Annotated in this window: 51 protein-coding genes (1 of these 51 running past the window's edge); 23 read left to right on the plus strand and 28 right to left on the minus strand. The window is 55.3% G+C overall.

Annotated features, from left to right (window positions below; genetic code table 11):
- Window positions 1-170: 170 nt before the first annotated feature.
- Complete coding sequence (locus AAER43_RS03775) at window positions 171-791, plus strand: response regulator transcription factor (protein WP_023339020.1); 621 nt, start codon at window positions 171-173, stop codon at window positions 789-791.
- 66 nt (window positions 792-857) lie between these two features.
- On the opposite strand, the gene speD is transcribed toward AAER43_RS03775, so the two are convergent.
- The 3 genes from speD to AAER43_RS03790 all read right to left on the minus strand — a co-directional run bounded on the left by speD (window position 858) and on the right by AAER43_RS03790 (window position 2,985).
- Window positions 858-1,652, minus strand: coding sequence for an adenosylmethionine decarboxylase (speD, locus tag AAER43_RS03780; RefSeq protein WP_014882580.1), 795 nt, complete (start codon window positions 1,650-1,652; stop codon window positions 858-860).
- Window positions 1,653-2,522: a polyamine aminopropyltransferase gene (speE, locus tag AAER43_RS03785; protein ID WP_057057760.1), complete on the minus strand. Its 870-nt coding sequence runs from the start codon at window positions 2,520-2,522 to the stop codon at window positions 1,653-1,655.
- Between the two features lie 115 nt (window positions 2,523-2,637).
- A complete protein-coding gene (locus AAER43_RS03790; RefSeq protein WP_014882582.1) occupies window positions 2,638-2,985 on the minus strand; it encodes a YacC family pilotin-like protein in 348 nt (115 codons plus the stop codon).
- A 145-nt stretch (window positions 2,986-3,130) separates the two neighbouring features.
- On the opposite strand from AAER43_RS03790, the gene cueO reads away from it, so the two are divergent.
- Window positions 3,131-4,690, plus strand: a complete 1,560-nt coding sequence (cueO, locus tag AAER43_RS03795; protein WP_050862978.1) for a multicopper oxidase CueO — start codon at window positions 3,131-3,133, stop codon at window positions 4,688-4,690.
- A 133-nt stretch (window positions 4,691-4,823) separates the two neighbouring features.
- Here cueO and AAER43_RS03800 read toward each other — a convergent pair whose 3' ends face one another.
- Window positions 4,824-7,214, minus strand: coding sequence for a glucose/quinate/shikimate family membrane-bound PQQ-dependent dehydrogenase (locus AAER43_RS03800; RefSeq protein WP_014882584.1), 2,391 nt, complete (start codon window positions 7,212-7,214; stop codon window positions 4,824-4,826).
- Window positions 7,215-7,422: 208 nt separating this feature from the next.
- On the opposite strand from AAER43_RS03800, the gene hpt reads away from it, so the two are divergent.
- Window positions 7,423-7,959, plus strand: a complete 537-nt coding sequence (gene hpt / locus AAER43_RS03805; protein ID WP_014882585.1) for a hypoxanthine phosphoribosyltransferase — start codon at window positions 7,423-7,425, stop codon at window positions 7,957-7,959.
- A gap of 129 nt (window positions 7,960-8,088) precedes the next feature.
- Here hpt and can read toward each other — a convergent pair whose 3' ends face one another.
- Window positions 8,089-8,751: a carbonate dehydratase gene (gene can, locus AAER43_RS03810; protein WP_014882586.1), complete on the minus strand. Its 663-nt coding sequence runs from the start codon at window positions 8,749-8,751 to the stop codon at window positions 8,089-8,091.
- 107 nt (window positions 8,752-8,858) lie between these two features.
- Between can and AAER43_RS03815 the strand changes: the two genes are divergently transcribed.
- The 4 genes from AAER43_RS03815 to AAER43_RS03830 all read left to right on the plus strand — a co-directional run bounded on the left by AAER43_RS03815 (window position 8,859) and on the right by AAER43_RS03830 (window position 12,408).
- The gene (locus AAER43_RS03815; RefSeq protein WP_023332105.1) at window positions 8,859-9,785 is read left to right on the plus strand and encodes an ABC transporter ATP-binding protein; all 927 of its coding nucleotides are present in this window, start codon (window positions 8,859-8,861) and stop codon (window positions 9,783-9,785) included.
- On the plus strand, window positions 9,782-10,552 hold the full coding sequence (locus AAER43_RS03820) for an ABC transporter permease (RefSeq protein WP_023332106.1): 771 nt from the start codon (window positions 9,782-9,784) through the stop codon (window positions 10,550-10,552). The genes AAER43_RS03815 and AAER43_RS03820 overlap by 4 nt, the downstream gene beginning before the upstream one ends.
- A gap of 104 nt (window positions 10,553-10,656) precedes the next feature.
- A complete protein-coding gene (locus tag AAER43_RS03825) occupies window positions 10,657-11,097 on the plus strand; it encodes a PTS sugar transporter subunit IIA (RefSeq protein WP_050862979.1) in 441 nt (146 codons plus the stop codon).
- Window positions 11,098-11,160: 63 nt separating this feature from the next.
- Complete coding sequence (locus AAER43_RS03830; protein ID WP_050862980.1) at window positions 11,161-12,408, plus strand: polysaccharide deacetylase family protein; 1,248 nt, start codon at window positions 11,161-11,163, stop codon at window positions 12,406-12,408.
- 2 nt (window positions 12,409-12,410) lie between these two features.
- Here AAER43_RS03830 and AAER43_RS03835 read toward each other — a convergent pair whose 3' ends face one another.
- The 16 genes from AAER43_RS03835 to thpR all read right to left on the minus strand — a co-directional run bounded on the left by AAER43_RS03835 (window position 12,411) and on the right by thpR (window position 26,701).
- Entirely contained in the window at window positions 12,411-13,385 is a 975-nt protein-coding gene (locus AAER43_RS03835; RefSeq protein WP_342701821.1) for a fimbrial protein, read from the minus strand.
- 133 nt (window positions 13,386-13,518) lie between these two features.
- On the minus strand, window positions 13,519-14,121 hold the full coding sequence (locus tag AAER43_RS03840) for a fimbrial-like protein (RefSeq protein WP_050861703.1): 603 nt from the start codon (window positions 14,119-14,121) through the stop codon (window positions 13,519-13,521).
- A gap of 13 nt (window positions 14,122-14,134) precedes the next feature.
- Window positions 14,135-14,698, minus strand: coding sequence for a fimbrial protein (locus AAER43_RS03845; RefSeq protein WP_014882593.1), 564 nt, complete (start codon window positions 14,696-14,698; stop codon window positions 14,135-14,137).
- Window positions 14,699-14,723: 25 nt separating this feature from the next.
- Complete coding sequence (locus tag AAER43_RS03850) at window positions 14,724-15,296, minus strand: fimbrial protein (protein WP_050861702.1); 573 nt, start codon at window positions 15,294-15,296, stop codon at window positions 14,724-14,726.
- Window positions 15,297-15,319: 23 nt separating this feature from the next.
- Window positions 15,320-17,917, minus strand: a complete 2,598-nt coding sequence (locus AAER43_RS03855; RefSeq protein ID WP_057057758.1) for an outer membrane usher protein — start codon at window positions 17,915-17,917, stop codon at window positions 15,320-15,322.
- 77 nt (window positions 17,918-17,994) lie between these two features.
- Entirely contained in the window at window positions 17,995-18,738 is a 744-nt protein-coding gene (locus tag AAER43_RS03860; protein WP_014882596.1) for a fimbrial chaperone, read from the minus strand.
- 81 nt (window positions 18,739-18,819) lie between these two features.
- Window positions 18,820-19,431, minus strand: a complete 612-nt coding sequence (locus AAER43_RS03865; protein WP_023336764.1) for a fimbrial protein — start codon at window positions 19,429-19,431, stop codon at window positions 18,820-18,822.
- Between the two features lie 333 nt (window positions 19,432-19,764).
- Window positions 19,765-20,145 (minus strand): aspartate 1-decarboxylase, encoded by a 381-nt coding sequence (gene panD / locus AAER43_RS03870; protein ID WP_014882598.1) that lies wholly within the window; start codon window positions 20,143-20,145, stop codon window positions 19,765-19,767.
- A gap of 32 nt (window positions 20,146-20,177) precedes the next feature.
- On the minus strand, window positions 20,178-21,029 hold the full coding sequence (gene panC / locus AAER43_RS03875; protein ID WP_057057757.1) for a pantoate--beta-alanine ligase: 852 nt from the start codon (window positions 21,027-21,029) through the stop codon (window positions 20,178-20,180).
- Window positions 21,030-21,040: 11 nt separating this feature from the next.
- Window positions 21,041-21,832 carry a 3-methyl-2-oxobutanoate hydroxymethyltransferase gene (gene panB, locus AAER43_RS03880; protein WP_014882600.1) on the minus strand — a complete coding sequence of 264 codons (792 nt, stop codon included), beginning with the start codon at window positions 21,830-21,832 and terminating at the stop codon, window positions 21,041-21,043.
- A 121-nt stretch (window positions 21,833-21,953) separates the two neighbouring features.
- Window positions 21,954-22,433: a 2-amino-4-hydroxy-6-hydroxymethyldihydropteridine diphosphokinase gene (gene folK, locus AAER43_RS03885; RefSeq protein WP_032637484.1), complete on the minus strand. Its 480-nt coding sequence runs from the start codon at window positions 22,431-22,433 to the stop codon at window positions 21,954-21,956.
- Window positions 22,430-23,827: a polynucleotide adenylyltransferase PcnB gene (gene pcnB, locus AAER43_RS03890; RefSeq protein ID WP_072093610.1), complete on the minus strand. Its 1,398-nt coding sequence runs from the start codon at window positions 23,825-23,827 to the stop codon at window positions 22,430-22,432. The genes folK and pcnB overlap by 4 nt, the downstream gene beginning before the upstream one ends.
- A 42-nt stretch (window positions 23,828-23,869) precedes the next feature.
- Window positions 23,870-24,760, minus strand: a complete 891-nt coding sequence (gene gluQRS, locus AAER43_RS03895) for a tRNA glutamyl-Q(34) synthetase GluQRS (RefSeq protein ID WP_050861700.1) — start codon at window positions 24,758-24,760, stop codon at window positions 23,870-23,872.
- A gap of 59 nt (window positions 24,761-24,819) precedes the next feature.
- Window positions 24,820-25,275, minus strand: coding sequence for an RNA polymerase-binding protein DksA (gene dksA, locus AAER43_RS03900; protein WP_001155232.1), 456 nt, complete (start codon window positions 25,273-25,275; stop codon window positions 24,820-24,822).
- A gap of 176 nt (window positions 25,276-25,451) precedes the next feature.
- Window positions 25,452-26,156, minus strand: a complete 705-nt coding sequence (sfsA, locus tag AAER43_RS03905) for a DNA/RNA nuclease SfsA (RefSeq protein ID WP_023332114.1) — start codon at window positions 26,154-26,156, stop codon at window positions 25,452-25,454.
- Window positions 26,156-26,701 carry an RNA 2',3'-cyclic phosphodiesterase gene (thpR, locus tag AAER43_RS03910; protein ID WP_023332115.1) on the minus strand — a complete coding sequence of 182 codons (546 nt, stop codon included), beginning with the start codon at window positions 26,699-26,701 and terminating at the stop codon, window positions 26,156-26,158. Before thpR ends, sfsA begins: the two co-directional genes overlap by 1 nt.
- Window positions 26,702-26,774: 73 nt before the next feature.
- On the opposite strand from thpR, the gene hrpB reads away from it, so the two are divergent.
- The 10 genes from hrpB (at window position 26,775) to fhuB (ending at window position 43,307) form a co-directional block, all read left to right on the plus strand.
- Window positions 26,775-29,204: an ATP-dependent helicase HrpB gene (gene hrpB / locus AAER43_RS03915; protein WP_050861699.1), complete on the plus strand. Its 2,430-nt coding sequence runs from the start codon at window positions 26,775-26,777 to the stop codon at window positions 29,202-29,204.
- Between the two features lie 216 nt (window positions 29,205-29,420).
- Window positions 29,421-31,946, plus strand: a complete 2,526-nt coding sequence (gene mrcB / locus AAER43_RS03920; RefSeq protein WP_014882607.1) for a bifunctional glycosyl transferase/transpeptidase — start codon at window positions 29,421-29,423, stop codon at window positions 31,944-31,946.
- Window positions 31,947-32,290: 344 nt separating this feature from the next.
- Complete coding sequence (locus AAER43_RS03925) at window positions 32,291-32,863, plus strand: fimbrial protein (RefSeq protein ID WP_023332117.1); 573 nt, start codon at window positions 32,291-32,293, stop codon at window positions 32,861-32,863.
- Between the two features lie 42 nt (window positions 32,864-32,905).
- Window positions 32,906-33,619, plus strand: coding sequence for a molecular chaperone (locus AAER43_RS03930; RefSeq protein ID WP_023332118.1), 714 nt, complete (start codon window positions 32,906-32,908; stop codon window positions 33,617-33,619).
- 20 nt (window positions 33,620-33,639) lie between these two features.
- Window positions 33,640-36,117 (plus strand): fimbria/pilus outer membrane usher protein, encoded by a 2,478-nt coding sequence (locus tag AAER43_RS03935; RefSeq protein WP_050861698.1) that lies wholly within the window; start codon window positions 33,640-33,642, stop codon window positions 36,115-36,117.
- A 13-nt stretch (window positions 36,118-36,130) separates the two neighbouring features.
- The gene (locus AAER43_RS03940) at window positions 36,131-37,135 is read left to right on the plus strand and encodes a fimbrial protein (RefSeq protein ID WP_050861697.1); all 1,005 of its coding nucleotides are present in this window, start codon (window positions 36,131-36,133) and stop codon (window positions 37,133-37,135) included.
- A 205-nt stretch (window positions 37,136-37,340) separates the two neighbouring features.
- Entirely contained in the window at window positions 37,341-39,590 is a 2,250-nt protein-coding gene (gene fhuA / locus AAER43_RS03945; RefSeq protein WP_045281029.1) for a ferrichrome porin FhuA, read from the plus strand.
- 50 nt (window positions 39,591-39,640) lie between these two features.
- The gene (gene fhuC / locus AAER43_RS03950; RefSeq protein WP_045134598.1) at window positions 39,641-40,438 is read left to right on the plus strand and encodes a Fe3+-hydroxamate ABC transporter ATP-binding protein FhuC; all 798 of its coding nucleotides are present in this window, start codon (window positions 39,641-39,643) and stop codon (window positions 40,436-40,438) included.
- A complete protein-coding gene (fhuD, locus tag AAER43_RS03955) occupies window positions 40,438-41,328 on the plus strand; it encodes a Fe(3+)-hydroxamate ABC transporter substrate-binding protein FhuD (protein ID WP_050861696.1) in 891 nt (296 codons plus the stop codon). Before fhuC ends, fhuD begins: the two co-directional genes overlap by 1 nt.
- Window positions 41,325-43,307, plus strand: a complete 1,983-nt coding sequence (fhuB, locus tag AAER43_RS03960) for a Fe(3+)-hydroxamate ABC transporter permease FhuB (RefSeq protein WP_050861695.1) — start codon at window positions 41,325-41,327, stop codon at window positions 43,305-43,307. The genes fhuD and fhuB overlap by 4 nt, the downstream gene beginning before the upstream one ends.
- A gap of 96 nt (window positions 43,308-43,403) precedes the next feature.
- Here the strand turns inward: fhuB and hemL are convergent, their stop codons facing one another.
- Window positions 43,404-44,684, minus strand: coding sequence for a glutamate-1-semialdehyde 2,1-aminomutase (hemL, locus tag AAER43_RS03965; protein ID WP_050861694.1), 1,281 nt, complete (start codon window positions 44,682-44,684; stop codon window positions 43,404-43,406).
- Window positions 44,685-44,861: 177 nt separating this feature from the next.
- Between hemL and clcA the strand changes: the two genes are divergently transcribed.
- Together clcA and erpA are read left to right on the plus strand one after the other, a co-directional pair.
- Entirely contained in the window at window positions 44,862-46,262 is a 1,401-nt protein-coding gene (clcA, locus tag AAER43_RS03970) for a H(+)/Cl(-) exchange transporter ClcA (protein ID WP_023332123.1), read from the plus strand.
- Between the two features lie 79 nt (window positions 46,263-46,341).
- Window positions 46,342-46,686: an iron-sulfur cluster insertion protein ErpA gene (gene erpA / locus AAER43_RS03975; protein WP_008501923.1), complete on the plus strand. Its 345-nt coding sequence runs from the start codon at window positions 46,342-46,344 to the stop codon at window positions 46,684-46,686.
- A 59-nt stretch (window positions 46,687-46,745) separates the two neighbouring features.
- Here the strand turns inward: erpA and AAER43_RS03980 are convergent, their stop codons facing one another.
- From AAER43_RS03980 to mtnN, 3 genes are read right to left on the minus strand one after another with little or no spacing between them, the layout of a single operon-like run.
- Complete coding sequence (locus AAER43_RS03980) at window positions 46,746-47,369, minus strand: TRIC cation channel family protein (protein WP_014882618.1); 624 nt, start codon at window positions 47,367-47,369, stop codon at window positions 46,746-46,748.
- A gap of 27 nt (window positions 47,370-47,396) precedes the next feature.
- A complete protein-coding gene (btuF, locus tag AAER43_RS03985; protein ID WP_023332124.1) occupies window positions 47,397-48,197 on the minus strand; it encodes a vitamin B12 ABC transporter substrate-binding protein BtuF in 801 nt (266 codons plus the stop codon).
- On the minus strand, window positions 48,190-48,888 hold the full coding sequence (gene mtnN / locus AAER43_RS03990; protein ID WP_014882620.1) for a 5'-methylthioadenosine/S-adenosylhomocysteine nucleosidase: 699 nt from the start codon (window positions 48,886-48,888) through the stop codon (window positions 48,190-48,192). The genes btuF and mtnN overlap by 8 nt, the downstream gene beginning before the upstream one ends.
- Window positions 48,889-48,970: 82 nt before the next feature.
- Between mtnN and dgt the strand changes: the two genes are divergently transcribed.
- From dgt to cdaR, 3 genes are all read left to right on the plus strand, one after another.
- A complete protein-coding gene (gene dgt, locus AAER43_RS03995; protein ID WP_050861693.1) occupies window positions 48,971-50,485 on the plus strand; it encodes a dGTPase in 1,515 nt (504 codons plus the stop codon).
- 131 nt (window positions 50,486-50,616) lie between these two features.
- Complete coding sequence (gene degP, locus AAER43_RS04000; RefSeq protein ID WP_014882622.1) at window positions 50,617-52,053, plus strand: serine endoprotease DegP; 1,437 nt, start codon at window positions 50,617-50,619, stop codon at window positions 52,051-52,053.
- 146 nt (window positions 52,054-52,199) lie between these two features.
- A complete protein-coding gene (gene cdaR, locus AAER43_RS04005) occupies window positions 52,200-53,357 on the plus strand; it encodes a DNA-binding transcriptional regulator CdaR (protein WP_014882623.1) in 1,158 nt (385 codons plus the stop codon).
- Window positions 53,358-53,449: 92 nt separating this feature from the next.
- Here cdaR and AAER43_RS04010 read toward each other — a convergent pair whose 3' ends face one another.
- The gene (locus AAER43_RS04010; protein WP_014168696.1) at window positions 53,450-53,836 is read right to left on the minus strand and encodes a DUF3461 family protein; all 387 of its coding nucleotides are present in this window, start codon (window positions 53,834-53,836) and stop codon (window positions 53,450-53,452) included.
- Between the two features lie 321 nt (window positions 53,837-54,157).
- Between AAER43_RS04010 and AAER43_RS04015 the strand changes: the two genes are divergently transcribed.
- Window positions 54,158-54,790: a DNA-binding protein gene (locus AAER43_RS04015; protein ID WP_047026696.1), complete on the plus strand. Its 633-nt coding sequence runs from the start codon at window positions 54,158-54,160 to the stop codon at window positions 54,788-54,790.
- Here AAER43_RS04015 and dapD read toward each other — a convergent pair.
- Complete coding sequence (gene dapD, locus AAER43_RS04020; RefSeq protein WP_008501915.1) at window positions 54,787-55,611, minus strand: 2,3,4,5-tetrahydropyridine-2,6-dicarboxylate N-succinyltransferase; 825 nt, start codon at window positions 55,609-55,611, stop codon at window positions 54,787-54,789. The genes AAER43_RS04015 and dapD overlap by 4 nt on opposite strands.
- 32 nt (window positions 55,612-55,643) lie before the next feature.
- Window positions 55,644-57,671 carry the 3' portion of a bifunctional uridylyltransferase/uridylyl-removing protein GlnD gene (glnD, locus tag AAER43_RS04025; RefSeq protein ID WP_050861705.1) on the minus strand. The gene runs 648 nt beyond the window's last position, so the window shows 2,028 of its 2,676 coding nt (coding positions 649-2,676); the start codon falls outside the window, past its right edge; its stop codon occupies window positions 55,644-55,646.

Below are 57,671 nucleotides of genomic sequence, written 5' to 3' on the forward strand. Positions count from 1 at the left end.
ATGGCGAAATGTGACGGGCTGTGCTTAATAAATTAAACCGGCATTACTCCTGCAATTGAAAATTTCATCTGGTGTTATTGCTTTTCATCGCACAGCAGCTCTCGCGTTGAGGTCTGTATGAGGTTTTTAAGTGCCGCTAACAAGATAACGATTATTTAAGTGGGACGACAATGAATATACTTATTTATGATGAATTGCCGCTGTTCATTCATGGCATCCGATGCCGTTGGGCTGAACTTGCGCCCGCACTACATATCACAGCAGCACATAGCGAAGATGAGGTCTGGAAAGGGTTAATAAAAAACCGGGCTGATATTATTATTCTGGATGCTGATTACGAGATTGAGAAAAAAATAGCATTATTAACGCAGTTAACATCACAGGCGGATCATGTTTTCGTGTTGATGAACTTTTCACGGCTGGATAATGTAAACCCGATTTGTTTTTTGGAGAATGGTGCCGCCGGGATTTTGACAAAGAAAATGGAGTCGGAAGAGTTATTGCAGGCGATCGAATGGGTGCGGCAAGGGAGAATATATTTACCGGATAGTTGCTTGCGTGAGCATAAATTAATACGAATGCATAATTCCCCGCCCCCTTTGCGCACACTCTCACCCCGGCAGCGCGAGATCCTGCATCTTGTTGTGCAGGGACACAGTAATAAACAAATTTGTCGTGTGCTGGGGATTGCGGAAGGAACGGTTAAGAATCATCTCCATGCCTTGTTTCGTCAACTGGGTGTCAGAAATCGTACGGAAGCGGCGATGATACTGGCACAAACGCCGGTTTAAGAAACAAACAAAATAATAAAGAAGGAAAAATCATCGCTTTTCCTTCTTTATCCGTTTGCATGCGTGTTACACGGCAGGAATATTGCGGCCGTAGTAGATTTCCCGCATCTCTTTCCAGAGCAGGTCGGTAATGGCCTTGCGCTCGTCTTCGCTCAAATCTTCTGGTCGGGTGTGGAACATGTAGTGCTTAAGGTCAAACTCCTTAAGTAACATTTTGGTATGGAAGATGTTTTCCTGGTACACGTTCACATCCATCATGTCATACAGCGACTTCATGTCGTCAGACATAAAGTTCTGGATGGAGTTGATCTCATGGTCGATGAAGTGCTTCATCCCGTTGATATCGCGGGTAAAGCCGCGCACGCGATAATCAATGGTCACGATGTCCGATTCCAGCTGGTGGATTAAATAGTTCAGCGCGTTCAGCGGGGAAATCACGCCACAGGTCGACACTTCTATGTCAGCCCGGAAAGTACACAGCCCACCTTCCGGGTGGCTCTCCGGATAGGTGTGCACGCAGATATGGCTTTTATCGAGGTGCGCGACGACCACTTCCGGCAGCGGGCCCGGATGCTCCGTTTTGTCGATAAGCTTAGGGTCGACCGGCTCTTCGCTGACCAAAATGGTCACGCTGGCACCCTGGGGTTCGTAATCCTGACGCGCGATGTTCAGGATGTTGGCGCCAATGATTGAACAGGTTTCTGTCAGGATCTCGGTCAGACGGTTGGCGTTGTAGAGTTCGTCGATATAGGCGATGTAACCATCGCGTTCTTCCGCTGTTTTGGCATAGCAGATATCGTAAATACAAAAACTCAGGCTTTTGGTCAGGTTGTTAAAGCCATGCAGTTTAAGCTTTTTCAATTAGCTCACCCCCTTAGTGGATAATGCGTCTTGCAGGTACTGCGGCAGCGCAAACGCGGCGGTATGAATTGCCGGGTTGTAGTAGCGGCATGTGAGCCCAGCCTGATGGAAGCGGGCCTGAATAAATTCAGTCGAGAGGTGGCGCAGCACGTCGTTATCCGTCGCCCAGGCAAAGGTCATGATCCCGCCGTAATAGGTAGGAATGGCCGCCTGATAGAAGCTGACGTCAGAAAAATAGGTGCTGAGCTTGCGATGGCTGTCGAGCGCTTCATCCTGCTGCAGGAAGCAGACGCCGTTTTGTGCGACAAAGATCCCGCCAGGGTTCAGGCAGCGCTTACAGCCTTCGTAGAACGAGGAGGTAAACAGCGATGCACCCGGGCCGATAGGGTCGGTGCAGTCGGAGATAATGACGTCAAAGGTCTGCGAGGTCTGGTTAACGAAGTTAACGCCGTCGTCAATCACCAGGTTAAACCGCGGATCGTCATAGCTACCGGCATTGTGGTTGGGCAGGTACTGACGGCAGAAAGAGACCACACCCGCGTCGATCTCGACCATCGTAATGGTTTCAATCGATTGATGACGGGACACTTCACGCAGCATTGCGCCGTCGCCACCGCCGATAATCAGAACGTGTTTCGCGTGCCCGTGCGCCAGCAGCGGAACGTGGGTCATCATCTCGTGATAGATAAACTCGTCACGCTCGGTCGTTTGTACTACGCCATCCAGTGCCATGACGCGGCCAAAAGCGGCATTCTCAAAGATGATGAGATCCTGGTGATCGGTTTTCTCATGATAGAGCACGTTATCAACGGCAAAATACTGACCAAACTGGTCATGCAGTGTTTCATGCCACAACGTGTGGTCGGCCATACGCGGACTCCTCCTTTGTTAACATCCGTAACACTCATAAAAAATGAGCGAAACATGATAGCTAACTATAACCATGGTTGCACGGTTATAGGGTGAACAGGGGGCGTCGGGAAGATTATTTCACGTAGGCGAGCAGGCTGAGTGAATCGCGAGCCAGCGCTTTGCATTTTTTAGCCGTGGGAATGCCAATACCGCTCAAGTCACGGTAACTGTCTTCACCGAGCGCCTTCATGTCAAAGCTGTCGTAGTTGCTGAGATCCCATTGGTTCTGCTGGGCGAAAAAGACCAGCGCACGGCGAATTTGCCCGTTGGGTAAATTCTGGTAGCCACAATCATTTTTCAGGAATACAAAAACCGCCGTCAGGTCGGCCATATCTTCCGCTTCATTTTCACTGAGCGCATAGCTGTTCGCACACATTGCCATCAGGCTACCGAACAAAATTGTCCTGAAAAACGTCTTCATTGCTTCTACCACTTCTTCACGGAAAATTAACGTTAGCATACTTGATGCCAGTGCGACGATCTTTATTATTGCCGCCCGACTTGACCTTCCGGTAAGGGGAGGGTTTATGCTCAAAAGATCGCCTGCTGGAAATAAGGAAATGAACATGCAACGTCGTGATTTTTTAAAATATTCCGTTGCGCTGGGGGCTGCCAGCGCACTACCACTCTGGAGCCGCGCCGTTTTCGCGGCTGAAAGACCTGCCTTACCCATCCCTGATTTACTGACCGCTGACGCCCGTAGCCGTATCCAGCTCGTTGTTCAGTCCGGTCAAACATCCTTTGGCGGGCACAACGCCACGACGTGGGGCTATAACGGCAATTTGCTCGGTCCGGCGCTTCAGCTACGTAAAGGGAAAGCGGTGACGGTGGATATCCACAACACGCTCGCAGAAGAGACGACGCTCCACTGGCACGGGCTGGAAGTGCCGGGTGAAGTCGACGGTGGACCACAGGGCATTATCAAGGCCGGTGGTAAACGTAGCGTGACTTTTACGCCCGAGCAGCGTGCGGCGACCTGCTGGTTCCATCCGCATCAGCATGGCAAAACCGGCCATCAGGTTGCGATGGGGTTGGCCGGGCTGGTGCTGATTGAAGACGATGAAAGCCGCCTGCTGCGTCTGCCGAAACAGTGGGGCATCGATGATGTGCCGGTGATTGTGCAGGACAAAAAATTCACCGCAGACGGGCAGATTGACTACCAGCTGGACGTCATGAGCGCGGCGGTCGGCTGGTTCGGGGATACGCTGCTGACCAACGGTGCGATTTACCCTCAGCACGCCGCGCCAAAAGGCTGGCTGCGTTTACGTCTGCTTAACGGCTGTAACGCGCGTTCCCTTAATTTTGCGACCAGTGATAAACGCCCTTTGTACGTGGTCGCCAGCGACGGGGGGCTTCTGCCCGAGCCAGTTAAAGTGGATGCGCTGCCGATGCTCATGGGGGAGCGCTTTGAGGTGCTGGTGGATATCAGCGACGGCAAGGCGTTTGACCTGGTGACCCTCCCGGTCAGCCAGATGGGGATGGCGGTTGCGCCATTTGATAAGCCGCATCCAGTGTTACGCATTCAGCCGTTACTGGTTACCGCGTCGGGCACGCTGCCGGATACGTTAACCACGCTGCCTGCACTCCCGTCGCTTGAAGGGCTCACGCAACGCAAGCTTCAGCTCTCCATGGACCCGATGCTCGACATGATGGGCATGCAGGCGCTGATGAAGAAGTATGGCAATCAGGCAATGGCGGGAATGCATCACGGTCAGATGATGGGCCATATGAATATGGACCACGGCAAAATGGGCGGCATGGATCATGGCGGCCATGGCTTTGATTTCCACAACGCCAATAAGATCAACGGTAAAGCGTTTGATATGAACACGCCGATGTTTGCCGCTACAAAAGGGCAGTTTGAGCGCTGGGTGATTTCAGGCGAAGGCGACATGATGCTGCACCCGTTCCACATCCACGGCACGCAGTTCCGCATTCTTTCTGAGAACGGCAACGCGCCGGATGCGCATCGCGCAGGCTGGAAGGACACCGTGAGAGTGGAGGGCGGCGTGAGCGAGGTGCTGGTGAAGTTTGACCACGACGCGCCGAAGGAGTTTGCCTACATGGCGCATTGCCATCTGCTGGAGCATGAAGATACGGGGATGATGCTCGGTTTTACCGTATAAAAAAAGCCGGGTGGCGGCTTCGCCTTACCCGGCCTACTTTTCGCTGGTGCGGCCTGATGCCCTCACCCTGACCCTCTCCCACGGGGAGAGGGAAAAGACACTAAAAACGGCAACTTTCGTTGCCGTTTTGCTTTTACCTTGCGTCGTCAGGCAGCGCATACGCGACGATATAGTCGCCCATCTTCGTGCCAAACGAACCGTGACCACCCGCAGAGATGACAACGTACTGCTTGCCATTCACTTCATAGGTCATCGGCGTTGCCTGTCCACCCGCAGGCAGACGGCCTTGCCACAGTTTCTCACCGTTGGTCATGTTGTACGCGCGCAGGTAGTTATCTGCGGTTGCCGCGATGAACAGCACGTTACCGGCGGTAGAGATTGGGCCACCCAGCATTGGCATACCCATATTGAACGGCACCGGAACCGGCATCGGGAACGGCATGCTGTCCTGTGGTGTACCAATACGTTTTTTCCACACAATCTGGTTGGTTTTCAGATCCAGGCCGGAGATGTAACCCCAGGCAGGCTGTTTACACGGCAGACCAAACGGTGACAGGAACGGGTTCAGGGTCACGCCATACGGTACGCCGTACTGCGGCTGGATACCGGCTTCGGTACCGCTGCCTTTTGCATCTTTCGGCTGTTCCATTGGGTTGCCCGGACCGCGTGGGATCAGGCGGGAAACGAACGGCAGCGCCATTGGGTTGGCGATAGCAACCTGACGGTTCGGGTCGACGGAAATACCGCCCCATTCGAACATCCCCAGGTTACCCGGGAAGACCAGCGTGCCCTGCTCAGAAGGTGGTGTGAAGATGCCTTCATAGCGCAGCTGATGGAACATCACGCGGCATACCAGCTGGTCAAACATGGTGGCACCCCACATGTCTGCCCCGCTCAGGTCTTTCTTCGGACGGAAGCTCAGGTCAGAGAACGGCTGCGTTTTAGAGACGTAATCGCCTTTTGCCGCGCCCTGCGGAACCGGTTTTTCCGGCGCAGGCACAACCAGCTTGCCGTTGCTGCGATCCAGCACGAAGATGTTGCCGGTTTTCGCCGGGGCGTAAATCACCGGCACGGTTTTGCCGTTAACGGTAATGTCGGCCAGCGTCGGCTGGGACGGCATATCCATATCCCACAGATCGTGGTGAACGGTCTGGTAGCTCCAGGCCAGCTTACCGGTGGTCGCGTTCAGCGCCACGATGGCGCTCGCATAGCGCTCCTGCTCCGGCGTACGATTACCGCCCCAGATATCTGGCGTGGTCACTCCCATCGGCAGGTACACCAGGTCCAGCTTCGCGTCATACGCGGCAGGCGCCCAGGAGTTTGGCGAGTTGAAGGTAAACGTGTGTTCGTCTGATGGGATCGCGTTAGGATCTTTCGCGCCCGGGTCGAAGGCCCACAGCAGTTTACCGGTATTCACGTCGAAGCCGCGGATCACGCCCGAGGTTTCACGCGTGGAGAAGTTATCCGTCACCGAACCGGCAATCACGATAGTTTTATCGGTGATGATTGGCGGAGAAGTCGGTTCATACAGACCCGGCGTGGTGTCCGGCATGTTGGTCTGCAGATTCAGGATACCTTTGTTGGCGAAGGTTTCGCACAGCTTGCCGGTTTCTGCGTTGATAGCGAACAGACGACCATCGTTGACCGGCAGCATAATGCGGCGCGGACAGTCGGCAATGACTTCCGGGCTGGCATTATCGGCACGCGCTTCATGGTAAGAGACACCGCGGCAGGTAACGTGCTGGAACGACGGGTTGGAGTTCAGCTGTGGATCGAAGTGCCATTTCTCTTTACCGGTGGCCGCGTCGAGCGCGAACAGGCGCTGGTGCGCCGTACACAGGTAGAGCATGTTGCCCACTTTAATTGGCGTCACTTCGTTGGTCAGTTCGCCCGGATCGTTTGGCATCTTCAGGTCGCCGGTGCGGAATACCCAGGCTTCCTTCAGATTTTTAACGTTGTCGGCGTTGATCTGCTTGAGTGGAGAGTAGCGTTGGCCTTCCTGGTTACGCCCGTAGGCTGGCCAGTCGCCATCCGCAACCTGAGAAATGGCCGCAGCAGGGGTGGCTTCCGTGTTCAGCGTACCGTTGATCTCCTGCGGGTCGTTAAAGCCGGCCCAGGTCAGGATACCGCCGCTGATCAGCAGCGCCACGACCAGTGCCGCAACGGCTCCGCTGGATGGCACAATCAGGCGACGCCAGACGAACGGCAGGATCAGCCAGATACCGAAGAAGACCAGGATGTCGCTGCGCGGCGTCAGTGCCCAGAAGTCGAAGCCGACTTCCCAGACGCCCCAGATCATGGTTGCGAGGAGTAAAACTGCATACAGCCACAGTGCAGATTGTTTTCTACGCCAGAGCAGGACGGTTACGCCAAGCATAACCAGGCCCGCGATTGGGTAGTACCAGGAGCCGCCGATCGCGACCAGCCAGACGCCACCGATTAACAGGTACAGGCCGCAGAAGGCGGCGAATAACGCTGTTAGTGTCACCAGTAGACGCGGCTGTTTAGAGTGTGTTTCAGCCATAGAAAGTGTACTCGTCAGTTTTTGTTAATAATTTGCTAGCAACTAATTATAGGTATTAACAAGTGTGATCGGAATCACAATATTTGCTTTTTATAACTCATACGCCAGGCTTATCCATTTGCTGATATAATGGCTGGCTTGCGTATCAATGCCTGAAGTGAGTTCATCTGCATTGAGAGATTTTCATTAAAATCATATGGTTAGTAATATGAAACATACTGTTGAAGTGATGATCCCGGAAGCCGAGATCAAAGCGCGTATCGCCGAACTGGGTCGTCAAATCACCGAACATTACAAGGACAGCGGCAGCGAAATGGTGCTGGTTGGTCTGTTGCGTGGCTCTTTCATGTTCATGGCGGACCTGTGCCGTGAAGTGCAGGTGCCTCACGAGGTCGATTTTATGACCGCCTCCAGCTACGGCAGCGGCATGTCCACAACCCGTGATGTGAAAATCCTGAAAGATCTGGATGAAGATATTCGTGGCAAAGACGTGTTGATCGTGGAGGATATTATCGACTCCGGTAACACGCTCTCTAAAGTGCGCGAGATCCTGAGCCTGCGCGAGCCGAAATCACTGGCAATTTGTACGCTGCTGGATAAACCTGACCGTCGCGAAGTGCAGGTCCCGGTAGAGTTTGTCGGTTTCTCCATTCCGGACGAATTCGTGGTGGGTTACGGCATCGACTACGCACAGCGTTATCGTCATCTGCCGTATGTGGGAAAAGTGGTATTGCTGGACGAGTAAACGAGTTGGGTGCGGCCTGATGCCCTCACCCCGGCCCTCTCCCACAGGGAGAGGGAGCAAACCCAAAAAACGGCAACCTGGTTGCCGTTTTGCTTTTACCTCGGCGCCACCCGGCTTTTTAACGTGCACTTATTTGTGGTTCACATGCTTAAGCTTGAGGTTGGCAATCCCTGAGCGGTAACGCTGTTCCAGCGTTTCGCGGTTGGTGGCGGTGACTTCCAGATTGCGCAGCAGACCATCGTGAATACCGTACGCCCAGCCGTGGATAGAGACCTTCTGCCCGCGTTTCCACGCTGACTGCATGATGGTCGAATGCCCAAGGTTATACACCTGCTCCATCACGTTGAGTTCGCACAGGGTGTCCATGCGACGCTCCTGCGGCATTTCGCCCAGCAGTGAGCTATGTTTGAACCAGATATCGCGGATGTGCAGCAGCCAGTTATCAATTAATCCCAGTTCCGGGTTTTCAACCGCCGCCTGCACGCCGCCGCAGCCGTAGTGGCCACAAATAATGATGTGCTCGACTTCCAGAACGTCAACGGCATACTGAACCACAGACAGGCAGTTGAGATCGGTGTGAATCACCAGGTTGGCGACATTACGGTGAACAAACAGTTCTCCTGGCTCAAGGCCAGTCAGACGTTCCGCCGGCACGCGGCTGTCGGAACAGCCAATCCAGAGAAAGCGCGGGTTCTGGGCTTGTGCGAGTTTTCCAAAAAATCCGGGGTCTTCCTCCACCAGCATTTTTGACCATAGTGCATTGTTGCTAATGAGTGTATCTATGTCGTTCATGGAGGTTAGCGACCTGTAACCAAGTAATTGCGTTGCGCTACTATAGGGTAACCCGACTTTTAATGAAACCACACAACGTGTGTAAGAACTGAAGGTAAGTTAAATTCATGGCAATTGCACTGGAGCTTGAGCAGCTTAAAAAAACCTATTCGGGTGGCGTTCAGGCGCTACGCGGGATAGATCTTAAAGTAGAGGCCGGGGATTTTTACGCGCTTCTGGGGCCGAATGGGGCAGGGAAATCTACCACCATCGGGATCATCAGCTCGCTGGTGAACAAAACCTCCGGCCGCGTTAGCGTGTTCGGATACGATCTGCAAAAAGATGTGGTTAACGCCAAACGCCAGCTGGGGCTGGTACCGCAGGAGTTCAACTTCAACCCGTTCGAGACGGTGCAGCAGATCGTCGTTAACCAGGCGGGTTATTACGGCGTTGAGCGCAAAGAGGCGCTGGAGCGCAGCGAAAAGTACCTGAAGCAGCTCGACCTGTGGGAAAAACGTAACGAACGTGCGCGGATGTTGTCCGGCGGGATGAAACGCCGCCTGATGATTGCCCGTGCGCTGATGCATGAGCCAAAACTGCTGATCCTCGATGAACCGACCGCGGGTGTGGATATCGAACTGCGCCGCTCGATGTGGGGCTTCCTGAAGGATCTGAACGATAAAGGCACCACCATTATTCTGACTACCCACTATCTGGAAGAGGCTGAAATGCTGTGCCGCAACATCGGCATCATTCAGCACGGCGAGCTGGTGGAAAACACTTCGATGAAAAACCTGCTTTCCAAGCTGAAATCAGAAACCTTTATCCTCGACCTGGCGGCAAAAAGCCCGCTGCCGAAGCTGGAAGGGTACCAGTATCGTCTGGTGGATACCTCGACGCTGGAAGTGGAAGTGCTGCGCGAGCAGGGGATCAACAGCGTGTTCTCTCAGCTGAGCGCGCAGGGGATTCAGGTTTTAAGTATGCGTAACAAAGCGAACCGACTGGAAGAGCTGTTTGTCTCTCTGGTGCAGGATAAACAAGGAGACAAGGCATGACGCATCTTTATTGGGTCGCGCTGAAAAGCATCTGGGCGAAAGAGATTAACCGCTTTATGCGTATCTGGGTGCAAACCCTGGTGCCACCGGTGATCACCATGACGCTCTATTTCATCATCTTCGGTAATCTGATTGGTTCCCGGATTGGTGAGATGCACGGTTTTACCTATATGCAATTTATCGTGCCGGGTCTGATCATGATGGCGGTGATCACCAACGCCTACGCGAATGTGGCGTCGTCGTTCTTTAGCGCCAAATTCCAGCGCAATATTGAAGAGCTGCTGGTGGCACCCGTGCCGACGCACGTGATTATCGCCGGGTACGTGGGCGGCGGCGTGGCGCGCGGTCTGTGCGTGGGGATCCTGGTGACGGCGATTTCGCTGTTCTTCGTCCCGTTCCAGGTCCACTCCTGGCTATTTGTCGCGCTGACGCTGCTTCTGACGGCAATCCTGTTCTCGCTGGCCGGTCTGCTGAACGCGGTATTCGCCAAAACGTTTGACGACATCAGCCTGATCCCGACCTTCGTGCTGACGCCGCTCACCTACCTCGGCGGGGTCTTCTACTCCCTGACGCTGCTGCCGCCCTTCTGGCAGGCGCTGTCGCACCTGAACCCGATCGTTTACATGATCAGCGGCTTCCGCTTTGGCTTCCTCGGTATTACCGATGTACCGCTGTTTACGACGGTGGCGGTGCTGGGGGTATTCATTGTCGCGTTCTACCTGCTGTGCTGGTATCTGATTCAGCGCGGTCGCGGTCTTCGCAGCTAACCTTTTGCCCGGCGACGTTCTGTTTGCCGGGCGCTTTCTTTGATAGTTATCACCGTAAGCTAACCTTCACTCCGCTAAACTACTTGCCTGCTAAGGAGAGAGTTATGCTGGGATGGGTTATCACCTGCCACGATGAACAGGCGCAGGAAATGCTGGACAAGCTTGAGGCCAGATTGGGTCCGCTGGTGCAATGCCGGGCGGTTAACTACTGGCGTGGGTTAAGCACCAACATGCTCAGCCGGATGATGTGCGATGCGCTGCATGAAACAGACACCGGTGATGGGGTAATTTTTCTGACGGATAAATCAGGCGCTGCACCTTATCGAGCCGCCGCGTTGCTGAGCCACAAGCACGATAATTGTGAAGTGATCACCGGTATCAGTCTGCCTTTACTCGAAGCCATGTATCCCCTTCGCGCCTCATTAAGCAGCGCGGAGTTTCGTCACGCCATTGTGGGGGAGGGCATGCCTGGGGTGAGCAGCTTGTGGCACCAGCAGCAGAAGAACCCGCCTTTCGTTCTGCTTCACGATCTGTATAAACATTAAACATTGGTATTGATGTCGCTTTTGCTACAATGGCGACTGATTTTCCGTGTCGATTTATATCCTATGTTCATGCGCGTTATCTTTATCCTTTTGCTGCTGGTGTCCGGTGGGGCGTCTGCCAGCCTGGTGAGTCAGCAAGGGCTCCCTGCTCACTATATGCAAACCACTGAGGATGCAGCCATCTGGGCCCAGGTGGGTAACGACGTGGTTAACGTGGGCAATGTGCGCGCCGGGCAGATCCTCGCGGTCTTTCCCGCCGCGGCGGATTATTATGAATTTCGCTTCGGGTTCGGCACGGGGTTTATTGATAAAGCGCACCTTGAAAACGTCCAGGGAAAGCAGCGTGTAGAGGACAGTCTGGGCGATCTGAATAAGCCGCTCAGTAACCAAAACCTCATCACCTGGAAAGATACGCCCGTCTATAACGCGCCCAGTAGCGGAAGTGCGCCCTTTGGCACCCTTAGCGCCAACCTGCGTTACCCCATTCTGAATAAGCTCAAAGACCGTCTGAATCAGACGTGGTATCAAATCCGCATTGGCAATCGCCTGGCGTGGATCAGCAGCCTGGATGCGCAGGAAGATAACGGCATCCCGGTTCTCACCTACCACCATATTCTGCGCGACGAAGAAAACACCCGTTTTCGCCATACCTCCACGACCACCAGCGTACGTGCGTTCAGCAACCAGATGACCTGGCTTCGCGATCAGGGATACGCGACGCTGACGATGTACCAGCTGGAAGGCTACGTGCGTAACAAGATGAACCTGCCCGCGAAGGCGGTGGTGATTACGTTTGACGATGGGCTGAAGTCGGTGAGCCGTTACGCTTACCCGGTTTTGAAAGAATATGGCTTCAACGCGACCGCGTTTATCATTTCGTCACGCATCAAAGGTCATCCGCAGAAGTGGGACCCAAAATCGCTGCAGTTTATGAGCGTTCAGGAAATTAAGGGCATACAGGACGTGTTCGACATTCAGTCGCATACTCACTTCCTGCATCGCGTGGATGGGTATAAACACCCGATTTTATTGAGTCGCAGCTATCACGTGATCCTGTTCGATTTTGAACGTTCCCGCCGTGCGCTGTCGCAGTTCAACCCGCGCGTGCTGTACCTTTCTTACCCGTTTGGCGGCTATGACAGTAAAGCGATCAAGGCAGCGAACGATGCCGGTTTTCATCTGGCGGTAACGACGGTGAAAGGGAAGGTCAAGCCGGGGGATAATCCGTTCTTACTGAAACGCCTCTATATCTTAAGAACGGATTCGCTGGAGACGATGTCGCGGCTGATCAGCAATCAGCCGCAGGGGTAGGATTAATTGTAGGAGATGGTGAACACGCCGGAGGCGCTAAACGCGCCGGGGGTAATCATGCTGCCATCTGCGATCAGTTGGGCCACAAAGTTTATCTGCGTCGACGTGGGGACGCCTGTTTCCGTCATGTCATACGACGAGTTCGCATCATTGGGAATAAGCTGCGAGTTCCCGTTGTTATACAAGATCTTCACGCCCGCACCTTGCGCCCCTGTTGAAAGCGTATTGCCGAGAAGGTCATGGTCTATACCCGTCAGTTTGGTTGTCGTGAGCTTAGTGGTATATCGTGCCACGCTGGTGCAGTCGTTGAAATTTATGCTAAAAGGCACGTCTTTGACGCGCTTGTATCTGATGTCGGAAACAAAATAATCTCCCAGATCCACCGTGTGCGTGCCGTTACCCAGCATGACGATATCACAGGTAGGCAAAACGACGGGGATCTGGAATGAGTTCTCATCTACTGTAAATGTCCAGGGCTGGTTATTGCTGTCCGCGGGATCGCCTATCGACATTTTCCCCAGGGTACCCGCTCTCGGTTTTATAACGGTTTCCCTGTTTGGGTTACCCTGGTAGTCATAACCGACGTAGAGAAATATGTACGTATTAAGCCACTTACCGTCCAGCGGTGTATTTGGCCCCCATGCTGCTGTCGTATACCAGCCGGTAGTATTCGTGCCAAAAAGGCCGCCGATTCCGGTGTCGGACGTTTTAACCTTCACGCTGTAATAGATGCCGGGGATATTGGTCGCAAACATGCCCTCGTTGTACTTGCTGCCTGCCAGCAGCTCAGGGTTGGTTTGCGCCATCAGATTGTAGCCGTCATTCCCCTTAACCGGACTACAATTTATCTGGATGCCCGGCGTCAGGTTAACGGTAAAGATTTCATTGATATACGCGCCCTGATCGGGTAAGCGAATCGTTGCCCCCGAGTATTCAGAGTTGACCAGTTTTGTTGTACCGCCATAGCCATCACCCATTCGGCATTCTCCCGCCCAACCTGACTGGCAAAAAGAGAAAAGCAGGCCGGTTAAGGCAACCTTCGCAGCACCGTTAATAAGGGGGCTGTGTTTGAATTCTTTGAACATTCTCATCCATTTCCTGTTCTGGTTATTATTCATAAGTGACGTCAACGCGTATTTTGCTGGTCACCGTCCCGCCAGTAACAACGCCTGTGTTTTGATATCTGACGTAGAATTCATAATCCGTTATATATGCAGAACCCTCACCACTCACGTCGTAAACGACTTTTGACGTTCCGTCGTTATTTAATACGTTGGCTTTATTTTTTCCGGAAAAAATCACCACGCCGACGTTTCTCGCCGTTCCTGCAGCAGTATCATCGCTTTTAAATACCTGGTTTTGTCCCGGCCAGAATCCTGATTGAGGAGAGAAGCTGAAATTCAGCTTTGCAGGGTTGCCGCTTTCACCATAGCAGTCATCGACATGAATCTTAAAAGATGTGCCGCCTGCATCATCGCCAGGAACATAGCGATCGCTACCATCAGCGTTATAAAACCAACTACGTATAACCGCGGGGAGATAGATTTCTCCTCCATTATCAACGGTTACCTTACAACTGCTATTAACAATGTTGGCGGTAATGTTCGTATCCAGGCCTGAATTTGCCCGGCCTACGTCAGGTAAAAGCCCACCAGCCAGGCCGACAAGCAACACAAGACCGGGCTGGCGAAAGAGAATCGGTAATTGTTGCATGACAATTCCTGTATTACTGATAGGTTACGGTGAAGGTCACAGGCGCAGTTACCGAGCCTGTACCCACATCAGCGATGGTCTTATCCTTCGCGATCACGATACGGGAGTTCATCGGGAACTCACCCACGCCGCTGGTGATGGTAACCGCCTGCGCTGCGGGGGGCGTCTTACAGTTCAGTTGAAGGCCGGAATCCACCGCGCCAGACCAGAGCTCAAAGGCGGTGTTCTGGCCCGCGGCATAAGCGTCCCCGTCCAGGTTATTACCTGAGCATGAGCCGCCTGTACCGGACGCCGCAGACACCATGGCTTTTTTCACGCCTGCACAGCCAGTAAATGAGATCTTCAGCGGTTCTACGCGACTTTTGTTTTCCAGATCAGCTTTATACACATCACCAAAGTTCACCTCAGTGGCATCCGCGCCCGCGCTGTTGGTCACTTTCGCCGTACAGGTGCCAGCGGTGATGGTTGACTGGACGGTTAGCTTGGCGCTGGGGGTGCCTGTAATCGCTGCATTTGCCGTGCCGGTAGCGAAAAGGGCAGCAACGGACAGGGCGAGTAAAGTTGAGTTAAATTTCATTTGAGTGCTCCGTTATCTGCACAAATCATTCGTAGCTGAATTCAAACGTCACTATGGCTTCGAAATCGCCTGTGGTCATTTTGCCGGTTTGGGTTTCTTTCAGAGTCGCCACCAGGGGGATTTCCTTGCTGGTGATTTCCGCCGCGGACCAGACCAGACGCTGAGCATCGTTGGTCGAGTTAATGGTGAACGGTGAGTCCGGGGCGGATGCACGGGCAATGGTGACGGCTGCATAATCTGCACCGCCGCTGGCGGTCGTTTTCGAGTTACTTACACCCGTTAACAGATCGGTGTTCTGCGTACCCTTCACCGTGGTTTTCAGGTCGCTCAGCGAGGACGGACATTCAACGATGGCCAGCTTGAATTCAGCTGTCGCTGTACCGGCCTGCACCTGGTCGAGACGGATTTTGCCCTGTGAGTCTCCGATTTTAAGCGTCTGCTCGGTATTGGAACCTGAGCCGCCAACCAGCTTCATATCACAGGTCGTTTCACGAAGGTTGGCGGTAAAGTTAACCGTAAGATCGGTACTGTGTGCCGTCCCTGAGAGAGTCAGCGCTGTCATGACAATGACAGACAGGCTGAGAAGCATCTTTTTCATATGATTTCTCTTAATTTCCCTGATTACATTTCACATGTTTGGTTATTGAGGAGGGTAATGAGCCCGGTTTTCTCTAAATCGGGTTTCAGCTGATAGCGCACTGTGCAGGAACCGTCCTTGTCACCGCTCCAGACCACGCGGAGCACGCCGCTGTTCTCGATACCGCGAACATAGGCCTGACCGGCCTGGCCCACGGAACCCACCGATTCATTTTTTTCATTCAGCACGTCAGCGCCCAGTGGAATAAAGCCGTTATCGTTACGCTTAAGCTCAAGAACGACCGAACGTCCTTCGTCGGTTTCAAAATTCACCAGCACGACAGAACCGCTGCGCGGTACGGTGGTGGTGGTGGTATTTTTCACTTCAACGTCGTTTTCGAGGGTCCTGATATCCAGCGAAACCCGGTTTTCCCGATACGCGGACATATACGGCAGAATGCCGTAGCCGGAGTCGTCAATTGTGCCTGCGCCGTAGCCCACACCCGCGCCCTTCGCACCGCTGGCCTTGACTACCGCGATGGCATCGTTATCGCCAATGCTGCCCGGTGCGAAGGCGATACCGCCCGCGTGTGCGACCATCCCGCCGCTGTAAGAGGCGGAGAACTGCTTGCTATTGTCGTCACCAAACGAGGCGGAAACGCCGAGCGGACCATAGCTGCTATTTAGCGAGCTATAACCACTGATTTGGTTCAGGTTGCCGTAGTTACCGCTGCTGGACGACGTACTGACGGAGTAGCTGACCTTGTTATCCTGAGTGTTGCCACTCGCGGAGCTGTTGAAGTTAGTACCGCCTTTAAGATCGGAACGCAGGCCCATGTTGACGTTCGAGAACCCAGCTAAACGCGAGTTGTCCTGCGAGAAGACGCTCAGCGGCACGCTCAGGCTGAGGTAAACGCTGTCATCCTGTTGACCGCGCTGGTCGTAAGTCCGCTGTAACGACAGGCTATAGCTACCGTAGGCGAAGCTGTTGTTGTAGCCCACGTTGTAGTTAGAGTTAGAGCCTTCCCCGTTCCAGTAGTCTTGCCAGGTTCCGCTGACGTACAGCGAACCGTAATCCTTTTCAGCCGCCCTCAGAGGCTGGTTGAGGCTGATTTGGATCTGGTTTTTAGTACGCTGGTAGTCATCGTAAAGAGCCGTATTTGACTCATAGCTACGGTTGGCATAGTTCTGCTGTTTGATGCTGTTACGCAGTTGCGCGGCATCGTTCAGGCTCAGATAGTCTTCGGTAGAGAAGCGATAGGCCGCCACGTTGAACGAGGTGTTCGTGGCTTCAATGCGCTTACTGTATGTCAGACGATAACTCTGCCCACTGCGCGTACCCAGGTCTTCGATATCCGCGTGCGACTGGGTGATGTCCAGTGCGAAAGCACCGATGGGGGTGTTCATTGCCAGGCCGAGGATGCCTGCATAGAAGTCCATGTCGGTGTACTGGGCGCCAGCATAGCCCGTGAAGGTATTGTTGAGGCCGTAGTAGAGCGTACCGTAGCCTACCTGGGGCTTGTCGATCAGCGAGTCGTCGTTCAGTTCACCCATGCCAACGTCCCAGCGTGAGGATCCAGGGCGTAGCATCTGGGTCACGGACGAGAACGGCACCGTGAACGTGCGCTTGCTGCCGTCCGCCTCTTCAATGGTGACCAGCAGATCGTTACCGTAGCCCGTGGTGCTCAAATCGTTGATCTCAAACGCGCCCGGCGGCACTGAGGTCTCATAAATTTTATTGCCGCTCTGCGTGACGCTGACTTTGGCATTGCTGTTTGCCACGCCGCGAATCACCGGTGCATACCCCGTCGAACCGTTTGGCAGCATACGTTCGTCGCTATACAGACGTGTTCCGCGCAGGCTCAAGGAGTCGAAGGCTTCTCCGTTGGTAAAGGAGTCACCGAGTACCCATTGCGCGTCAAGAGAGGTGATGTCACGCTGAAGATAAATATCCTGGCTGCTGTAGTGCGTGCCGTTGTCTTTATCCCAGTTCAGACTGCCGCGCGATCGCAGGCGCCATGGTCCCATGTTGAGACCATAGCGCAGGCCCGCATAGGCGCTTTCAGAGGTTGAACCGCTGTTTTCGCTGTGCCAGCCGTTGAGATCGTAAGACAGAAGCGCCGCCGGAATGCCGTTATCCCAAAGGGACGGGTCGACATAGCCTAACGGGCGCTTAACCACGTAAATTTGCGGGAAGTTGAGGTTCAACACCTGCTTAGCACTGTCGTAGTTGACCGACGCTTCAGGATAGAATTTTTTTACATCGATGCAGGTCTCGTTGTCGTCGTCGTCCAGCTCGTCTTCGAGTGCGCGGGTATCCACACCGGACTGCGAGAGCAAAAGCCTCGTAATACAGGGTGTCGCGCGCGGCGTCCCGTTATCTTTAAAGATAATGTCAACCGTCGATTTTAACGTGCCGTTTAAATTGACCCTGGTACGGTACGTACCCGGCGCCACCGGGTTACCATGCGCAAAGCGGCTTACGTCAATATTTGTGCTTCTTGAGAGAAGAAACTGTTCGTTAAATTCGACCGCATCTTCGTTTTCCTGCGCGGTGTCATTAGCTGCGTGACTGTCTGCACAAACATGTAAGGGGAATGCCGTGCCGATCGCAAGGCATAAAAGAGAACGTCGGAACACCATGGCACATCCATTTATCAGTGCGGATAAACATATCCGCAGAGCTCATGCTATCTATTGTTATGTTGTCGGGTGGCAAATTACTTCAACGTGGTTTCGTGGTTGTCGACCCCACCGTTATCGTTAATTGTTTCGTATGCCACTTTGCCGGTTGTGGTGGTGGTTAATCCTTTGACCAGCATGGCTTTCTCGCTGAAAGGCAGAACAGACTGGTGGGCTACCTCATAGGTCTTTTGGCCCGACTTAAGTTTGACCATTGAAATCGCTACGTTGTACGGGGACTCGTTATGGGCGACGAGGCTGACGCCGTTGCCGTCTTTCTTCATGGTCCAGGTGACATGGTCGGCGGCTTCCAGCGCTGAGCCTTTCAGTCCGTCTGGACGGAAAAAGAATTTAATGCGGGTGCGGAACGCCAGCTGAAGCTGGTTTGTATTTTCGGCGTTGGCATTTTTAGGTTTTGGCGGAATTTCTAATACGTTAAACCAGAACAACGATTCGCGGTCTTTTGGCAGCGACTGACCCATGTAGGTGATGCGCAAAGACTGACCTTGCTTAGGGTCGATACGTGAAACTGGCGGGGTGATCACGAACGGGAGCTTAAGTTCTTCCGGGCTTTTTTCGTCGCGACCGTCGTCCAGCCAGGACTGAACCAGCAGAGGTTTTGCACCACGGTTATCCAGGTTAACGATGACGTCTTTTGATGACTCAGGGTAAACAATGCGGGTGCCGGAAATAACAATATCGGCACTGGCGTGTGATGCTGAAAATAAAACAGCAGTAAACAGCGCGGTCTTTAATCCTTTAATTACGGATGCGTTAAACATAATTTTTCCACTTCCTGTTGGAATGATAAGAATAATCCCCCATAAGCGGGGGATTATTTAAAACCTGCAAAACAAAGAGGTTTATTCGTAGTTCATGGTGAAGGCAACTTGTGCCTGCACGGTACCGGCGGATACTGGGTTAGTGGTTTGATCCCAACCCTGGCCCTGGGTATAAGCTACTTTGTAGTACAGCTTAGCCGCGCCGCTTGTATCAACAGTGGCCTGCTGAGTGTTGTTAGTCTGGTCGATTTTCACCAGATCGGTTTTGGTGTTGCCATCGTTGCTCAGTACGAGGTTAACGTTCTTCGCAGAACCCTGAGCGTTTGCTGGTGGAACCAGCAGGCCGCCTTCGGTAGAAGTAGAACCCGCCCAGGAGTTGAACTGTGCAGATGCTTTAGCCACGGTAGCAGTATCACAACCGGTCAGCGCCAGGTTGAATTTTTTCTGGCCCAGGGTGCTGGTAGTACCCAGTGCAGTGGTGCCAAAATCAGCAACAGATACGGTGTCCAGGGTGACATCGAAATCGTTACCACTCTGGTCAATTTTCTGATCCAGGGAAACTTTACAAGTGGTGTTAGACACCATGCCGTGGAAAGTAATCGTACCTGTGTCACCTGGAACAGCTGCAACTGCGGAACCTGCGCTCAGAGCCAGTGCAATTGCCATACCCATGCTAACTTTTTTAAAAGACATACCAATATCCATATTTTGAAGTTAAAACATTTAAATCAATAATTTTTTTTGGAGCTATTGATTTAAAATCTGAAATGTTATTTCGTGGCGGATTCTAGAGATTTATTTGGGATAAGACTAGTCAACGGGGGTGATTAAAACTGCAGGTTGGTTTAAGTTTTTCTTAATGGGTGGGAATTATGATTTGGGAATTATATAATATAATTCTCTGAGATTTCTTTGGTTATTTATTTAAATCCTATTAAATGCGCTATAATTGATCGTGGCTTGCACAAAAAAGACTGGACTCATTTTGATAGTGAATGAGATAAAAATGAGTCCAGGGAAAAGAAATCAGGCGACCTGAACAGGAATAGCTTTTGCCGTGCGCTTCATTTCGTTATCGCCTTCAAAATAGGCCACTTTGGGCTGCCAGCGACGCGCTTCTTCGTCAGACATCATCACGAAGCTGGCGATGATCACGATATCGCCCACCTCTGCGCAGTGTGCTGCCGCGCCGTTGACGGAGATGATTTTGGACCCGCGTTCGGCGGCAATTGCATAGGTAGAGAAGCGTTTGCCGTTATTGACGTTCCAGATATCGATCGCTTCGTTCTCAAGAATACCCGCCGCGTCGAGGAAATCCTGGTCAATGGCGCAGGAGCCTTCATAGTGCAGGTCTGCCTGAGTCACTTTCACACGGTGAAGCTTACCTTGCAGCATTTTGCGAATCATTACGTTTACCTTTCATCTTCCGGGTAGAAAAACTACGCCAGCTCAACCACTTTGTTGTCAATCAGGCGAGCCTGGCCAAGCCATGCCGCCACCAGAATTACCGCACGTTTGCTTGTCTCTGCAAGTTCGAGCAGCGTATCAGCATCGCGGATTTGTACATCGTCAGCCCGGAGACCTTTGTCGTTCAGCGCCTGTTCCGCAAGAGCAATAATCTCTTCTGCGGTTAATGCTTTCGCCAGAATCTGTTCTGCCATGCTGTTCATGACCTTGCTTAACGCCGGGGCGATTTTACGCTGCTCGGCGGTCAAATAGCCATTGCGGGAGCTGAGCGCCAGCCCGTCTTTAGCGCGCACGATCGGCACGCCCACAATCTCAATATCATATCCCATGTCCGCCACCATTTTGCGGATCAGCGCCAGCTGCTGGAAATCTTTCTCGCCGAAGCAGGCGATATCCGGCTGTACCAGGTTAAACAATTTGCTGACAATGGTGGAGACGCCGCGGAAATGGCCCGGACGGCTGGCGCCTTCCAGCATGGTCGAAATTCCCGGAACGTCCACGTAGGTTGCTTCGCCGGTTCCCTGAGGATAAACGTCTGCCGGAGACGGCGCGAAAACAATGTCCGCCTGACGCTTTTTGAGCTTCTCGCAGTCTTCCTGCAGGGTTCGCGGGTAGCGCGCGAGGTCATCTGCGCGGTCAAACTGCATGGGGTTTACGAAGATACTGACCACCACGATATCTGCACGGGCTCTTGCTTCGTCGACAAGCTTCATATGGCCGTCATGCAGGTTGCCCATGGTCGGGACCAGTGCAATACGTTTACCTTCCTGACGCGCGCGACGGATGTGCTGGCGAAGCAGCGGCAGGGTTTCAATGATTAGCACAACGAGACTCCTTAATGGAAACTGTGTTCTTCACCCGGGTAAACACCGGATTCAACGTCGGCAATATACTGCCTGACCGCGGCGCGCATGTCGCCCGCTTCGGTAAGGAAATTTTTCGCAAATTTCGGGATATGCCCGCCGGTAATACCAAAGGCGTCGTGCATCACTAAAATTTGCCCGTCGGTCACGTTGCCAGCACCAATACCAATCACCGGAATCGACAGCGCTTCAGTGATACGTTTCGCCAGTTCAACAGGCACGCACTCCAGTACCAGCAATTGCGCGCCTGCAGCTTCCAGCGCCAGGGCATCATCAAACAGCGTCTGTGCCGCATCGCCACGGCCCTGCACCTTGTAGCCGCCAAAGATGTTGACGGACTGTGGCGTCAGGCCCAGATGGCCGCATACCGGCACGGCGCGTTCGGTGAGCATCTTCACCGTATCCACCAGCCAGGCTCCGCCTTCAATTTTGACCATATTGGCCCCGGCACGCATGACCGCCGCCGCGTTTTCGAATGCCTGCTCCGGTGTGGCATAGGCCATAAACGGCAGATCGGAAAGCAGGAGGCAGGCTGGCGCACCGCGGCGCACGGCGCGGGTATGGTAAGCAATATCCTCAACCGTGACCGGCAGGGTGGAATCATGTCCTTGTACCGTCATCCCTAACGAATCTCCGACCAGCATGACGTTGATACCCTCTTCGGCAAACAGTTTGGCGAAGCTGTAGTCATACGCGGTGATGGTGGCGAAGCGTTTTTTTTCCTGTTTGCATTTCTGCAGTAAGGAGATGGTGGTTGGTTTCATACTGTTTCCTGATAGCCCAAAGCGAATCTTTGCGCATTCTAACAGTAACATTCCGGGGAACAATGATTTTAGGCAACCGATTAACCACAATTATTTAGCGGCCAACCGGTGGGGGAGAGGTTTACCAGCGAGCGGGTTTTTCCGCGTTCAGGTTGTCCAGAACGGTCTTTAACGAGGTACCGTCCGGGAAGGTGATATCGGGGGCGACTTCAAAGAGCGGCCAGAGCATAAATCCGCGATTTTTCATATCATAATGCGGTACGGTGAGGCGATCGGTATGAATCACCTCCTGGCCAAACAGCATGATGTCGAGATCGAGGGTGCGCGGTCCCCAGCGTTCGGCTTTGCGCACGCGGCCCTGCTGGAGCTCAATGCGCTGGGTGTTATTCAGCAGCGCCTCTGCATCAAGGGCTGTTTCCAGCACCACGGCAGCGTTCAGGTAATCAGGCTGATCCTGTGGGCCGAGCGGCGGGGTACGATAAAACGACGAGACGGCGACGATCCGGCTTTGCGGAATCTCGCCCAGCGCCTTTACGGCAGCGTTAACCTGCTCCAGCGGAGAGGCTAAGTTACTGCCGATGGCGATACAGGCGAGTGTCATGCTGAACCTTCACGACGCGGCGCACGTTTGCGCGGACGACGATGACGGCGACGCGGTGCGGGCTCTTCATCCAGCCCGGTCAGCATATCCTTCTGTTCCGGCGGAGCGGAAACCTGGAATTCAGCCCACCACTGCGCCAGACGCTGCAGCTCCTGATTGCGTTCAATTTCCGCACGCAGGGACAGCAGATCGAACGCGGCGCGGAACTTTGGATGTTCCATCAGTTTCCAGGCGCGTTTGCCCTGGCGACGGGACATGCGCAGCTGAAGCTGCCAGATGTCGCGCACCAGCGTGGTAATACGTTTCGGGATCGCCAGCGTACGGCACCCTTCGTCCAGCACGTCGTTTGCGGCCAGCGCAAAGGCATCGTAATAGGCCAGTCCGCTCTCCTGAGTAATTCTTTGCGCGGTTTCCAGCAGGGGATACCAGAACATCGCCGCAAACAGGAATGCCGGGTTCACGCGCATGTCATTCTGGATACGGGTGTCGGTATTTTTCAGCACCTGCGCAATCATGCGCTCCATCGGGCTGTCACCGTTTTCGGTGAAGTAGCGCGTAATGGTCGGGAATAGCGGCTGGAACAGGTTGTATTCGCGCAGCAGCTTGTAGGTTTCAAACCCGTAGCCAGCCTGCAATAGCTTCAGCGCTTCTTCAAACAGACGGGCAGGCGGCACGTCGTTGATCAGCGTCGCCAGACGCGGGATCGGCTCTGCCGTCTCCGGGCTGATGCGCATGTTGAGCTTGGCGGCGAAACGCACGGCGCGCAGCATACGCACAGGATCTTCGCGATAACGCGTTTCTGGCGTGCCGATCAGGCGGATCAGGCCCTCTTTCAGGTCCTGCATACCGCCCACGTAATCACGCACGGTGAAATCCGCCACGCTGTAATAGAGGCTGTTGATGGTGAAGTCGCGGCGCTGGGCATCTTCTTCGATAGAACCGAAAATATTGTCACGCAGCAACATACCGTTCTGGCCGCGCTGGGAGGTCGTGCGATCGGATGCGCCCGCTTCGTGGTGGCCGCGGAAGGTCGCCACTTCGATAATTTCTGGCCCAAACATGACGTGAGCAAGACGGAAACGGCGGCCAACAAGACGACAGTTACGGAATAATTTGCGCACCTGCTCAGGCGTGGCGCTGGTCGTCACGTCGAAATCTTTTGGTTTTTTGCCCAGCAGTAAATCACGCACCCCACCGCCAACGAGATAGGCCTCGTAGCCCGCTTTATTCAGACGATAGAGCACCTTGAGGGCATTTTCACTGATATCTTTGCGGGAAATAGTGTGCTGCTCACGCGGAATAACCGACATGTGTGGCTGTGCAATAGCATCGTTCGCCATGCTCTCTTCGCGGCTTAGCACTTTACGGCAAAAATTAGCGACTCGGGTAAAAATGGTACACCTCGTAGTGTGTTTTGTTATGAAAAAAGCGGCTAATCATAGCTCAGCGCAACGCATTTGAGAATGCTGGATTTTTGGCACCGCCGTGAGCGTCCATTGCGCGATGGCCATTTTCAGCAGTTCGTCAATACGCAGATCCTGCCATTCGTGGGTTACATTTTGGTTGAGAAATCGCAGCGCGTCGATCAAAACAGGACGCGGATCGCCGTCTGGCAGGGCTGGGGCGTGGTTTTGCTTGGACAGTTTAATGCCCTGCGCATTGACCGCCAGCGGCAGATGAAGATAACCCGGTACCGTCCAGCCAAACTGCTGATACAGCGATATTTGCCGCACGGTAGGTTCGACCAGGTCTGCCCCGCGCACAATTTCCGTGACGCCCTGGAAATGGTCGTCGACGACCACGGCCAGGTTATAAGCAAACAGACCATCACGACGGTGAATAATAAAATCTTCGCGCGCCAGACGTTCATCGGCACGGATCTCTCCGGAGAGCAGATCGTCGAAACGGGTGACGGGCGCACGTTGCAGCAGGCGCACGGCGGCGTTCTCCGGGGGATGATTGAGCGTACGGCAGTGCCCGTCATAGACGCCGCCAACGCTCTGGATACGCGCGCGGGTGCAGGTGCAGTTGTAGGAAAGCCCTTGCTCAGCGAGCCAGGCCAGACGCTCCCGATACGCCTCGTGGCGTTTTGATTGCCAGAGAACCTCGCCGTCCCAGTGCAGGCCGTAATGTTCCAGCTGACGCAGTATGGTCTCTGCAGCACCGGGAACTTCACGCGGCGGGTCAATATCTTCTATGCGGACGAGCCATTTGCCCTGGCTGGCGCGAGCCTGCAGGTAGCTGCCGAGCGCGGCAATTAATGAGCCGAAGTGTAATTCACCGGAGGGAGATGGCGCGAAGCGCCCGATATAGTGTGATTCAGACATATCAACGTTAACAAGGCGGGAGAGACTCCCGCCTTTGGAGTGGGTAAACAGCGCTGGTATTAACCGGCCATCTGTTTTTCGCGGATTTCGGCCAGCGTTTTACAGTCGATGCACAGATCGGCGGTTGGACGCGCTTCCAGGCGACGAATACCGATTTCAACACCGCACGATTCGCAGTAGCCAAAATCTTCGTCTTCGACTTTTTTCAGCGTTTTCTCGATCTTTTTGATCAGTTTGCGTTCGCGGTCACGGTTACGCAGTTCGAGGCTGAACTCTTCTTCCTGAGCGGCACGGTCTACCGGATCCGGGAAGTTTGCAGCTTCATCCTGCATATGCGTAACGGTGCGATCGACTTCATCCCTGAGTTGATTACGCCATGCTTCAAGAATACGCTTGAAGTGCGACAGCTGGGCTTCGTTCATATACTCTTCGCCCGGTTTCTCTTGATACGGCTCCACCCCAGCGATGGCGAGAATACTCAGGGACGATGTTTTACGGTTTTGCCCTTCTTGCATGTTGCTTCTCCTTAACACGCACTATCGATCCCCGTGTTGGGGGAAAAATCAGGTCGCTATAAATAGCAGATGCTTTTCCGTATGGCAATTATCTAAACGTAACACTTGACAAGCCTGTGAGGAAAAGCGTATTTGCGCACGCGGCCAGAACACATAATCATCAATCGTCTAATCCCTTATAAGACAATGGGAAGAGAGGATCTCAGAGTCATATTATCGGCAGAAAGTTCCGCCTTATAAGCGAAAACCTCTACCCCCTGCTTTTGTGCCTCATTCAACAATTGCGCGTATTTAGGGTCAATATGGCGGGCAGGTGAGAACCGTTCAATGGCTGAATGCAGTACCGCAAACAGCAGTACGGCGCGTTTGCCCGCCGCCGCAACACTCATTAGCTCCCGCAGGTGCTTCTGTCCACGTAGCGTAACCGCATCCGGGAAGTAGCCATTTTCCTGTTCCGCTAACGTCACTGATTTTACTTCAATATAGCACTCCGGCCTGTCTTCCGCCTGTAACATGAAGTCAATTCTGCTGCTTTCATCGCCATATTTCACTTCACTTTTATGCGTACCATAACCCACCAGTTCGGGAATAGTGCCATGGGTCAGCGCTTCCTTAACCAGCTGATTGGCGCGCAGGGTATTAACGCAAATAAATGCCCCACTTTGTGTCTCAGTTATTTCCCAGGTATGGGGATATTTGCGTTTAGTATTTTCTGAAGTGGAATACCAGACCGTGTCACCCGGCGTGGCGCAACCGGTCATGGCTCCGGTGTTGGGGCAGTGCAGAGTGAGCGTTTTCCCCTCAGGTGTCACCACGTCGGCGAGGAAGCGTTTGTAGCGTTGGATCAGCGTGGCGGGCTGGAGTGCAGGGCTAAACTTCATCAGGATTCCTTCATCGTGTCGCCCAGCGTCCAGCGCTGTAGCGGCGTATAGCGTGTGCGTCCTTGAGCAAAGACAGATTCATAAAGCGCGAATGCATTGACCGGGAAAGCCCAGTGAAAACCCGGGGCCGGGAGGGCAACGGCCTGACCGGCATCGCGCAGCAGCGTGATATGCGGATGAAATGGCTGCGGGCTCTGATAACAGCCGCTGCGCGCCGCCTGCGCGCGCAGCATATTCGCCAGCTGCAATAATCCGCGCGGTGGCTGGCGCGTGCCCAGCCAGACCACGCGCGAACGTAGCCATTGTCCTGCATCGTCGAGGTGCAGCGTAAACGGCGGCTGAGAAATCCGCCCGGCCATGGCGGCTAACGCCCGCTGTTTCCCGGCACTCACGTCGCCCAGGAATGCCAGCGTCAGATGCAGGTTCGCGGCCGCAACGGGCCGACCTGCTTCCGGTGGAAAATGTTCAGCGCGCCAGCGAACGATTTGCCGCTGAACAGGGGCGGGCAGCTCAATGGCAAAAAACAGTCGTTTTGACTCAGACATACGGGGGACTCGGTAATGATATGCGCCGATGCTACAATGTACGCCGACTAATGTTAACCCTCTGGAGCTGTTAGTGTCCTCATTGCCGGTCGCCGTCGTCCTTCCCGAGCTTCTTGCTGCCTTACACCACGCCCCGCAGGTTTTGCTTAACGCGCCTACGGGGGCGGGCAAATCCACCTGGCTGCCGCTACAGATCCTCAAAGAAGGGAAGATTGCCGGAAAAATCATCCTGCTGGAGCCGCGCAGGCTCGCCGCACGCAACGTGGCGCAGCGACTGGCGGAACTGCTGAACGAAAAACCGGGCGAAACGGTAGGTTATCGGATGCGTGCCGAAACCTGCGTTGGCCCGTCCACGCGCCTTGAAGTGGTTACCGAGGGCATTCTCACCCGCATGCTGCAAAACGATCCGGAACTGACCGGCGTGGGGCTGGTGATCCTGGATGAATTCCACGAACGCAGCCTGCAGGCGGATCTGGCCCTGGCGCTGTTGCTGGACGTCCAGCAGGGGCTGCGCGACGACCTCCGGCTGCTCATTATGTCGGCGACGCTGGATAACGCGCGGCTGCAGCAGACGCTGCCTGATGCCCCAGTGATTGCCTCCGAAGGTCGTGCATTCCCGGTGGAGCGGCGCTATCAGCCGCTACCTGCCCATCAGCGTTTTGACGAAGCGGTGGCTGTCGCCACGGCTGAACTGCTTCGTCAGGAACCGGGGTCGCTGCTGCTATTTTTACCCGGTGTGGGAGAAATCCAGCGCGTACAGGAGCAACTGGCATCACGGGTGAGTAGCGACATTATTCTGTGTCCGCTCTATGGCGCGCTGTCGCTGGCCGATCAGCGTAAAGCGATCCTTCCCGCCCCGGCGGGGCAGCGCAAAGTGGTGCTGGCGACCAATATCGCGGAAACCAGTTTGACCATCGAAGGCATTCGCCTGGTGGTGGATAGCGCCCAGGAGAGGGTGGCCAGTTTTGACCCGCGCACCGGGCTGACTAAGCTGCTCACGCAGCGCATCAGCCAGGCGTCGATGATCCAGCGTGCGGGCCGTGCCGGGCGTCTTGCGCCGGGCATTTGTCTGCATTTGACCAGCGCGGAGCAAGCTGAGCGTGCCGCACAGCAAAGCACGCCAGAAATTTTACAAAGTGATTTGTCTGGCCTGGTGATGGATCTCCTGCAATGGGGCTGTCCTGACCCTGCCCAGCTCACATGGCTCAACCCTCCGCCAGCGGTTAACCTCACGGCGGCGCGCAGCCTGCTGACTCAGCTTGGCGCGCTGGAAGGCGAGCGTCTGACGGCGCGCGGGCAGAAAATGGCGGCGCTGGGTAACGATCCGCGTCTGGCTGCTATGCTGGTGGCCGCGCAGGGGAACGATGAAATTGCCACGGCGGCCAGGCTGGCGGCTATCCTTGAGGAGCCGCCGCGCGGTGGCACTAGCGATTTGGGACAGGCATTTTCGCGTAATCAGGGGAACTGGCAGCAGCGGGCGCAGCAGCTGGCCAAACGCCTGAATAGCCGGGGCGGTTCACCTGACAGCGATAAAATTGCCTCCCTGCTGTCAGAGGCCTTCCCGGACAGAATTGCCCGCCGCCGCGGGCTGGACGGGCGCTATCAGCTGGCAAACGGCATGGGGGCGATGCTGGACAGCGATGATGCGTTAACGCGTCACGAATGGCTGATTGCCCCGCTTTTGCTTCAGGGGAGCCACTCTCCTGACGCACGTATTTTACAGGCGTTTGCCGTAGACATTGATGCCCTGACCCGCGCTTGTCCGCAGCTGCTGCAGCAGTCCGATATCGTGGAATGGGATGAGACTCAGGGCACGCTAAAGGCGTTTCGCCGCAGTCAGATTGGCAAACTGACGCTCGGGACGAAACCGCTGGCGAAGCCGTCAGAAGAAGAGTTACACCAGGCGATGCTGAACGGCATCCGGGAAAAAGGGCTGAGCGTACTGAACTGGACGCCGGAAGCTGAACAGTATCGTATACGCCTGCACTGCGCCGCGAAGTGGCTGCCGGAACACGGCTGGCCAGCGGTGGATGATGAGACGCTGCTGGCTACGCTTGAGCACTGGCTACTGCCGCAAATGAGCGGCGTACACTCCTTGCGTGCGCTCAAGGCGCTTGATGTTAAGACCGCGTTACAGAATTTACTGGACTGGTCATTACGTCAACGTCTGGATAGTGAGCTGCCTGGGCATTACACTGTGCCCACCGGGAGCCGGATTGCCATTCGTTATCATGAGGATAATCCTCCGGCGCTGGCGGTACGGATGCAGGAGATGTTTGGTGAAGCCACCACACCGTCTATCGCAGAAGGGCGTGTGCCGTTGGTGCTTGAGCTGCTGTCGCCTGCGCAGCGTCCGCTGCAGATCACCTGCGATCTGGGCGCGTTCTGGGCGGGAAGTTACCGGGACGTGCAGAAAGAGATGAAAGGGCGCTATCCCAAACACGTCTGGCCGGACGATCCGGCGAACACGGCGCCGACACGGCGGACGAAGAAGTATTCGTGAATCAGGGGAAGAGGGGAGTGCGGCCTGGATTGTGCGGGCTGGATTGTGCGGCCTGATGCCCTCACCCCGGCCCTCTCCCATGGGGAGAGGGAGAAAACACTAAAGACTTTCCTGCAAGGAAAGTCTTGCTGTTTATTTTGAGAGATTTCTTCTTTCACAGGTCAGTGGAAGAAATGAGAATCGGGCCTTTGCGCCTGAACGTTGCGGAGAAAAAGCATGGCGGGGAATGACCGCGAGCCAATAGGACGTAAGGGAAAACCCACGCGTCCGGCGAAAGAAAAGGTAAGCCGTCGTCGCCTCAGAGATGAGGACTATGACGATGACTATGAAGACGATTATGAGGATGAAGAACCGATGCCGCGTAAAGGAAAAGGCAAAGGGCGCAAGCCTCGGGGCAAACGCGGCTGGTTCTGGCTGCTGCTGAAGCTGTTCATTGTTTTTGTTGTGCTGATGGCGATTTACGGCGTTTATCTGGATCAGAAGATCCGCAGCCGTATCGACGGTAAAGTCTGGCAGTTACCTGCGGCAGTGTATGGCCGTATGGTGAACCTTGAGCCAGATATGTCCATCAGTAAGAACGAGATGGTGAAACTGCTGGAAGCGACCCAGTATCGTCAGGTATCGAAGATGACGCGCCCTGGCGAATTTACCGTTCAGGCGAAAAGCATTGAGATGATCCGCCGTCCGTTCGACTTCCCGGACAGCAAAGAGGGGCAGGTGCGCGCGCGTCTGACCTTTGACGGCGATCGTCTGGATACCATCGAGAACATGGATAACAACCGTCAGTTCGGTTTCTTCCGTCTCGATCCGCGTCTGATCACCATGCTCTCGTCGGCTAACGGCGAGCAGCGCCTGTTTGTAGCGCGTAACGGCTTCCCGGATCTGCTGGTGGATACGCTGCTGGCAACCGAGGACCGTCACTTCTACGAGCACGACGGCATCAGCCTTTACTCTATCGGCCGTGCGGTACTGGCGAACCTGACCGCGGGTCGTACCGTGCAGGGGGCGAGTACGCTGACTCAGCAGCTGGTGAAGAACCTGTTCCTCTCCAGCGAACGCTCCTACTGGCGTAAAGCCAACGAAGCGTACATGGCCGTGCTGATGGATGCGCGTTACAGCAAGGATCGTATTCTTGAGCTGTACATGAACGAGGTTTACCTCGGTCAGAGCGGCGATAACGAAATCCGCGGCTTCCCGCTGGCAAGCCTGTACTATTTTGGCCGCCCGGTGGAAGAGCTGAGCCTTGACCAGCAGGCATTGCTGGTGGGCATGGTGAAAGGGGCGTCCATCTACAACCCGTGGCGTAACCCGAAACTGGCGCTGGAGCGTCGTAACCTGGTCCTGCGTCTGCTGCAACAACAGCAGGTGATCGATCAGGAACTGTACGACATGCTGAGCGCGCGTCCGCTTGGCGTGCAGCCGCGCGGTGGGGTGATCTCTCCTCAGCCTGCGTTTATGCAAATGGTGCGTCAGGAGCTGCAAAGCAAGCTCGGTGATAAGGTCAAAGATCTCTCCGGCGTGAAGATCTTCACCACCTTTGACTCCGTGGCCCAGGATGCAGCAGAAAAAGCCGCGGTGGAAGGTATTCCGGCACTGAAGAAACAGCGCAAGCTGAGCGATCTGGAAACCGCCATGGTGGTGGTTGACCGCAACACTGGCGAAGTACGCGCGATGGTGGGCGGTGCCGAGCCGCAGTATGCGGGCTATAACCGTGCCATGCAGGCGCGTCGTTCGATTGGTTCTCTGGCAAAACCGGCGACCTATCTCACCGCCCTGAGTCAGCCGAATCTGTATCGTCTGAACACCTGGATTGCCGATGCGCCAATCTCACTGCGTCAGCCTAACGGTCAGGTCTGGTCCCCGCAGAACGATGATAAACAGTTCAGCGGCCAGGTTATGCTGGTGGATGCGTTGACCCGTTCCATGAACGTCCCCACGGTTAACCTCGGTATGGCGCTGGGCCTGCCTGCGATTGTCGACACCTGGCAGAAACTGGGCGTGTCGAAAGATCAGCTGCATCCGGTTCCGGCGATGATTCTGGGGGCACTTAACCTGACGCCGATCGAAGTGGCACAGGCGTTCCAGACCATTGCCAGCGGCGGTAACCGTGCGCCGCTTTCGGCCCTGCGCTCGGTGATTGCCGAGGATGGCTCCGTGCTGTATCAGAGCTTCCCACAGGCAGAACGTGCGGTGCCTGCGCAGGCGGCCTATATGACGCTGTGGACCATGCAGCAGGTTGTGCAGCGGGGTACTGGCCGTCAGCTGGGGGCGAAATATCCGGGTCTGCATCTGGCGGGTAAAACCGGGACCACCAACAACAACGTCGATACCTGGTTTGCCGGTATTGATGGCCGTGAAGTGGTGATCACCTGGGTAGGCCGTGATAACAACCAGCCAACCAAGCTGTACGGTGCAAGCGGGGCGATGTCGATTTACCAGCGCTATCTGGCGAATCAGTCTCCGGTGCCGCTGAACCTGGTTGCGCCGGAAGATATCGTCGATATGGGCGTGGACGGTTCCGGTAACTTTGTTTGCGGCGGTGGGATGCGTACCCTGCCGGTCTGGACCACCAATCCGGACTCCCTCTGCCAGCAGAGCCAGCCTGAACAGCCAACGGGCAACCCGTTCGATCAATCTTCTCAGCCTCAGCAGCCGCAGCAACAACAGCCGCAGCAGCAGAATGAGAAGAAAGACAGCGATGGCGTAGCCGGCTGGATTAAGGACATGTTTGGCGGGAATTAATTAATTCCCTGAATAAAAGGCCGCTTTATTTTAAAGCGGCCTTTTTTATTGTTTACAGTCCGCAATCCTTTAAAAAAAGTTAATTCAAAATTAAGAATTCCTAAGATTCATTATTTTTTATTTAAAACATAATCTTGTGCGCCATTATGTGCAGGAGGTTTTTAGGCTATCTGGACACTGGTAAGAATGATCTGATTTAATCGCCTCAAGGAATCACAGGCTTTCCTGAAACATGGCTGGGTTAATTACCCCTGTATGAGTGATATGAGCGCTTAAATAACATTCTGACGCACAGTATTGGGGCGGGAATGGATGACTGCATCGATATATATAAGGATATGATTATGAGTAAGTATGTTCTTTCTTCATTTTTGGCTGCAAGCATAATGGCAGCGCTGTCTCTGCCAGCATTTGCCGGAAACGATTCTGGCACGGTGAACTTTGCCGGGAAAGTGGTGGCCGACACCTGTGAAATTAATGTTGATGGCTCCGGTACGACCTCGTCAACCGTCACGTTCCCCGATACCTATGCGTCGGACTTTGGCACTGATGGCGCAGTGGGCACCAGCAAAACGTTTAATATTGAAGTGAAAAAATGTGACCCGCTGGTTGCCAAACTCAACCTCAAATTCAGCGGAACGACAACGGATGCCGCGCATAAACGTCTGAAGAACGACCTCAGCGGCGCCGGTAATGCCACCAACGTTGGCATCATCGTCAGCAATGAAAACGGCACGAAAGACGATGTGGTATTTGATGGCTCCCTGCCTTCGACGGGAACGGATGTGGCTAACGATGCGACGGGAACAAATGCGTCAGTCTTTAACTACATCGCGAAGGTGATTCAGATTGGTGATACTGCACCCACCGCAGGCCGCTATTCTTCTTCGGCAACTTTCGAGGTTGTCTATCGCTAAGTCATTACTGGCAGCCTTTATGGCTGCCTTTTGGAACGTTGTATGAAGACTTTATTTAAATTGTTATGTGGTTGTTTAATTATTTCTTGTCTGTCAGCGCAGGCCAGCGTGGTTCTGGGTGGTACTCGTATTATTTATCCATCAAATAAAGCTGAAGTACAAATAGCCCTTAAAAATAAAGATCCCCATACGCGTTATCTGGTACAAAGCTGGGTCAGCTATGTCAATAATGCAAAAGCGCCCTTCGTTATTACCCCTCCTGTTTATAAGCTGCAGGAAAATCGTCAAACCCTTTTACACGTTATTTTTACTGGCGATAAAAAAAGCCTGCCATCAGACCGTGAATCGCTGTTCCTGGCGAATGTGAAATCGGTCTCCGCGCTGTCGCCTGAGCTGAAAGAGAAAAATACCCTGCAGTTCGCGATGAAAACGCGGCTGAAGCTTTTCTGGCGCCCGTCTCAGTTAAAAGAGGCCGATGCGCTGGTGGCGGATGAAAAAATCACGTTCCGTCGTCAGGGCGACACGCTTATTGCCAACAACCCCACGCCGTTTTACGTCTCCTTTGGCGAGCTGGCCGTGGGCGGGAAAAGCGTACCGGTGAAAGAGACCGAAACCACGCCGGGGGCTATTTCGATGATGGTTGCACCGTTTAGCGAGCAGCATTTTGCGTTGCCAAAAGGGGCGACGGGTGCGGTGACCTGGACGGCAATCAATGATTTTGGGGCGCAAACCCCTCAGCGCAAGCAGGCCCTTTAACGGGATCGTGTTGGAATGCTATGTCCTCTCCCTCTCGCCAAAAACAGGTATGGTCCGGGATCGTGCTCGCACTGTTCGTCGCGATCCCACCTGCGTGGGCTGATGACGAATTCAACCTGCGGATCCTTGAGCTGGATACGCCGCTGGAAAATACCGCTACGCTCAAAAACTTCATTAATGATAACGGCTTGCTGGCAGGGCGCTATCTGACCACCATCATGTGGGATCGGGACGTCGTGGATAAACGCGAGGTCACCTATGTGCTTTCTGACGATAAGCAGCAGCTTCTGCCGGAGCTGACCAAAGCGGATCTGCGTGAATTTGGCGTGAACGTCGACGCGGTGCCGGATCTCAAAGATATGGACGATGCGGCCTGCATTCGGGATATCTCCCATTTTATCGAACATGCTCGCTACGATTACAATCAGGATAACCAGACCCTGACGCTGGTCATTCCCCAGGCCTACCGCAACCGCGCGGCTGCGGGCGCCATTAACCCGAAATTCTGGGATGACGGTGCTCCGGCGGCCTGGACAAGCTATCAGCTCAGCGGTTCTCAGCAGCATTACAGCACGGGCCAAACCTCATCAACCTGGCTTGGCCTGACATCGGGTCTTAATCTGGGCGCGTGGCGGCTGCGCAACAACAGTACCTGGAGTGACTCTTCGGGCTGGGAAGCCATCGCCACCACCCTGCAGCGCGATATCAAAGCGCTGAAAAGCCAGCTTGAACTGGGCCAGACGTACACCAACAGCGAGCTGTTCGACAGCGTGCAGATGACCGGCCTGACGCTGGAAACGGATACGGCGATGCTACCGGTCAGCCAGCAGGGGTTTGCGCCTGTCGTGCGGGGGATTGCCAATAGCGATGCAAAAGTCACCATTAAGCAAAACGGCTACACCCTTTATCAAACCAACGTCTCGCCGGGGCCATTTGAGATCCGTGATTTAAGCCAGGTCGCCTCCGGAGCGGATCTGGAAGTCACCGTCGAAGAGGCGGATGGCTCGGAGCATAGCTTCATACAGGCCAGCGCGTCGGTGCCGGTCCTCCAGCGTGAGGGCGGGTTTAAGTATTCGCTGGCGGCCGGGCGTTATCGCGGCAATGAAGGGGAAGATGAGCCCACCTTTGTGCAAGGTACGGCTATTTATGGTCTGCCGTATGGCGTGACGGCCTACACCGGCGCTCAGGGTGCGTCGATGTATCATGCACTATTGCTGGGGGTTGGCGCGGATTTGGGTCACCTGGGCTCAGCCTCGGTGGATATCACCACCGCGAGAACTGCCTTTGATGACGGACGTGATGACGCAAATGGACTCTCATGGCGAGCGCAGTATTCAAAAGATATTCCCGACACAGATACCACCGTCACGCTTGCCAGCTACCGCTATTCCACCTCCGGGTTTTATACCTTTCAGGAGGCTATCGATCAGCGCGACAGCGAGATTGATGACGGCATTTATACCTATCGCAGAACCAACAACCGCCGAAGCCGCATGCAGGTAAACCTTTCCCAGCGGCTTTCTGACTGGGGCTCGGCGTATCTTAACGGCTATCAGCAGGATTACTGGGATATGGATGGCCACGAGCGCAGCGTCAGCGCCGGGCTGAGCTCCAGCTGGCGGGATATTACCTGGTCGATAAGCTACAACCTGACCCGCACGCCAGATGCCGATTCCGATCGGCAACTGGCGCTGAACGTCAATATCCCGTTATCGCACTGGCTCTCTAACGCGTGGGCAAACTACAGCGTAAATACCGCAAGCGGCTGGTATGTCTCGCACCAGGTGGGGATCGGGGGGACCGCGCTTGAGGATAACAAGCTGAGCTATAACCTCCAGCAGACCTACGCCAACAAAGATACGGGCTATGGCGGCAGCGTATCCGGGCGCTATCGCGGCTCGTCCGGCGAAGTTGGCATGGGGTACAGCTACGGCGGGGATAACCGACAGTGGAACTATAACGCTCAGGGATCCATCGTGGCTCACAGTCAGGGCATTACGCTGGGGCAGCCCGTGCGGGACGCTTTCGCGATTGTACACATCAACGACGGAGAGGATGTCAACGTTCAGAGCGGCCGCGGCATTTATACCGATGCGTTTGGTAATGCCATCGTGCCGTCGCTTACCGCTTACCGACACAACACCCTCACGGTAAACACGCAGGAACGCAGCGATATTGATATTGACGCGGCAACGTTAGATCTCGTGCCGACAAAAGGCGCGGCGATACTGGCGAACTTCGAGGCCCGCGTTGGGCGTCGCGCGCTGGTCACTCTGCGTCATCAGGGTAAACCAGTGCCGTTTGGTGCCATCGTGGCGCTTGATAACACCACCGCGATTGTCGGGAATGATGGCGAGGTCTACCTCTCAGGGCTTAACGGACACACATCGTTCAGCGCGCAGTGGGGAGAGGCGGGCGACGAACAGTGTCATGGCGTCATCGATTTACCCGATGACAATGGCGAGGGAATCATTAATACCGCGGTCAATTGCCAATGAGGCTGGAGAGAAAATGCGCGTGACTATTCTGGTGAGAACCGTTATCTCTGCCGTACTGCTGGTCGCCGCCGTGCGGGTACATCCGGCATTTGCTCAATGTACTTTCAGCGGCGGGGATGGATCTGGCGGCATTGTTACCTTTCAGCTTCCAGCGGTCTTTATGCTCGATCCCGATACCCCTGTGGGGACCGTAATTTATGACAATGCCGTCGAATCCAATGAAATTACGGTGCACTGTGGCGGAGCTGACGCGCAAATCCGGCGCGGCTATTTGACCCTGACGGATGCCGACGCGCGTGAGGACGTTCTGCCGGGAGTCTATAAAACCAACGTGCCGGGGATTGGCATCCGTGCGGCGGCGTCAAGCGAACGGTTGCCCGACTATATAGAGGAGGACCTCATTCGTCCCTGGCAGTATTATGGCTACAAACATGGCGGGTCTGATGGCACCCACGTCTTTCGGGCCGCCGCTCAACTGGTGGTCATCGGCCAGGTCCAGGACGGGATGCTGGATACCTCGCGCCTGACCTCGCAGGATACGCTCGGCGGTGTCGTGGTCGGTGAAATGCGTTTTTCGCCCACCAGCGTCCATATTACGACCAATACCTGTAACCTGGTTGACCGGAACATCTTTGTTCCTCTCAAAACGGTCAATTCTCAGGATTTTGACGGGCAATACTCAGAGATACTGACTGATGGGAGCTTTAAGATCGCTATAAACGACTGCGCGGCGGGAACAAAGATTGACTATCAGTTCACCCGCACGGGGTCGACGGGGGTGACCAACGGCTCGATTTTGGGCATTGCATCCGGTGATGCTGCCGCACAAGGGTTGGGGATTCAAATTCTCGACAGCAACGATACCGTCCTTCAGTTTGACCAGACCTATACTGCGATATCCGCTACGCAGGACAAGGTGCCCGCAGAGATCCCCCTGAAGGCCCGCTACGTAAAAACGGGGGAGGTCAAACCCGGAAAAGTCGAGGCGGTCGCCACGTTCGAGCTGTTTTACCGCTAATGCTTCCCGCCCGCTCCGGCGGGTTTTGGCGATCCTTTCGCTAACATCATTAACCCCCTGTTTTCATCTGGTTAATTCTTAATCCCTCAATTCTCGTAGGGCCGCTTATTGCTTGCTATGCAACCGGCGTTTCGCCTATTATTCTTGCGCTCATAATAATAATTCTCGTTTACGTTATCATTAACCTTTCCATCAGAGATACAACATGGCGCTTTCCAATACTGCTCAGCCAATCAACACGTCGCTGCGAAAAGTCGCGGTCGTCGTAGCCACAGCGGTTGCCGGCATGTCGGCTTATGCACATGCTGCCGAAACCCCGAAAAAAGAAGAAACCATTACGGTAACTGCAGCGCCTGCGGCACAGGAAAGTGCCTGGGGACCGGCGGCAACTATCGCGGCAAGACAATCCGCGACCGGCACGAAAACCGATACGCCAATTCAGAAGGTGCCGCAGTCTATTTCAGTCGTCACCGCCGAAGAGATGGCGCTGCACCAGCCGCGTTCGGTAAAAGAAGCCCTGAGCTATACGCCGGGCGTGGCGGTTGGCACCCGTGGTGCGTCGAATACCTATGACTATCTGGTGATTCGCGGCTTTGCGGCCGACGGCCAGAGCCAGAATAACTACCTCGACGGCATGAAGATGCAGGGCAACTTCTATAACGACGCGGTAATCGACCCTTACATGCTGGAACGCGCCGAGATCATGCGCGGTCCGGTTTCCGTTCTGTACGGCAAAAGCAGCCCTGGCGGTTTGCTGAACATGGTAAGCAAGCGCCCAACCACCGAGCCGCTGAAAGAAATCCAGTTCAAAGTCGGTACGGACAGCCTGTTCCAGACCGGGTTTGACTTCAGCGATGCCATCGACGACGACGGCGTATACTCTTACCGCTTAACGGGTGTTGCGCGTTCTAATAACGCTCAGCAGGAGCGTGCGGAAGAGCAGCGTTACGCCATCGCGCCATCGTTCTCCTGGCGTCCGGATGATAAGACTACCTTCACGTTCCTCTCTTACTTCCAGAACGAGCCTGAAACCGGCTACTACGGCTGGCTGCCAAAAGAGGGGACGGTTGATCCGCTGCCGAACGGCGATCGTCTGCCGACGAACTTCAATGAAGGCGCGAAGAACAATACCTATTCCCGCAACCAGAAAATGGTGGGGTACAGCTTCGATCACGAATTCAACGATACCTTTACCGTACGCCAGAACCTGCGCTTTGCTGAGAATAAAACCTCACAAAACAGTGTTTACGGCTATGGCGTCTGTACCGATCCGGCGAATGCAGGCAACAAACAGTGCGCCGCGTTAGCCCCTGCTGACAAAGGCCATTATCTGGCGCGTAAATACGTTGTCGATAATGAAAAGCTGCAGAACTTCACCGTTGATACCCAGTTGCAAAGCAAATTCGCTACCGGTGAGGTGGACCACATCCTGCTGACCGGCGTTGACTTTATGCGCATGCGTAACGACATCAACTCCTGGTTCGGCTATGACGACTCGGTGCCGCTGCTGGATCTCTACAATCCGGTGAACAGCGATTTTGATTTCGGTTCAAAAGATCCGGCGACCTCCGGCCCTTATCAGATCCTCAACCGCCAGAAACAGACGGGTCTGTACGTTCAGGATCAGGCGCAGTGGGATAAAGTGCTGGTTACGCTGGGCGGCCGTTATGACTGGGCGGATCAGGAATCGTATAACCGCGTGTTGAATACCACCTCCAAACGTGATGATACCCAGTTCACCTGGCGTGGTGGTGTTAACTACCTGTTTGATAATGGCGTAACCCCGTACTTCAGCTACAGCGAATCGTTTGAGCCCGCTTCGCAGACCGATGCTCAGGGCAAACTGTTCTCCCCCTCTAAAGGTAAGCAGTACGAAGCGGGCGTGAAATACGTGCCGAATGACCGTCCGATCGTTGTCACCGGTGCGTTGTACCAACTGACCAAAACCAACAACCTGATGGCGGACCCGGCTGGCTCGTTCTTCTCGGTTGAAGGGGGAGAAATCCGCGCGCGTGGCGTAGAGCTGGAAGCGAAAGCGGCGCTGTCTGCTAGCGTGAACGTTGTCGGTTCCTACACCTATACCGATGCGGAATACACCACCGATACAAATTACAAAGGCAACACGCCTGCTCAGGTGCCTAAACACATGGCATCCGTATGGGGAGATTACACGCTGTTTGATGGCCCGCTGTCCGGCCTGACGCTGGGTACCGGCGTGCGTTACACCGGCTCCAGCAAAGGCGATCCGGCGAACACCTTCACGGTAGGCAGCTACACCGTTGTCGATGCGCTGGTGAGATACGACCTGGCGCGCGTGGGCATGGCAGGCTCGAACGTCGCACTTCACGTGAACAACCTGTTTGATCGCGAGTATGTTGCCAGCTGCTTTAACACCTACGGTTGCTTCTGGGGTGCTGAACGTCAGGTTGTCGCCACCGCGACCTTCCGCTTCTAATCTCTCTTTGGGCACGGTTCGCCGTGCCCTTTTTATTTAAGTTGGCTGATATGCAGGATAATCAAACGCAATCCGACACCACCTTCACGCTCAATCATCTCTCCTTTCGCGTACCCGGACGCACGTTGCTGCATCCGCTCTCTCTGACGTTCCCGGCCGGTAAAGTGACGGGCCTGATTGGTCACAACGGTTCCGGTAAATCCACGCTCCTTAAGATGCTGGGACGCCATCAGCCGCCGTCTGAAGGGGATATCCTGCTGGACGGACAGCAACTGGAGAGCTGGAGCAGCAAAGCCTTTGCGCGCAAAGTGGCCTATCTGCCGCAGCAGTTGCCGCAGGCGGAAGGGATGACGGTGCGTGAGCTGGTGGCGATTGGGCGTTATCCGTGGCACGGGGCGCTTGGGCGCTTCGGCGCGGCTGACCGGGAGAAAGTGGAAGAGGCGATTGCGCTGGTTGGGCTAAAACCGCTGGCGCATCGTCTGGTGGATAGCCTGTCTGGCGGTGAGCGTCAGCGGGCGTGGATTGCAATGCTGGTGGCTCAGGACAGCCGTTGCCTGCTACTGGATGAACCTACCTCTGCGCTGGATATTGCCCATCAGGTCGATGTGCTGGCGCTGGTACACCGGTTAAGCCAGCAGCGTGGCCTGACGGTGATTGCGGTCCTGCACGATATCAACATGGCGGCGCGCTACTGCGATTATCTTGTCGCGCTACGCGGCGGCGAAATGATTGCGCAGGGAACACCGTCAGAATTGATGCGCAGCGAAACGCTGGAACACATTTACGGTATTCCAATGGGTATCTTGCCTCACCCGGCTGGGGCTGCACCGGTGAGCTTCGTGTACTGATGCTGGACAACACATTTATCAGCCGTCGTCGCCTGTTGACGGCAATGGCGCTCTCACCCCTGCTGTTTAACATGACGACGGCGCGTGCTGCCGCAGTCGATCCTCACCGCATTGTGGCGCTGGAGTGGCTGCCGGTAGAGCTAATGATGGCGCTGGGCATCACGCCCTATGGCGTGGCGGACATCCCTAACTATAACCTCTGGGTGAACGAGCCGAAGCTGCCGGACTCGGTGATTGACATCGGCCTGCGTACGGAGCCAAACCTCGAACTGCTTACCCAAATGAAACCGTCATTCCTGTTCTGGTCTGCGGGCTATGGCCCGTCAGAAGAGACCATGGCACGTATTGCGCCAGGGCGCGGTTTTTCCTTTAGCGACGGTAAAAAACCGCTGACCGTGGCGAAAAACTCGATCAACGAGATGGCGCATTTCCTCAACCGTGAAACGGAAGCCAAAAAGCATCTCGATGAATTCGATGCCCTGATTGACGCCCTGAAGCCGCGCTTTGCCGGGCGGGGCGATCGCCCGCTGCTGATGGTGACGCTGCTGGATGCCCGCCATGTGCTGGTATTCGGTAAAAACTGTCTGTTCCAGGAGGTGCTGGACAGCTTTGGCATTCGCAATGCGTGGGAAGGGGAGATGACCTTCTGGGGCAGTACCGCCGTCGGTATCGATCGTCTGGCGGCGTTTCGTGATGTGGATGTGCTGTGTTTCGACCACGGCAACGAGCGCGAAATGCAAACGCTGATGGCGACGCCGCTCTGGCAGGCGATGCCGTTTGTGCGCGAGAAGCACTTCCAGCGTGCGCCCGCTGTGTGGTTCTACGGCGCGACGCTATCGGCCATGCATTTTGCCCGCGTACTGGATAACGCGCTGGGAGGTAAAGCATGAGTACCCGTATCGCGCGTTTCCCGGTTCTACTGCTGTCCGTGCTTTTTCTGGCTGCACTGTCATTCACCGGGTTCAATCTCTCGACGGCGTTACCGCGTGCGCAGTGGGGAGCCGCGCTGGTCTCGCCGGATATCGACAATATTCAGCAGATGCTGTTCCACTACAGCCTGCTGCCGCGTCTGGCGATCTCCCTTTTGGTCGGGGCCGGTTTAGGCCTGGTAGGCGTCTTATTCCAGCAGGTATTACGTAACCCGCTGGCGGAGCCAACCACGTTGGGCGTCGCTACCGGGGCGCAGCTTGGGATCACGATCACCACGCTGTGGGCATTGCCCGGCGCGTTAACCTCGCAGTTTGCGGCCCTCGCGGGGGCGTGTGTCGTAGGGGCGCTGGTCTTTGGTGTGGCCTGGGGAAAACGCCTTTCTCCGGTAACGCTGATTCTGGCCGGGCTGGTTGTCAGCCTCTATTGCGGTGCGATTAACCAGCTGCTGGTGCTGTTCCATCACGATCAGCTGCAAAGTATGTTCCTGTGGAGCACCGGCACGCTCACCCAGACCGACTGGAGCATTGTGCAGCGTCTGTGGCCGCAGCTGGCGGGCGGAGTCGTGCTGACGCTGCTGCTCCTGCGTCCGCTGACGCTCATGGGGCTGGATGATGGCGTGGCGCGTAACCTGGGGCTGGCACTGTCGCTGGCACGCTTGGCGGCGCTCACGCTGGCGATTGTGCTGAGCGCTCTGCTGGTTAACGCGGTGGGCATTATCGGCTTTATTGGTCTCTTTGCGCCGCTGCTGGCAAAAATGCTCGGGGCGCGTCGGCTGCTGGCGCGTCTGCTGCTCGCACCGTTGATCGGGGCGCTGATCCTCTGGCTTTCCGATCAGATCATTCTCTGGCTGGCCCGCGTCTGGATGGAAGTGTCTACCGGGTCAGCAACGGCGCTTATCGGTGCGCCGCTGCTGCTGTGGTTGCTCCCGCGTTTGCGCAGCATCAGCGCGCCTGCGATGGACGCGGGCGATAAGGTCTACGCGGAACGTCAGTCGGTACTGTGGTTTAGCCTTGCCGGTCTGGGAGTCTTGCTTCTCGCCTCGTTTGCCGCACTCGCGTTTGGGCGCGATGCCGCAGGCTGGCACTGGGCAACGGGTGATCTACTCAACGAATTACTGCAATGGCGCTGGCCGCGGATCCTCTCCGCGCTTATTGCCGGTGTGATGCTGGCGGTTGCGGGCTGTATTATTCAGCGTCTGACCGGTAACCCGATGGCGAGCCCGGAAGTGCTGGGGATCAGCTCCGGTGCCGCCTTTGGCGTGGTGCTGATGCTGTTCCTGGTGCCAGGGAACGCGTTTGGCTGGTTGATGCCTGCCGGGAGTATCGGTGCGGCGGTGACGCTGATGATTATTCTGATTGCCTCAGGTCGCGGCGGATTTTCCCCGCACCGGATGTTGCTGGCCGGGATGGCGCTCAGCACGGCCTTTACGATGCTGTTGATGATGCTGCAGGCGAGTGGCGATCCGCGAATGGCGAAGATCCTGACCTGGATTTCTGGCTCAACCTACAACGCGACCGCCAGCCAGGTTGTGCATTCCGGGATCGTAATGATTGTGCTGCTGGCGATTGTGCCGCTGTGTCGTCGCTGGATGACCATTCTGCCGCTCGGCGGCGAAACGGCGCGGGCTGTGGGCATGGCGCTGACGCCTACGCGTGTCGCACTTCTCCTGCTGGCAGCGTGCCTCACGGCAACGGCAACCATGACTATTGGCCCGCTGAGCTTCGTCGGGTTGATGGCACCGCATATCGCCAGAATGATGGGGTTCCGCCGGACAATGCCGCACATTGTGATGTCAGCCCTGACGGGCGGAGTCATTCTGTTATTTGCGGACTGGTGTGGAAGGATGGTGCTGTTCCCTTACCAGATCCCGGCGGGACTGCTGTCGACCTTTATAGGCGCGCCGTATTTTATTTATCTGTTGAGAAAGCAGAGTCGGTAGTCAGGTGCGGCCTGATGCCCTCACCCCGGCCCTCTCCCACGGGGAGAGGGAGAATATCGTAGGCCGGGTAAGCGTTAGCGCCACCCGGCAATTCCCTTAAAGCTTCGCAAACACCTTACGCGCCGCGTCGATGGTGTTATTGATATCTTCTTCGCTGTGCGCCACGGACATAAAGCCCGCTTCAAACGCCGACGGCGCCAGGTACACACCTTCTTCCAGCATCAGGTGGAAGAAGCGCTTGAAGCGTTCAACATCGCACTTCACGACGTCCTGATAGCTGGTCACGGTTGGCGCATCGGTGAAGAAAATCCCGAACATGCCGCCGACGTGATTGACCACCAGTGGGATACCCGCCTCTTCTGCGGCTTCCAGCAGACCGTTAGCCAGTTGAGTCGTCAGGTCGGTCAGGGTTTCGTGAATACCTGGTTGCGCCACTTCGGTCAGGCAGGCGAAGCCTGCGGCCATCGCAATCGGGTTGCCGGAAAGGGTACCTGCCTGGTAGACCGGGCCCGTTGGCGCCAGCGCTTCCATCACATCCTTACGGCCGCCGAATGCGCCAACAGGCATGCCGCCGCCGATGATTTTGCCGAGGCAGGTCAGGTCCGGCTCAACGCCATAATAAGACTGGGCACCCGCCAGCGCTACGCGGAAGCCGGTCATCACTTCGTCGATGATCAGCAGGGCACCAAACTCATCGCACAGGGCGCGCAGGCCCGGCAGGAAGTCCGGCTGCGGTGGAATGCAGTTCATGTTGCCCGCTACCGGTTCAACGATGATGCAGGCGATCTCCTGCGGATACTGCTCGAACGCCGCGCGAACGGTGTTCAGATCGTTATAGGTACAGGTCAGGGTATGCTTAGCGAAATCCGCCGGCACGCCAGGCGAGTTTGGCTGGCCGAGGGTCAGCGCGCCGGAGCCTGCTTTCACCAGTAAACAGTCTGCGTGACCGTGGTAGCAGCCTTCGAATTTAATGATTTTATCGCGACCGGTAAAACCGCGCGCCAGGCGGATCGCGCTCATGGTCGCTTCGGTACCGGAGTTCACCATACGTACCATGTCCATGGTCGGCACCAGTTCGGTCACCAGCTCCGCCATCTTCACTTCCATTTCGGTTGGCGCACCGAAGCTCAGGCCACGCTGAGCGGCTTCAATGACCGCGTTACGAATGGCTGGGTGGTTGTGCCCGAGCACCATCGGTCCCCAGGAACCGACATAATCGATATAGGCTTTGCCATCGACATCATACAGATACGCGCCGTCAGCACGTTCAATAAACAGCGGCGTACCGCCCACGCCGGTAAAGGCGCGAACAGGCGAGTTCACACCACCTGGAATAAGCTCCCGGGCTGCACTGTAGAGGTTTTCAGACTTGCTCATGGCGTCGTTCCTGGTTCGTATAAAATGATTAAGCACACTATTCTAAGTGATTCGCAGTAGGTTATGAAATTTTTAGCCAGATAATGCTTTAAGATTTGTTAAGTATTTTTAAGGGGACGGAGGGTAGGTCTCTGGTAAAATCTCCTCGGCTTTTTGTATGACGAATAAGAACAGGACATGAAATCAGATTCTCCGTCTTTTGAAGAACAACAGTTTACGCGCGCTCAGCACCGGATCAGTATTCGGCGGCTGCTCAATCGCGATAAAACGCCGCTGGCGATCCTGCTGGCTGCAGCCGTGGTGGGGACTCTCGCCGGTCTGGTTGGCGTGGCGTTTGAAAAAGCGGTCAATGCCGTACTCAACTGGCGAGTGGGCACCGTCGCGGGTTTTGCCGATAGCCGGTGGCTGGTCTGGGTCGGGGCATTTGGACTGTCGGCGCTGTTTGCCATGGTAGGGTATTTTCTGGTGCGTAAATTCGCCCAGGAGGCCGGCGGGTCTGGCATCCCGGAAATTGAAGGTGCACTGGAAGAGTTGCGCCCGGTGCGCTGGTGGCGCGTGATCCCGGTTAAATTCATCGGCGGTATGGGGACGCTGGGCGCGGGGATGGTGCTGGGCCGGGAAGGGCCAACGGTACAACTGGGGGGCAACGTCGGACGCATGGTGGGCGATCTGTTCCGGATGCGAAGCGCCGAAGCGCGCCATACGCTGCTCGCCACCGGTGCGGCGGCGGGTCTTTCAGCGGCGTTTAACGCACCACTGGCGGGCATATTGTTCATCATCGAAGAGATGCGCGCGCAGTTCCGCTACAACCTGATCTCCATTAAAGCCGTGTTTACCGGCGTTATTATGTCGAGCATTGTTTTCCGCCTCTTCAATGGCGAAGGGGCGGTAATTGAGGTGGGTAAACTGACCAACGCGCCGGTCAACACCCTGTGGCTTTACCTAATCCTCGGCATGATTTTTGGCGTAGTGGGGCCGCTGTTTAACACCTGCATCTTACGTGCTCAGGATATGTTCCAGCGTATTCATGGCGGCAATACGACGAAATGGGTGCTGATGGGCGGCCTGCTGGGCGGGATGTGCGGCGTGCTCGGCTTTATTGAGCCGAATGCCGCAGGCGGCGGCTTCGGGCTGATCCCCATCGCCGCAGCGGGAAATTTCAGCGTCGGTCTGCTGCTGTTTATGTTTATCTCCCGGGTTATCACAACGGTTCTGTGCTTCTCCTCCGGTGCACCCGGCGGGATTTTCGCCCCGATGCTGGCGCTTGGTACGCTGCTGGGCACCGCGTTTGGTATGGCAGCTAAAGTGGGCTTCCCGGCGTATCATCTTGATGCTGGCACCTTCGCGGTGGCCGGTATGGGGGCACTGCTGGCAGCGTCCCTGCGTGCACCGTTGACCGGTATCGTGCTGGTGCTGGAGATGACAGATAATTACCAGCTCATTTTGCCAATGATCATTACCTGTCTCGGGGCGACACTATTAGCCCAATTCCTGGGCGGGAAACCGCTATACTCCACCATCCTCGCGCGTACCCTGGCAAAGCAAGAGGCGGAGCGGGCCGCCGCGCAGAATACTTGAATGAATTACCAGGGTATTAGATAATGACGAAAAGAATTGGGTGAATTTTACCCAATAGCAGTATTCATGGGAGCATAAGATGAGTGATGACGTAGCTGTGCCGCTGGAATTTACCGAAGCAGCAGCCAACAAAGTGAAAACCCTGATTGCCGACGAAGACAATCCGGATCTGAAACTGCGTGTCTATATTACCGGTGGCGGCTGCAGCGGCTTCCAGTACGGTTTTACTTTTGACGATCAGGTGAACGATGGTGATATGACCATCGAGAAGCAGGGCGTTGCGCTGGTGGTTGACCCGATGAGCCTGCAGTATCTCGTCGGCGGTTCAGTGGATTACACCGAAGGTCTGGAAGGGTCACGCTTTGTGGTGACTAACCCGAACGCAACCAGCACCTGCGGGTGTGGTTCTTCGTTCAGTATTTAAGCCTGAATGCGGATTTGTAGGCCCGGTAAGCGAAGCGCCACCGGGCTTATAAACGACGCCTATCTTGAATTTTCATCCAGCGCAAACGTCGGCAGCTTCAGGTGCCAGCGTATTGCCGCCAGACGAATCACCAGCGTCACGACCATCCCCAGCATCGCAGCATTTTCCAGCGGCACCGCAAAGGTGTAATACGCCGTGGCGTGCACAATCCCGCCAATAATACAGGCGGTGGCATAGATCTCGGTACGCAGGATCATCGGTACTTCACGCGCCAGAATGTCGCGAATAATGCCGCCGCCCACGCCGGTTAATACGCCCATGCAGATCGCGACCATCGGGCCGGTTCCGGCATTGAAGGCTTTATTGACGCCAATACCGACAAACACGGCCAGACCCACGGCATCCAGCACCGGGAGTATCCATTTCGGTAATCTGCGGGGCTGGCGAACCAGCACAATGGTTAACAGACAGGTCACCATGGCTACCACCAGATCGGTCGGATCTTTCACCCAAAACACCGGGCCATTCGCCAGCGCCATATCACGGATAGTCCCGCCGCCAACGGCAGTGACTACGCCAAGCACCAGCACGCCAAACGGATCCATGCGTAGTTTTCCGGCGAGCAGAACGCCGGAGATAGCAAAAACGGCTGTGCCAAGAATATCCAGCCAATAAACGAGCATCGTTAAATCCTCGAAAAAGGTCTTCTGTTAGTGACTCTCTGCCAGTGCGGCACAGAGCTGTTTTGCGGCGAGGATAATACGCGGGCTGGCGCGTTCAAACCAGTCACTGTTGAGTGGGATCACCGGAATTTTTAGCTGGCTTTGCCAGAATTGTTTAATTTTAGGAATCTCGCTCGCATTTCCGACCACGACGATGGCCTGCGGCTGGCGCGCCAGAACCTGCTCACGGCTAACCTGCGGCCACGGTACCCGGCTGGCAGCAAAAATATTTTCACCGCCACACACTTCCAGGACCTGGTTCTGAATTGACCCTTTACCTGTGGTAAACAGCGGCTGACTGCCAAACTGCAGGAAGATGCGCTTTTTAACGGACGTATCGTATTGAGCTTTCAGCGCAGCATAGTCATTGAGCATCTGGCTCGCCGCATGCCTGGCTTTTTCAGGCGCAGGGCTATAAGGGGCAAGGGCTCGCAGTGCCTGAGCGACTTGCTCAATACTTACGGCGTCAACCCACATGACCTTGATGCCAAGCGAGGTAAGCTGATTGACCTGCCGTTCGGCGTTACCGCCACGCCAGGCCAGCACGAGATCGGGTCTCAGCGCCACGATGCGCTCAAGGTTCATCCCTTGCCAGGTCGCAACGTGTTCAATGTTGGCCGCCTGGGGGGGGTAATCCGAAAAGCTACTCACGCCAACGGGGGTGATGCCAGCGGCAAAGGCCAGCTCGGTGTTAGCGGGAGAGAGCGTAATTACGCGAGGCGCGGCACAGAGCCACGCTGAAGCAAGCAGAAGCAGGGCGGCGAGCGCCCTGAGGGATGGTTTAGCCACGTGCCAGGTTCTGCACCAGGCGTTCCACCATCACGGTGGACTGTTTTGCCGCAACGGTCAGGAACTCGTCGAAGCTGATGTGAGACTGCTGGTCTGCGACGTCAGAGATGGCGCGAACCACCACGAACGGTACGCTGAAGTTGTGGCAAACGTGCGCAATCGCGGTCGCTTCCATCTCAACGGCAACCGCCTGCGGGAAGTTATGACGGATTTTTGCCAGACCGACGGAGCCATTGATGAACGCATCACCGCTGACAATCAGGCCGCGTACCGCGTTAAGATTGAGCTCAGCAATGCAGGTTTCAGCCGCCGCAATCAGTTTGTCGTCAGCTTTAAACCCTGCCGGGCAGCCCGGGAGTTGACCGTATTCGTAGCCAAACGCGGTGACGTCGGCATCGTGATAACGCGCTTCGTCGGAGACAACGATATCGCCCACTTTCAGCGTCGGCGCCAGGCCGCCAGCCGAACCGGTGTTCACGATCACGTCCGGCTTGCAGCGCTCAAGCAGCAGGGTCGCACCCAGCGCAGCAGCCACTTTACCGATGCCTGATTTCAGCAGAGCCACGTCAACACCGTTAAGCTGACCGGTGTAGATCTCACACCCCCCCAGAGAGAGGGTCTGACGGTTCTCAATTTTGTCACGCAGGAGCGTAACTTCTTCTTCCATTGCACCAATAATGCCGATTTTCATAGATTTACTCGCGATGTGCCTTGTTAAGATGCATAGTCTATCATGCGGTTAAGGGGAAACGCATTCTCACGCGGGGGAGCACATGTCACCAATCGATTTTCGTACCAAAATTAACTGGCACCGACGTTTCCGCTCGCCACAGGGCGAGAAGAGCGAACATGAGATCCTGCGTATCTTCGAAAGCGATCGAGGAAGGATTATTAACTCGCCCGCCATCCGGCGTTTGCAGCAAAAAACGCAGGTGTTTCCGCTGGAGCGTAATGCCGCTGTACGCACGCGCTTAACCCACTCAATGGAAGTGCAGCAGGTCGGGCGGTATATTGCCAAAGAGATTTTAAGCCGTCTCAAAGAGCTACGTTTACTGGAAACCTATGGTCTGGACGAGCTGACGGGGCCCTTCGAGAGCATCGTTGAGATGGCCTGCCTGATGCATGACATCGGCAATCCGCCTTTTGGTCACTTTGGCGAGGCGGCAATTAATGACTGGTTTAAACAACGCCTTCATCCGTCGGATGCGGCAAGCCAGCCGCTCAGCGATGACCGCTGCATCGTGCGGGATTTACGTCTGCGTGAAGGTGAAGAAGGGCTTAACGATCTGCGTCGCAAAGTGCGTCAGGATCTCTGTCACTTCGAGGGCAATGCCCAGGGTATCCGACTGGTACATTCCCTGATGCGCATGAACCTGACCTGGGCGCAGGTCGGCTGTATCCTGAAATATACGCGTCCCGCGTGGTGGACGGGAGAGACGCCTGCATCCCACAGCTATTTAATGAAGAAACCGGGCTACTACCTTTCCGAAGAGGCCTATATTGAACGGCTGCGTAAAGAACTTTCATTGACGCCAAACGGTCGCTTTCCATTAACCTGGATTATGGAAGCCGCGGATGATATTTCCTATTGCGTTGCTGACCTGGAAGATGCCGTTGAGAAAAGAATATTCAGCGTCGAGGAGCTTTACCAGCACCTTTATGCCGCCTGGGGAACCCACGAAAAAGGTTCACTGTTTGCTCAGGTTGTCGAAAATGCCTGGGAAAAGTCGCGCTCAAATACATTAAGCCGCAGCACGGAAGACCAGTTCTTTATGTATTTGCGCGTCAATACATTAAATAAACTGGTGCCCTACGCAGCCTCGCGCTTTATCGATAATCTGCCGCAGATTTTCAGCGGGGAATTCAATCACGCGCTGCTGGAAGATGACAGCAGTTTCAGTCAACTCCTTGAGCTCTATAAACATGTGGCGATGCGGCATGTGTTCAGCCATCCGGATGTCGAGCAGCTCGAACTGCAGGGCTACCGGGTAATCAGTGGGTTACTGGAAATTTATTCTCCGTTGCTTCAGCTGTCGGTCGACGAATTCAGTGAGCTGGTGGAAAAAGAACGCGTGCGACGAATTCCTATCGAATCCCGGCTTTATCAAAAACTTTCAACCCGTCATCGGCTGGCCTATGTCGAAGCGATAAGTAAGCTGGATCGCCACGCTACGCAGTGGCCGGTAATGGAATATTATTATCGCTGCCGTCTTATCCAGGACTATATCAGCGGCATGACGGATTTGTATGCCTGGGATGAATACCGCAAGCTAATGGCCGTGGAATAAACGCTGAGTTTTGTAAAGACGGCCAATAAATTTTTACCTTTTCCATAAACTTATGGCCGGAACTAAGCGGTATAAAATGAATCTGAGTTACACAGCAATTTTGCGTTACCTGTAAATCGAGATTGAGAAACATGAAAAAAACCACATTAGCAATGAGTGCACTGGCTCTGAGTTTAGGTTTAGCGCTGTCTCCTCTGACTGCTACCGCAGCCGAGACCGCGTCATCGGCAGCAACCGCGCAGCAGATGCCAAGCCTGGCACCGATGCTCGAAAAAGTGATGCCATCGGTGGTGAGTATTAACGTTGAGGGGAGTACGACCGTCAATACGCCGCGTATGCCGCGTAACTTCCAGCAGTTCTTTGGTGACAACTCACCGTTCTGCCAGGACGGTTCGCCATTCCAGAGTTCCCCGTTCTGTCAGGGCGGTGGTGCAGGGGATGACAGCCAGGGCGGCGGCCAGCAACAGAAATTCATGGCGCTTGGCTCGGGGGTCATTATCGATGCTGCGAAAGGCTACGTCGTGACCAACAACCACGTGGTTGATAACGCGAACAGCATTAAGGTTCAGCTGAGTGATGGCCGTAAGTTCGACGCAAAAGTGGTCGGCAAAGACCCGCGTTCCGATATTGCGCTGATCCAGATTCAGGATCCGAAAAACCTGACGGCGATTAAAATTGCCGACTCTGATGCGCTGCGCGTGGGCGACTACACCGTGGCTATCGGTAACCCGTTCGGTCTGGGCGAAACCGTGACCTCAGGTATCGTCTCTGCGCTGGGCCGTAGCGGCCTGAACGCAGAGAACTATGAAAACTTTATTCAGACGGATGCGGCCATCAACCGCGGTAACTCCGGCGGTGCGCTGGTGAACCTGAACGGCGAGCTGATCGGTATTAACACCGCGATCCTGGCGCCGGACGGCGGCAACATCGGGATCGGTTTTGCTATCCCGAGCAACATGGTGAAAAACCTGACCGCGCAGATGGTGCAGTACGGCCAGGTGAAACGCGGCGAGCTGGGTATTTTGGGCACCGAGCTGAACTCTGAGCTGGCAAAAGCGATGAAAGTGGATGCCCAGCGCGGCGCGTTCGTCAGCCAGGTGATGCCGAACTCCTCTGCGGCGAAAGCAGGGATTAAAGCGGGTGACGTGATCACCTCCCTGAACGGTAAACCGATCAGCAGCTTTGCAGCCCTGCGTGCGGAAGTCGGCTCTATGCCGATTGGCAGCAAAGTGACCCTCGGTCTGCTGCGTGACGGTAAGCCGGTCAACGTGAGCCTGGAGCTGCAGCAGAGCAGCCAGAATCAGGTTGATTCCAGCACCATCTTCAGTGGTATTGAAGGCGCTGAGATGAGCAATAAGGGCGCAGACAAAGGTGTGGTAGTGAATAACGTGAAGGCGAATTCACCTGCTGCCCGTATCGGCCTGAAAAAAGGGGATGTGATCATGGGCGCTAACCAGCAGCCGGTGAAAAACATCGCTGAACTGCGCAAAATTCTCGACAGCAAACCGTCCGTGCTGGCGTTGAATATTCAGCGTGGTGATACCTCTATCTACCTGCTGATGCAGTAATCCTCTTAAGCCCCTGTACGCAGGGGCTTTCTTGTTTCTGTGACTTTTCCCACAACTCCATACTTCTTCCGCTCTCTTTGTGCATTCGCACAATGCAGCCGTCACTGAACTTCCCTATGCTTGAGCTCTGCTCAGAGGAGGGTGACATGGCTGGCTGGCATCTTGATACCAAAATGGCGCAGGATATTGTGGCGCGCACGATGCGCATCATTGATACCAACATCAATGTAATGGATGCCCGTGGGCGCATTATTGGTAGTGGCGATCGTGAGCGTATTGGTGAATTGCACGAAGGCGCGCTTTTGGTGCTCTCTCAGGGGCGTGTGGTTGATATCGACGATGCGGTTGCGAAACACCTGCACGGCGTGCGTCAGGGCATCAATTTACCGCTGCGCCTTGAAGGCGAGATTGTGGGGGTTATCGGCCTGACCGGCGAGCCGGAGTCCCTGCGTAAATATGGCGAGCTGGTCTGTATGACGGCGGAAATGATGCTGGAGCAGTCGCGCCTGATGCATCTGCTCGCCCAGGACAGCCGCCTGCGCGAAGAGCTGGTGATGAACCTTATTCAGGCGGAAGAGCTTACGCCTGCACTCAGCGAATGGGCGCAGCGCCTGGGGATCGACCTCAATCAGCCGCGCGTGGTGGCGGTGATCGAGGTCGATAGCGGTCAGCTTGGCGTAGACAGCGCGATGGCCGAACTGCAGCAGCTGCAAAATGCGCTGACGACCCCGGAACGCGATAACCTGGTGGCGATAGTCTCGCTGACGGAAATGGTGGTGCTCAAACCCGCGCTCAATCCGTTTGGCCGCTGGGATGCCGAAGATCATCGTCGTCGCGTGGAACTGCTGATTTCCCGGATGCAGGAGAACGGTCAGCTGCGTTTTCGCGTTGCGCTCGGCAATTACTTTTCCGGGCCGGGCAGTATTGCCCGCTCCTGGCGCACCGCGCGCACCACCATGATGGTGGGTAAGCAGCGGATGCCGGAGAGCCGCAGTTATTTCTATCAGGACCTGATGCTGCCGGTGCTGCTCGACAGCCTGCGTGGCGGCTGGCAGGCCAACGAGCTGGCGCGGCCCTTAGCGCGCCTGAAAGCGATGGACAACAACGGCCTGCTGCGCCGGACGCTGCAGGCGTGGTTCCGCCATAACGTGCAGCCGCTGGCGACGTCGAAGGCGTTGTTTATTCATCGCAATACGCTGGAGTACCGGCTTAACCGGATTTCGGAGCTAACGGGGCTGGATCTGGGGAATTTTGACGACAGGCTGCTGCTGTATGTGGCGTTGCAGCTGGATGAGCAGAGATGACTGAGTGCGGGCTGGTGCCCTCACCCCATCCCTCTCCCACGGGGAGAGGGCGCAAACATTAAAAACGGCAATCAGGGACTGCCGTTTTGCTTTTATTTCCGAGTTAACTTCTCAAGATCCGCTTCAATCTCGCTGATCTTATTGGTAACAACGCTTTCAAGGTGACGCAGATCGTCAAGGATCTTACGTTTGAGATCGACTTCAGTGCGGTCGCGCTGACAAATCTGATCGAGTTCATCGATCACATAGCGCAGGTTAGGGCTGATTTCCTGAACTTCTTTGTACCCCTGGCCTACGCCGTCCGCGACGACGGTCTTACGCTGGCGTGGATATTTAAACTTCACGCTTTTGGCGAAAAACTCGCCTTTATCCTTGTGAAAATAAATTTTTAAGATGTCGTTGTTGGCTTCCTGGCGGAGGCTGTAACGATCAATTTCATCAGGATTGGTAATGCCCAGACTTTTCAGATTATCGTACATAGCGGTACCCTTATCTCAACATAACCTTTGAATAATTAATGAAAAAATTCCTTTTTGCCACCCTCGGGTTCAAAAAAAGCGGGGTCGATCCTGATTACATTTCACTGACATTACCGAGCAGGGAAAATAAATTGCTCCCTCTCGTTTATTGTTGTTTTTAACGACCACGTCAAGCGGAAATCAACGTAATAAGGTAATCATTTCTCTCAACGTTAATGCAGCATCGTGAGAGTCGTGAGAAAAGGCGAGCGAGACGGTATTCAAAGCCGGGGAATTCAGGCAAAGTTATCGCACGAAAGCGTAGGCTGCGGGGATAATGACATGTCAGGACGCATTGATTATCAAATCGAAAAATATAGCTTTGGTGCCGTAGAGGAGAACCAAAGACTCACGCATCAGTGGGCAGAAGTCGCCGCCGAATGCCGCCTGCTTCAGGCGGGGGCGGAGGAGCGTTTACGCATTGCCTTGCTCAACGTGGATTATGTCACCAGCTTCGAACTGCCATTTCGGCTGATACTGACCCGCGCCCCGCAGCTAATCGCCGGGCTGCGCGATGAGTTTCAGCTAAACCAGAAGAACGTCATCTTCAACGGCAAGCGCTTTGGCTGCGTTTACAGCCTGAAGGGCGATCTGGATGCGATCCCCGACGCTTTTCAATACCGCATGACCACCCGCATTCGACGGGTCGATCCCACCGGGCTTACGGCGGAGCCATTCCGGCAGATTGCCAGAGAGGTCAAAGCGCCGCGTGAGCGACTGAAGCTGGCGCTGGAATCGGGTATGGCTGTGACTGCGCTTGACGGGCTTTTCTGGTTGGGGAGCCAGCGTATGGCGGCGGATATTGCAGGGTTGAGAAGAAAGGGAATGGCAATCGTGACTGCGGAAACGGACGTCTTTGATGATTACACCGGGACGCACAGGCGGGTCCCGGTGTATCAACGGGTCAGCGATTAGTCGATGGTGCGCAGCAGTTCGTTGATACCGACTTTACCGCGGGTTTTCGCATCCACTTTCTTCACGATAACGGCACAGTACAGGCTGTATTTGCCATCTTTCGACGGCAGGTTACCGGAAACGACCACGGAACCCGCCGGAACGCGGCCGTAGTGAACTTCGCCGGTTTCGCGATCGTAAATACGGGTGCTCTGGCCGATGTAAACGCCCATGGAGATCACGGAACCCTCTTCCACGATCACACCTTCAACCACTTCTGAACGCGCGCCGATGAAGCAGTTGTCTTCGATGATGGTTGGGTTAGCCTGCAGTGGCTCCAGAACACCACCGATGCCCACGCCGCCGGACAGGTGAACGTTTTTACCGATTTGGGCACAAGAACCGACGGTAGCCCAGGTATCCACCATGGTACCTTCGTCAACGTAGGCACCGATGTTCACGTAGGATGGCATCAGCACGGTGTTGCGTGCGATGAACGCGCCCTGACGCACTGCCGCAGGCGGCACCACGCGGAAGCCTTCTTTCTGGAAACGCGCTTCGTCGTAATCCGCGAATTTCATTGGGACTTTATCGAAGTAGCGGCTTTCTGCTCCGTCGATAACCTGGTTATCGTTGATACGGAAAGAGAGCAGCACCGCTTTCTTCAGCCATTGATGAGTAACCCACTGACCGTCGATTTTTTCTGCCACGCGCAGCGCGCCGGAATCCAGCAGGGAAATCACCTGGTTTACCGCTTCACGGGTCACGGTATCCACATTTGCCGGGGTAATCTCGGCGCGACGCTCAAAAGCGGACTCAATAACGTTCTGTAACTGCTGCATTGTTTACTCTTTCCATTTCACTAAAAAACACGTCACCCTTTATCGTTTGGATTGAGGGCTGCTGTCAACCGTTGTTGCACTTCAAGTTGCAGGTCATTATTAAGGGCACGCCGGTCGGCGGTGGCGATTATAAATAAATCTTCTACTCGCTCGCCAATGGTTGTAATTCGGGCGCCATGAAGCGAAATTCCCAGATCGGCAAAAACCTGGCCGACGCGGGCGAGCAGCCCTGGCTGGTCGAGCGCGATCAGCTCCAGGAACGATTTACGGTCGGTGTGGGTCGGCAGGAAATTGACCTCGGTATCGACGGTAAAGTGGCGCAATTTCGCCGGCTGGCGACGCGGCTGCGGTGGCTGCCAGCTGCGCTGAGTGATCGCCTGTTCCAGACCGAAGCGTATCCCTTCATGTCTGTCCGACGAGAGCGGACTGCCGTCCGGCTCCAGCACGATAAAGGTATCCATCGCCATGCCGTCGCGGGTGGTAAAAATCTGCGCGTCGTGAACGCTCAGGTTACGCCTGTCCAGCTCGGCGCAGACCGCAGCAAACAGATAAGGCCGATCCGGGCTCCAGATGAAGATCTCCGTCCCGCCGCGCGTCGCCTGTGGGCTAAGCAGGATCATCGGCTGCGACAGATCGTGCTTCAGCAGATGTCGCGCGTGCCAGGCAAGCTGGTTTGGGCTGTGGCGGACAAAATAGTTGGCACGGCAGCGGGCCCAAATCTGATGCAGTGCTTCTTCATCAATGTTATCCATCCGCAGCAGCGCCAGGGCCTGCAGCTGATGATGGCGCACGCGCTCGCGCATGTCCGGGGTGTTTTGCATTCCGCGACGCAGCTGTTTTTCGGTGGCGAAATAGAGCTCGCGCAGCAGGCTTTGCTTCCAGCTGTTCCACAGGGTTTCATTGGTGGCACAAATATCCGCGACCGTCAGGCACACCAGATAGCGCAGACGGTTCTCCGTCTGGACCTCTTCGGCGAATTGCTTAATTACCTCTGGATCCTGAATATCACGACGCTGGGCAGTGACTGACATCAGCAGGTGATGGCGTACCAGCCAGGCGACCAGCTGCGTTTCGCGCGAGTTGAGCCCATGCAGCTCGGCAAATTTCAGCACGTCCTGCGCACCCAGCACCGAGTGGTCTCCACCGCGGCCTTTGGCGATGTCGTGGAACAGGGCGGCAATCAGGATCAGTTCCGGATGGGTGAGGCGCGGCCACAGCTCCACGCAAAGCGGGTGGCGGGATCGCGTCTCTTCTTTCGCAAAGCTTTCCAGCTTGAGCATGACGCGGATCGTGTGCTCATCCACCGTGTAGGCGTGAAAGAGATCGAACTGCATCTGTCCGACGATGTGCGACCACTGCGGCATATAGGCCCACAGCACGCTATGACGGTGCATTGGCAGCAGACCACGGCTGACGGCGCCAGGATGACGGAGCATACTCAAAAACAGCGAGCGCGCTTCCGGGATATAGCACAGCGGCTGCGTCAGATGACGGCGCGCATGGCGCAGATGGCGCAGGGTGGTGGAGTAGATCCCGGTAATCGTGCTGTTGCGCACCATGGTGTAGAACATTCGCAGGATCGCTTCCGGCTCGCGGATAAACAGCGTTTCGTCCCGCAGGTCGATAAGCGTGCCGCGCAGCTGGAATTCGTCATCAATTGGGCGCGGCTTTTCGTCCGCCGTCAGGGCCAGAATGGCCTCGTCGAACAGCTGCAACAGCATCTGGTTCAGCTCGGTCACCCGGCGGGTGACGCGGAAGAAATCCTTCATCATCTGCTCAACCGGTTCGTTACCTTCGCCCTGATAATTCAATCGCTGCGCCACGCTGAGCTGGCGGTCAAACAGCAGGCGGTTATCGTAGCGGGTCACTTCCAGATGCAGGGCAAAACGGATGCGCCACAGCAGATGCAGGCACTCGTTCAGTTCGTTACGTTCGGCCTCGGTTAAAAAGCCAAAGCCGACCATCTCGTCCATTGAGGTGGCGCCAAAGTGGCGGCGGGCCACCCACTGTAGCGTGTGGATGTCGCGCAGGCCGCCGGGGCTGCTTTTAATATCGGGTTC

It is taken from the genome of Enterobacter sp. FUJ80071, assembly GCF_038739915.1.
In the GTDB taxonomy this organism is placed as follows: domain Bacteria; phylum Pseudomonadota; class Gammaproteobacteria; order Enterobacterales; family Enterobacteriaceae; genus Enterobacter; species Enterobacter kobei.

Bases quoted from the DNA above. Each gene is read 5' to 3' on its own strand.
- fhuA (WP_045281029.1), top strand. From the start codon at position 37,341: ATGGCGCTTTCCAATACTGCTCAGCCAATCAACACGTCGCTGCGAAAA.
- AAER43_RS03860 (WP_014882596.1), bottom strand. From the start codon at position 18,738: ATGTTTAACGCATCCGTAATTAAAGGATTAAAGACCGCGCTGTTTACT.
- dksA (WP_001155232.1), bottom strand. From the start codon at position 25,275: ATGCAAGAAGGGCAAAACCGTAAAACATCGTCCCTGAGTATTCTCGCC.
- AAER43_RS03835 (WP_342701821.1), bottom strand. From the start codon at position 13,385: ATGGGTGATGGCTATGGCGGTACAACAAAACTGGTCAACTCTGAATAC.
- mrcB (WP_014882607.1), top strand. From the start codon at position 29,421: ATGGCGGGGAATGACCGCGAGCCAATAGGACGTAAGGGAAAACCCACG.
- gluQRS (WP_050861700.1), bottom strand. From the start codon at position 24,760: ATGTCTGAATCACACTATATCGGGCGCTTCGCGCCATCTCCCTCCGGT.
- sfsA (WP_023332114.1), bottom strand. From the start codon at position 26,156: ATGAAGTTTAGCCCTGCACTCCAGCCCGCCACGCTGATCCAACGCTAC.
- panB (WP_014882600.1), bottom strand. From the start codon at position 21,832: ATGAAACCAACCACCATCTCCTTACTGCAGAAATGCAAACAGGAAAAA.
- AAER43_RS03825 (WP_050862979.1), top strand. From the start codon at position 10,657: ATGCTGGGATGGGTTATCACCTGCCACGATGAACAGGCGCAGGAAATG.
- AAER43_RS03845 (WP_014882593.1), bottom strand. From the start codon at position 14,698: ATGAAATTTAACTCAACTTTACTCGCCCTGTCCGTTGCTGCCCTTTTC.
- speE (WP_057057760.1), bottom strand. From the start codon at position 2,522: ATGGCCGACCACACGTTGTGGCATGAAACACTGCATGACCAGTTTGGT.
- AAER43_RS03800 (WP_014882584.1), bottom strand. From the start codon at position 7,214: ATGGCTGAAACACACTCTAAACAGCCGCGTCTACTGGTGACACTAACA.
- cdaR (WP_014882623.1), top strand. From the start codon at position 52,200: ATGGCTGGCTGGCATCTTGATACCAAAATGGCGCAGGATATTGTGGCG.
- AAER43_RS03775 (WP_023339020.1), top strand. From the start codon at position 171: ATGAATATACTTATTTATGATGAATTGCCGCTGTTCATTCATGGCATC.
- AAER43_RS03815 (WP_023332105.1), top strand. From the start codon at position 8,859: ATGGCAATTGCACTGGAGCTTGAGCAGCTTAAAAAAACCTATTCGGGT.
- mtnN (WP_014882620.1), bottom strand. From the start codon at position 48,888: ATGAAAATCGGCATTATTGGTGCAATGGAAGAAGAAGTTACGCTCCTG.
- AAER43_RS04010 (WP_014168696.1), bottom strand. From the start codon at position 53,836: ATGTACGATAATCTGAAAAGTCTGGGCATTACCAATCCTGATGAAATT.
- AAER43_RS03925 (WP_023332117.1), top strand. From the start codon at position 32,291: ATGAGTAAGTATGTTCTTTCTTCATTTTTGGCTGCAAGCATAATGGCA.
- AAER43_RS03850 (WP_050861702.1), bottom strand. From the start codon at position 15,296: ATGAAAAAGATGCTTCTCAGCCTGTCTGTCATTGTCATGACAGCGCTG.
- AAER43_RS03830 (WP_050862980.1), top strand. From the start codon at position 11,161: ATGTTCATGCGCGTTATCTTTATCCTTTTGCTGCTGGTGTCCGGTGGG.
- degP (WP_014882622.1), top strand. From the start codon at position 50,617: ATGAAAAAAACCACATTAGCAATGAGTGCACTGGCTCTGAGTTTAGGT.
- thpR (WP_023332115.1), bottom strand. From the start codon at position 26,701: ATGTCTGAGTCAAAACGACTGTTTTTTGCCATTGAGCTGCCCGCCCCT.
- AAER43_RS04015 (WP_047026696.1), top strand. From the start codon at position 54,158: ATGTCAGGACGCATTGATTATCAAATCGAAAAATATAGCTTTGGTGCC.
- AAER43_RS03940 (WP_050861697.1), top strand. From the start codon at position 36,131: ATGCGCGTGACTATTCTGGTGAGAACCGTTATCTCTGCCGTACTGCTG.
- AAER43_RS03930 (WP_023332118.1), top strand. From the start codon at position 32,906: ATGAAGACTTTATTTAAATTGTTATGTGGTTGTTTAATTATTTCTTGT.
- AAER43_RS03820 (WP_023332106.1), top strand. From the start codon at position 9,782: ATGACGCATCTTTATTGGGTCGCGCTGAAAAGCATCTGGGCGAAAGAG.
- dapD (WP_008501915.1), bottom strand. From the start codon at position 55,611: ATGCAGCAGTTACAGAACGTTATTGAGTCCGCTTTTGAGCGTCGCGCC.
- can (WP_014882586.1), bottom strand. From the start codon at position 8,751: ATGAACGACATAGATACACTCATTAGCAACAATGCACTATGGTCAAAA.
- erpA (WP_008501923.1), top strand. From the start codon at position 46,342: ATGAGTGATGACGTAGCTGTGCCGCTGGAATTTACCGAAGCAGCAGCC.
- AAER43_RS03840 (WP_050861703.1), bottom strand. From the start codon at position 14,121: ATGCAACAATTACCGATTCTCTTTCGCCAGCCCGGTCTTGTGTTGCTT.
- hemL (WP_050861694.1), bottom strand. From the start codon at position 44,684: ATGAGCAAGTCTGAAAACCTCTACAGTGCAGCCCGGGAGCTTATTCCA.
- dgt (WP_050861693.1), top strand. From the start codon at position 48,971: ATGTCACCAATCGATTTTCGTACCAAAATTAACTGGCACCGACGTTTC.
- AAER43_RS03935 (WP_050861698.1), top strand. From the start codon at position 33,640: ATGTCCTCTCCCTCTCGCCAAAAACAGGTATGGTCCGGGATCGTGCTC.
- AAER43_RS03790 (WP_014882582.1), bottom strand. From the start codon at position 2,985: ATGAAGACGTTTTTCAGGACAATTTTGTTCGGTAGCCTGATGGCAATG.
- folK (WP_032637484.1), bottom strand. From the start codon at position 22,433: ATGACACTCGCCTGTATCGCCATCGGCAGTAACTTAGCCTCTCCGCTG.
- AAER43_RS03855 (WP_057057758.1), bottom strand. From the start codon at position 17,917: ATGGTGTTCCGACGTTCTCTTTTATGCCTTGCGATCGGCACGGCATTC.
- hpt (WP_014882585.1), top strand. From the start codon at position 7,423: ATGAAACATACTGTTGAAGTGATGATCCCGGAAGCCGAGATCAAAGCG.
- fhuC (WP_045134598.1), top strand. From the start codon at position 39,641: ATGCAGGATAATCAAACGCAATCCGACACCACCTTCACGCTCAATCAT.
- clcA (WP_023332123.1), top strand. From the start codon at position 44,862: ATGAAATCAGATTCTCCGTCTTTTGAAGAACAACAGTTTACGCGCGCT.
- cueO (WP_050862978.1), top strand. From the start codon at position 3,131: ATGCAACGTCGTGATTTTTTAAAATATTCCGTTGCGCTGGGGGCTGCC.
- fhuB (WP_050861695.1), top strand. From the start codon at position 41,325: ATGAGTACCCGTATCGCGCGTTTCCCGGTTCTACTGCTGTCCGTGCTT.
- AAER43_RS03980 (WP_014882618.1), bottom strand. From the start codon at position 47,369: ATGCTCGTTTATTGGCTGGATATTCTTGGCACAGCCGTTTTTGCTATC.
- panD (WP_014882598.1), bottom strand. From the start codon at position 20,145: ATGATTCGCAAAATGCTGCAAGGTAAGCTTCACCGTGTGAAAGTGACT.
- AAER43_RS03865 (WP_023336764.1), bottom strand. From the start codon at position 19,431: ATGTCTTTTAAAAAAGTTAGCATGGGTATGGCAATTGCACTGGCTCTG.
- fhuD (WP_050861696.1), top strand. From the start codon at position 40,438: ATGCTGGACAACACATTTATCAGCCGTCGTCGCCTGTTGACGGCAATG.